This is a genomic window from Desulfobulbus elongatus DSM 2908 (genome assembly GCF_000621145.1).
Classification (GTDB): Bacteria; Desulfobacterota; Desulfobulbia; order Desulfobulbales; family Desulfobulbaceae; genus Desulfobulbus; species Desulfobulbus elongatus.
The window spans coordinates 1-54,202 of the sequence record NZ_JHZB01000027.1; the positions used below are offsets into that span (position 1 = coordinate 1).

General features: G+C 63.5%; 48 protein-coding genes, 1 tRNA gene and 1 pseudogene. 29 read left to right on the top strand and 21 right to left on the bottom strand.

All coding sequences use genetic code 11. The annotated features are described in order from the left end of the window. Positions 1-300 (top strand): annotated as a pseudogene (locus Q362_RS20565) (hypothetical protein); the annotation flags it as partial. A gap of 681 nt (positions 301-981) precedes the next feature. Here the strand turns inward: Q362_RS20565 and nadC are convergent. The 6 genes from nadC to Q362_RS0112925 form a co-directional block, all read right to left on the bottom strand. Next, positions 982-1,818 carry a carboxylating nicotinate-nucleotide diphosphorylase gene (nadC, locus tag Q362_RS0112900; RefSeq protein ID WP_028319033.1) on the bottom strand — a complete coding sequence of 279 codons (837 nt, stop codon included), beginning with the start codon at positions 1,816-1,818 and terminating at the stop codon, positions 982-984. Between the two features lies 1 nt (position 1,819). Then, complete coding sequence (locus Q362_RS0112905; protein ID WP_028319034.1) at positions 1,820-4,504, bottom strand: valine--tRNA ligase; 2,685 nt, start codon at positions 4,502-4,504, stop codon at positions 1,820-1,822. A 111-nt stretch (positions 4,505-4,615) separates the two neighbouring features. Continuing rightward, positions 4,616-5,689, bottom strand: coding sequence for a deoxyguanosinetriphosphate triphosphohydrolase (locus tag Q362_RS0112910; RefSeq protein WP_035216666.1), 1,074 nt, complete (start codon positions 5,687-5,689; stop codon positions 4,616-4,618). A gap of 19 nt (positions 5,690-5,708) precedes the next feature. Then, positions 5,709-6,819, bottom strand: a protein-coding gene (gene prfB / locus Q362_RS20570; RefSeq protein ID WP_157470106.1) for a peptide chain release factor 2 whose coding sequence is annotated in 2 segments (ribosomal slippage) — positions 5,709-6,734 and positions 6,736-6,819 — 1,110 coding nt in all. Because the reading frame shifts where the segments join, the coding sequence is not laid out codon by codon here. A 246-nt stretch (positions 6,820-7,065) separates the two neighbouring features. Then, on the bottom strand, positions 7,066-8,652 hold the full coding sequence (gene lnt, locus Q362_RS20575) for an apolipoprotein N-acyltransferase (protein WP_051554277.1): 1,587 nt from the start codon (positions 8,650-8,652) through the stop codon (positions 7,066-7,068). Then, positions 8,630-9,541 carry a hemolysin family protein gene (locus Q362_RS0112925; protein WP_035216667.1) on the bottom strand — a complete coding sequence of 304 codons (912 nt, stop codon included), beginning with the start codon at positions 9,539-9,541 and terminating at the stop codon, positions 8,630-8,632. Before Q362_RS0112925 ends, lnt begins: the two co-directional genes overlap by 23 nt. Before the next feature lie 250 nt (positions 9,542-9,791). On the opposite strand from Q362_RS0112925, the gene Q362_RS0112930 reads away from it, so the two are divergent. Next, positions 9,792-9,867, top strand: a tRNA-Lys gene (locus tag Q362_RS0112930). A gap of 86 nt (positions 9,868-9,953) precedes the next feature. Here the strand turns inward: Q362_RS0112930 and Q362_RS0112935 are convergent. Together Q362_RS0112935 and Q362_RS0112940 are read right to left on the bottom strand one after the other, a co-directional pair. Next, positions 9,954-11,318: a sigma-54-dependent transcriptional regulator gene (locus tag Q362_RS0112935; RefSeq protein ID WP_028319037.1), complete on the bottom strand. Its 1,365-nt coding sequence runs from the start codon at positions 11,316-11,318 to the stop codon at positions 9,954-9,956. Between the two features lies 1 nt (position 11,319). Further along, a complete protein-coding gene (locus Q362_RS0112940) occupies positions 11,320-13,104 on the bottom strand; it encodes an ATP-binding protein (RefSeq protein ID WP_169737423.1) in 1,785 nt (594 codons plus the stop codon). A gap of 261 nt (positions 13,105-13,365) precedes the next feature. Between Q362_RS0112940 and Q362_RS0112945 the strand changes: the two genes are divergently transcribed. The 3 genes from Q362_RS0112945 (at position 13,366) to Q362_RS0112955 (ending at position 15,089) form a co-directional block, all read left to right on the top strand. Continuing rightward, positions 13,366-13,785: a hypothetical protein gene (locus tag Q362_RS0112945; RefSeq protein WP_157470107.1), complete on the top strand. Its 420-nt coding sequence runs from the start codon at positions 13,366-13,368 to the stop codon at positions 13,783-13,785. A gap of 78 nt (positions 13,786-13,863) precedes the next feature. Beyond that, positions 13,864-14,130, top strand: a complete 267-nt coding sequence (locus Q362_RS0112950; RefSeq protein WP_051554280.1) for an SHOCT domain-containing protein — start codon at positions 13,864-13,866, stop codon at positions 14,128-14,130. 242 nt (positions 14,131-14,372) lie between these two features. Further along, on the top strand, positions 14,373-15,089 hold the full coding sequence (locus Q362_RS0112955; protein WP_028319041.1) for a DUF554 domain-containing protein: 717 nt from the start codon (positions 14,373-14,375) through the stop codon (positions 15,087-15,089). Positions 15,090-15,153: 64 nt separating this feature from the next. Here Q362_RS0112955 and Q362_RS20580 read toward each other — a convergent pair whose 3' ends face one another. The 5 genes from Q362_RS20580 to Q362_RS20585 form a co-directional block, all read right to left on the bottom strand. Beyond that, positions 15,154-15,585 carry a DUF488 domain-containing protein gene (locus Q362_RS20580; protein WP_245590225.1) on the bottom strand — a complete coding sequence of 144 codons (432 nt, stop codon included), beginning with the start codon at positions 15,583-15,585 and terminating at the stop codon, positions 15,154-15,156. Beyond that, positions 15,582-16,760, bottom strand: coding sequence for an FprA family A-type flavoprotein (locus tag Q362_RS0112965; RefSeq protein WP_028319042.1), 1,179 nt, complete (start codon positions 16,758-16,760; stop codon positions 15,582-15,584). Before Q362_RS0112965 ends, Q362_RS20580 begins: the two co-directional genes overlap by 4 nt. Before the next feature lie 114 nt (positions 16,761-16,874). Then, positions 16,875-17,309 carry a PAS domain-containing protein gene (locus Q362_RS0112970; protein WP_028319043.1) on the bottom strand — a complete coding sequence of 145 codons (435 nt, stop codon included), beginning with the start codon at positions 17,307-17,309 and terminating at the stop codon, positions 16,875-16,877. Between the two features lie 222 nt (positions 17,310-17,531). Next, complete coding sequence (locus Q362_RS0112975) at positions 17,532-17,726, bottom strand: ferredoxin (protein WP_028319044.1); 195 nt, start codon at positions 17,724-17,726, stop codon at positions 17,532-17,534. 331 nt (positions 17,727-18,057) lie between these two features. Beyond that, positions 18,058-18,624, bottom strand: coding sequence for a flavodoxin family protein (locus Q362_RS20585; RefSeq protein WP_169737424.1), 567 nt, complete (start codon positions 18,622-18,624; stop codon positions 18,058-18,060). A gap of 573 nt (positions 18,625-19,197) precedes the next feature. Here Q362_RS20585 and Q362_RS20590 point away from each other — a divergent pair. The 12 genes from Q362_RS20590 to Q362_RS20605 all read left to right on the top strand — a co-directional run bounded on the left by Q362_RS20590 (position 19,198) and on the right by Q362_RS20605 (position 32,474). Further along, on the top strand, positions 19,198-20,490 hold the full coding sequence (locus Q362_RS20590; protein ID WP_035216669.1) for an MFS transporter: 1,293 nt from the start codon (positions 19,198-19,200) through the stop codon (positions 20,488-20,490). A gap of 468 nt (positions 20,491-20,958) precedes the next feature. Continuing rightward, positions 20,959-21,366: a hypothetical protein gene (locus tag Q362_RS23660; RefSeq protein ID WP_157470111.1), complete on the top strand. Its 408-nt coding sequence runs from the start codon at positions 20,959-20,961 to the stop codon at positions 21,364-21,366. A gap of 48 nt (positions 21,367-21,414) precedes the next feature. Continuing rightward, positions 21,415-21,861 (top strand): glycine zipper domain-containing protein, encoded by a 447-nt coding sequence (locus tag Q362_RS0112995; protein ID WP_028319046.1) that lies wholly within the window; start codon positions 21,415-21,417, stop codon positions 21,859-21,861. Between the two features lie 388 nt (positions 21,862-22,249). Beyond that, positions 22,250-23,608 (top strand): nitrogenase iron-molybdenum cofactor biosynthesis protein NifE, encoded by a 1,359-nt coding sequence (gene nifE / locus Q362_RS0113000; protein ID WP_028319047.1) that lies wholly within the window; start codon positions 22,250-22,252, stop codon positions 23,606-23,608. Between the two features lie 30 nt (positions 23,609-23,638). Continuing rightward, the gene (locus Q362_RS0113005) at positions 23,639-25,021 is read left to right on the top strand and encodes a nitrogenase component 1 (protein ID WP_028319048.1); all 1,383 of its coding nucleotides are present in this window, start codon (positions 23,639-23,641) and stop codon (positions 25,019-25,021) included. A gap of 29 nt (positions 25,022-25,050) precedes the next feature. Next, the gene (gene nifB, locus Q362_RS0113010; protein ID WP_028319049.1) at positions 25,051-26,328 is read left to right on the top strand and encodes a nitrogenase cofactor biosynthesis protein NifB; all 1,278 of its coding nucleotides are present in this window, start codon (positions 25,051-25,053) and stop codon (positions 26,326-26,328) included. A gap of 268 nt (positions 26,329-26,596) precedes the next feature. Beyond that, the gene (locus Q362_RS0113015; protein ID WP_028319050.1) at positions 26,597-27,820 is read left to right on the top strand and encodes an ABC transporter substrate-binding protein; all 1,224 of its coding nucleotides are present in this window, start codon (positions 26,597-26,599) and stop codon (positions 27,818-27,820) included. Beyond that, positions 27,811-28,500: a GTP-binding protein gene (locus Q362_RS0113020; protein ID WP_028319051.1), complete on the top strand. Its 690-nt coding sequence runs from the start codon at positions 27,811-27,813 to the stop codon at positions 28,498-28,500. The genes Q362_RS0113015 and Q362_RS0113020 overlap by 10 nt, the downstream gene beginning before the upstream one ends. A gap of 113 nt (positions 28,501-28,613) precedes the next feature. Continuing rightward, positions 28,614-29,645, top strand: a complete 1,032-nt coding sequence (locus Q362_RS20595) for an ATP-binding cassette domain-containing protein (protein ID WP_051554284.1) — start codon at positions 28,614-28,616, stop codon at positions 29,643-29,645. After that, positions 29,636-30,100, top strand: coding sequence for an ArsC/Spx/MgsR family protein (locus tag Q362_RS20600; RefSeq protein ID WP_035216672.1), 465 nt, complete (start codon positions 29,636-29,638; stop codon positions 30,098-30,100). Before Q362_RS20595 ends, Q362_RS20600 begins: the two co-directional genes overlap by 10 nt. Positions 30,101-30,316: 216 nt before the next feature. Further along, the gene (locus tag Q362_RS0113035; protein WP_028319052.1) at positions 30,317-31,546 is read left to right on the top strand and encodes an FprA family A-type flavoprotein; all 1,230 of its coding nucleotides are present in this window, start codon (positions 30,317-30,319) and stop codon (positions 31,544-31,546) included. A gap of 16 nt (positions 31,547-31,562) precedes the next feature. Next, positions 31,563-32,474, top strand: a complete 912-nt coding sequence (locus Q362_RS20605; protein ID WP_051554286.1) for a hydroxymethylglutaryl-CoA lyase — start codon at positions 31,563-31,565, stop codon at positions 32,472-32,474. Positions 32,475-32,605: 131 nt separating this feature from the next. Here Q362_RS20605 and nifA read toward each other — a convergent pair whose 3' ends face one another. Continuing rightward, positions 32,606-34,201, bottom strand: a complete 1,596-nt coding sequence (nifA, locus tag Q362_RS0113045; RefSeq protein ID WP_051554308.1) for a nif-specific transcriptional activator NifA — start codon at positions 34,199-34,201, stop codon at positions 32,606-32,608. Positions 34,202-34,793: 592 nt separating this feature from the next. Here nifA and nifH point away from each other — a divergent pair. From nifH to Q362_RS0113090, 9 genes are all read left to right on the top strand, one after another. Next, positions 34,794-35,621, top strand: a complete 828-nt coding sequence (nifH, locus tag Q362_RS0113050) for a nitrogenase iron protein (RefSeq protein WP_028319054.1) — start codon at positions 34,794-34,796, stop codon at positions 35,619-35,621. Between the two features lie 56 nt (positions 35,622-35,677). Further along, positions 35,678-36,022 (top strand): P-II family nitrogen regulator, encoded by a 345-nt coding sequence (locus Q362_RS0113055; RefSeq protein ID WP_028319055.1) that lies wholly within the window; start codon positions 35,678-35,680, stop codon positions 36,020-36,022. Further along, the gene (locus Q362_RS0113060; protein ID WP_028319056.1) at positions 36,019-36,393 is read left to right on the top strand and encodes a P-II family nitrogen regulator; all 375 of its coding nucleotides are present in this window, start codon (positions 36,019-36,021) and stop codon (positions 36,391-36,393) included. Before Q362_RS0113055 ends, Q362_RS0113060 begins: the two co-directional genes overlap by 4 nt. A gap of 21 nt (positions 36,394-36,414) precedes the next feature. Further along, complete coding sequence (gene nifD / locus Q362_RS0113065) at positions 36,415-38,052, top strand: nitrogenase molybdenum-iron protein alpha chain (RefSeq protein WP_028319057.1); 1,638 nt, start codon at positions 36,415-36,417, stop codon at positions 38,050-38,052. A 24-nt stretch (positions 38,053-38,076) separates the two neighbouring features. Continuing rightward, complete coding sequence (gene nifK, locus Q362_RS0113070) at positions 38,077-39,450, top strand: nitrogenase molybdenum-iron protein subunit beta (protein WP_028319058.1); 1,374 nt, start codon at positions 38,077-38,079, stop codon at positions 39,448-39,450. 81 nt (positions 39,451-39,531) lie between these two features. After that, positions 39,532-40,692, top strand: coding sequence for a NifB/NifX family molybdenum-iron cluster-binding protein (locus tag Q362_RS0113075; protein WP_035216674.1), 1,161 nt, complete (start codon positions 39,532-39,534; stop codon positions 40,690-40,692). Positions 40,693-40,744: 52 nt separating this feature from the next. Then, the gene (locus Q362_RS0113080) at positions 40,745-41,047 is read left to right on the top strand and encodes a (2Fe-2S) ferredoxin domain-containing protein (protein ID WP_028319060.1); all 303 of its coding nucleotides are present in this window, start codon (positions 40,745-40,747) and stop codon (positions 41,045-41,047) included. 13 nt (positions 41,048-41,060) lie between these two features. After that, on the top strand, positions 41,061-41,507 hold the full coding sequence (locus tag Q362_RS0113085) for a GNAT family N-acetyltransferase (protein WP_028319061.1): 447 nt from the start codon (positions 41,061-41,063) through the stop codon (positions 41,505-41,507). 23 nt (positions 41,508-41,530) lie between these two features. Further along, entirely contained in the window at positions 41,531-41,974 is a 444-nt protein-coding gene (locus tag Q362_RS0113090; RefSeq protein WP_028319062.1) for a hypothetical protein, read from the top strand. A 95-nt stretch (positions 41,975-42,069) separates the two neighbouring features. On the opposite strand, the gene Q362_RS0113095 is transcribed toward Q362_RS0113090, so the two are convergent. Next, positions 42,070-44,325, bottom strand: a complete 2,256-nt coding sequence (locus Q362_RS0113095) for a heavy metal translocating P-type ATPase (RefSeq protein ID WP_035216694.1) — start codon at positions 44,323-44,325, stop codon at positions 42,070-42,072. A 284-nt stretch (positions 44,326-44,609) separates the two neighbouring features. On the opposite strand from Q362_RS0113095, the gene cadR reads away from it, so the two are divergent. Then, a complete protein-coding gene (gene cadR / locus Q362_RS0113100) occupies positions 44,610-45,056 on the top strand; it encodes a Cd(II)/Pb(II)-responsive transcriptional regulator (protein WP_028319064.1) in 447 nt (148 codons plus the stop codon). Positions 45,057-45,077: 21 nt separating this feature from the next. Here cadR and Q362_RS0113105 read toward each other — a convergent pair whose 3' ends face one another. Then, positions 45,078-46,937 carry a heavy metal translocating P-type ATPase gene (locus Q362_RS0113105; protein WP_028319065.1) on the bottom strand — a complete coding sequence of 620 codons (1,860 nt, stop codon included), beginning with the start codon at positions 46,935-46,937 and terminating at the stop codon, positions 45,078-45,080. A 359-nt stretch (positions 46,938-47,296) separates the two neighbouring features. On the opposite strand from Q362_RS0113105, the gene Q362_RS0113110 reads away from it, so the two are divergent. Beyond that, positions 47,297-47,572: a metal-sensing transcriptional repressor gene (locus Q362_RS0113110; protein WP_028319066.1), complete on the top strand. Its 276-nt coding sequence runs from the start codon at positions 47,297-47,299 to the stop codon at positions 47,570-47,572. A gap of 133 nt (positions 47,573-47,705) precedes the next feature. On the opposite strand, the gene Q362_RS22320 is transcribed toward Q362_RS0113110, so the two are convergent. From Q362_RS22320 to Q362_RS22330, 4 genes are all read right to left on the bottom strand, one after another. Continuing rightward, positions 47,706-48,209 (bottom strand): universal stress protein, encoded by a 504-nt coding sequence (locus Q362_RS22320; RefSeq protein WP_051554288.1) that lies wholly within the window; start codon positions 48,207-48,209, stop codon positions 47,706-47,708. A gap of 188 nt (positions 48,210-48,397) precedes the next feature. Next, entirely contained in the window at positions 48,398-49,021 is a 624-nt protein-coding gene (locus Q362_RS20615) for a response regulator (protein ID WP_051554293.1), read from the bottom strand. Between the two features lie 271 nt (positions 49,022-49,292). Next, positions 49,293-50,609 carry a response regulator gene (locus tag Q362_RS22325; RefSeq protein ID WP_051554295.1) on the bottom strand — a complete coding sequence of 439 codons (1,317 nt, stop codon included), beginning with the start codon at positions 50,607-50,609 and terminating at the stop codon, positions 49,293-49,295. 6 nt (positions 50,610-50,615) lie between these two features. After that, positions 50,616-53,150 carry a PAS domain S-box protein gene (locus tag Q362_RS22330; protein ID WP_051554296.1) on the bottom strand — a complete coding sequence of 845 codons (2,535 nt, stop codon included), beginning with the start codon at positions 53,148-53,150 and terminating at the stop codon, positions 50,616-50,618. 282 nt (positions 53,151-53,432) lie between these two features. Between Q362_RS22330 and Q362_RS0113135 the strand changes: the two genes are divergently transcribed. Then, the gene (locus Q362_RS0113135; RefSeq protein ID WP_157470113.1) at positions 53,433-53,675 is read left to right on the top strand and encodes a hypothetical protein; all 243 of its coding nucleotides are present in this window, start codon (positions 53,433-53,435) and stop codon (positions 53,673-53,675) included. Positions 53,676-53,698: 23 nt separating this feature from the next. Here Q362_RS0113135 and Q362_RS0113140 read toward each other — a convergent pair. Beyond that, positions 53,699-54,202, bottom strand: a 504-nt coding sequence (locus tag Q362_RS0113140) for a molybdopterin-binding protein (protein WP_028319068.1), incomplete at its 5' end; no start/stop codon positions are given.

Below are 54,202 nucleotides of genomic sequence, written 5' to 3' on the forward strand. Positions count from 1 at the left end.
ACAGCACGCGCCAAACTTGTCGGGTATCTCAAGGGCAACAAGGCGCGCATTGACTACGGCAAATTACGTCGTGGCGGTTATCCGCTGGGGAGCGGAGCTATTGAGAGTGCCAACAAGTTTATCTGCCACGTGCGACTGAAACGTTCGGGGGCCTGGTGGAAGATTGACAACGCCAATAATGTGCTCAAGCTGCGCTGCGCCAAATACAATGCAAAATTCGACGATGTTTTTGAGATGCATCAGGCCGTTAACAGAAAACAGCCGCAGTATAGCGCTGTTACGCTCAAAAGGATCAAATGATGCGCATAACTGTCGGATGCTCCCCATCAAAACTCTGCTTCGCGCAGCAATCCTGTGTGTCTACGCGGCGGTAGCCGCTATCTGGGGGCATCGGCCTAGCGGCCGACTCTCCCCCAGCCCCCCTGCCGCCGCTCCTGCCAGCACCGGCAGACGCCGGAAGCTGGCCCGAAGCTAGCGGCAGGTTGTCGGTGGTCGAGTCGGAATCGTGGCAAATTTCATCGAAGTGGATCGCTCCAAGTGACTGATTTGTCTGATGAAGTGCTAATTGGCTGTGTGGGAAATCGTGTGGGAAAACCCCACCGAAGGCGCTTGAAACAAGCTGTAGGAGAGTAAAATTCGAATATCGGATCGTTTTTAAATCGAACGATATTAGTATGTTATGTGGTTGATGATCAGCGAAAAACTGATTCCTAATCCTGGTGCCGCAGGTTCGAATCCTGCCTGGAGCACCATAAAATCGATGGGTTGCCTGTCTGGGTCAAGACAAAAAAATTGACAGCCCTGTTCACCTAATCGCGCAACATATGTGCGCCCAGAATGGACGCTCCAGATGCAGTTCATCCAGACGGCGCCTCAGCTCCAAGTGGCTTTCGCAACAGGCCTCTGGGGCGGTAATAAACCGAAAAAAAAAAGAGCCTGGTTACGCTGAGCCGGGCGCCGGAACGAGGAACCGGCAGCGCCTCATTCCCACCAGTCCATGCCGATGTCGCAGGCGCGGGCGCTGTGGGTGAGCGCGCCCACCGAGATGATGTCCACCCCGGTTTCGGCGATGCCGCGCACGGTTTCCAGGTTGACCCCGCCCGAGGCCTCGATGATCGCCCGGCCGTCGATCAGCTCCACCGCCCGGCGCATGGTGGCGAGGTCCATGTTGTCGAGCATGATCACCCCGACGCCGCAGGCCAGGCATTCCTCCACTTGGGCGAGCGTGTCGGTTTCCACCTCGACGTTGATGGTGTGCGGCACCCTGGCGCGCATGCGGCGCACCGCCTCGGTGATCGAGCCGCAGGCGGCGATGTGGTTGTCTTTGATCAGCACGCCGTCGCTCAGACTGTAGCGGTGGTTGCGGCCGCCGCTGGCCCGCACCGCGTATTTTTCCAGAAGACGCAGCCCCGGCGTGGTTTTGCGGGTATCGACGATTTTCGCCCTGGTGTGCTTGACCGCATCGGCAAAGGCCGAGGTCAGGGTGGCGATGCCGCAGAGCCGCTGCGCCAGGTTGAGCGCCACGCGCTCGCCCCGCAGCAGGGTGCGGGTGGCGCCGCTAAGACACAGCAGCACCTCGCCCCTGTCCACCCGGCTGCCGTCGGCCACGGCCCCGGTGCAGGCCACGGCGGGATCGAGCAACTGGAAAACCCGCGTGGCCACGCTGGCCATGCCCACCACGGTCATGGGGTGACGGGCGATGAAGCAGGCCCGTGCCCGGTCCTCCGACGAAAAGATCGCCTCGGTGGTGATGTCGCCGTGCTCCAGGTCCTCGGCGAGAAAATTCCGCAGGAGCGTATCGAGAAGAAAGGTGTCCATATCAGCGCAGCTTGGAGAGCCGTTCGGTGGATTCCATGTTTTTGGCCAGCCGGGCGCGGAGCTCGGCCTCCTTGTCCCGCTCCTTGGCCACCACGTCCGCGGGCGCGTTGCGCACGAACTTTTCGGTGCCGAGCTTGGCCACCACCCGTTCCAGCTCCTTGGCCAGCTTGCCCTGCTCCCGGGCCAGCTTGTCCAGCTCGCCGACCACGTCGATCAGTCCCTTGAGCGGCACCACCAGTTCCACCTCCTGCACCAACGCATGGCCGGCATCGTCGGGAACCGTGCCCTCGGCGACGATGGTCAATGAATTGGCCCGGACCATGGCCTGCACTCCGGCGGAAAATTCATTAAGCATCCGCCGCTTGTCTGGGTCGGGGCAGATGAGCGTGGCCTCGATCCGGGCGCTGGGGTGCACCTCGGCCTCGGTACGGATGGTGCGCAGGCCGGAGATGACACCCATGAGCAGGTTCATCGTGCCTTCCGCCTCTTCATCCGCCCAGGCCGGATTGGTCTCGGGAAAGGGCTCGACCATGATCGAGCCGCGCCGGCCGGGCAACTGGCTCCAGATTTCCTCGGTGACGAACGGGGTCACCGGGTGCATCAGCTTGAGCACCTGCTCCAGGACGACCAGCAGCACCGCCCTGGCCTGGTCGCGGGCGGCCGCGTCCCCGCCGGACAGATCGGCCTTGATCCATTCCAGATACCAGTCGCAGAACTCGTGCCAGACGAACTGGTAGCTGGCCTGCGCCACCTCGTTGAAGTTGTAGCCGTCGAGCGCCGCCCGCACCGCGCCGATGGTGGCGTTGATCCGGCTCAGAATCCAGCGGTGCGCCAGGGCCAGTCCCCTGGTGTCGGCCGCCAGGGCGACGATCGCCGGGTCGGCCTCCTTGAGGTGCATCTGGGCGAACCGGGCCGCGTTCCACAGCTTGTTGATGAAGCGGCGATAACCGTCGATGCGCTCCTCGTCCATCCTGATCTCGCGGCCCTGGGCGGCAAAGGCGGTCAGGGTGAAGCGGAAGGCGTCGGTGCCGTACTGCTCAATCATCACCAGCGGGTCGATGACGTTGCCCGTGGACTTGGACATCTTCTTGCCGTGCTTGTCGCGCACAAGGGCGTGCAGGTAGACGTCGCGGAAAGGGACCTCGTCCATGAAGTGCAGCCCCATCATCATCATCCGCGCCACCCAGAAAAAGAGGATGTCGAAACTGGTGATGAGTACCGAAGTGGGATAGAAGGTGGCCAGCTCCCTGGTCCGCTCCGGCCAGCCCAGGGTGGAGAAGGGCCACAGGGCCGAGCTGAACCAGGTGTCGAGCACGTCGTTTTCCTGGTGCAGCCGGGTAGAGCCGCAGAAGGGGCAGACATCCGGGTCGTCGACCGTAACGACCATCTGGCCGCAGCTCTCGCAGGTCCAGGCCGGGATGCGGTGGCCCCACCAGATCTGCCTTGAGATGCACCAGTCGCGGATATTGTCCATCCAGCTGTAGAAGGTGCGGTACCAGGTGTTGGGATAGAGCGCAATCCGCCCTTCGCGCACGGCGGCCACCGCCTTGTCGGCCAGGGGCCGGACGCTGACGAACCACTGCTTGCTCGTGGTCGGCTCCACCACCGTGCTGCAGCGGTAGCACTTGCCCACCGCGTGCTGGTAGTCCTCGATTTTCTCGAGAAAGCCCTGTTCTTCCAGGTCCGCCACGATCTGTTTGCGGCAGGCGAACCGGTCCAGGCCGGCATAGCGGCCGGCCGCCTCGTTCATCACGCCGCGGTCGTCCATCACCTTGAGCCGGGGCAGATCGTGGCGCAGGCCGATCTCGTAGTCGTCGCGGTCGTGCGCCGGGGTGACCTTGAGGGCGCCGGTGCCGAATTCCCGCTGCACGTGGTGATCGAAGACCACCGGGATGGTGCGTCCGGTGAGCGGCAGGCTGATGCCGACGGTGGCCAGGTGCTGATAGCGCTCGTCGTCGGGATGCACGGCCACCGCCGTGTCGCCGAGCATGGTCTCCGGGCGGGTGGTGGCGACCACCACGTGGCCGGACCCGTCGGCGTAGGGGTAGCGGATGTGGTAGAGCTTGCCGTCGGTGGGATCGTGCTCGACCTCGTCGTCGGCCAGGGCCGTGTGGCAACGCGGGCACCAGTTGACGATGTAGTCGCCCTTGTAGATCAACCCCTCCTTGTACAGGCGGACGAACACCTCGCGTACCGCCCGCGACAGGCCCTCATCCATGGTGAACCGCTCGCGGTCCCAGTCGCAGGAGGCGCCCATGCGCTTGAGCTGATTGATGATGGTGCCGCCCTTCTCCTCCTTCCAGGCCCAGACCCGCTCGATGAACTTCTCCCGGCCGAGGTCGTGCCGGCTCAGCTTTTCGCTGGCCAGCTGGCGCTCGACCACGTTCTGGGTGGCGATGCCGGCATGGTCGGTGCCCGGCACCCACAGGGTGTTGTCGCCGCGCATCCGGTGATAGCGGACCAGGAGATCCTGGAGGGTGTTGTTGAGGGCGTGGCCGATGTGGAGCACGCCGGTGACGTTGGGCGGCGGGATGACGATGGCGAACGCCGGCTTGCCCTCGTCCATGCGGGCGCTGAAGGTTTTCTCGTCGAGCCAGCGGGTGTACCAGCGCTGCTCGACCTCGGTGAATTCGTAGGCCTTGGGGAGATCGTATTTGTCGGAATGGTCTGAATCGGTCGCTTGCATAGGGTTTGCTTCCGCCGCCTCGCCGGCGGCAGGGTTGGAAAGGATGAGTGTGTCGCCGGAGTCCGGGACGAAAGAACGTCCGGCGCCTCCGGCTGCCGCACCCGAACCGCCCTAGAGCACGCTCCAGGGCTTGGGGATGAAAATCTGCGCGTACAGGGCCAGGGCGTAGCGGTCGGTCATGCCGGCGATGAAGTCGCAGACCTGGCGGTGGCGCTGCCGTTCTTCCTTCTCCGATTGCACCGACTGGCGCAGGCGGCAGCAGGCGCCGATGCCGTTGTCGGGGAATTCGTGTTCCAGGAAGTAGCCGTACAGGTCGCGGATGATCCGCTGCGCCTTCTCGAACTCGTTGTGCACCCGGTAGTTGCGGTAGACGTTGTCGTAGAGGAAGGCGCGCAGTTCGTTGATGGTCTCGTTCATCCGCTCGCTCAGGTGGAGCCGGCCGTCGTCGCGCGCCAGGGTGGTGGCGACCAGGTCGCCGACCATGGCGTTGATCCGCTGCGAGGAACGATCGCCCAGCACCGCCCGCAGATGCGCAGGCAGATCGTCGCCGGCGAGCATGCCGCCGCGCAGGGCGTCGTCCATGTCGTGGTTGACGTAGGCCATGATGTCCGCCACCCGCACCAACTGGCCTTCCAGGGTGGCGGCCAGCGCCGAGGTGTCGTCCGGGAGGATCTCGCCGTAGCCCTTGGAATGCTTGAGGATGCCGTTGCGCACCTCCCAGGTGAGATTGAGGCCGCGGCCGTCGTTTTCGAGGAAATCGACGATGCGCAGGCTCTGGCGGTAGTGCTGGAAGCCCTTGGGGTGCAGTTCGTTGAGGCTGAACTCGCCGGCATGACCGAAGGGCGTGTGGCCGAGGTCGTGGCCCAGGGCGATGGCCTCGGTCAGGTATTCGTTGAGCCGCAGGCAGACCGCCAAGGTGCGGGCGATCTGCGAGACTTCCAGCACGTGGGTCAGGCGGGTGCGGTAGTGGTCGCCGGCCGGGGCGAGGAAGACCTGCGTCTTGTGCTTCAGCCGGCGGAAGGTTTTGGAATGGATGATCCGGTCCCGGTCGCGCTGGAAGGCGGTGCGCAGATGGCAGTCCTCCTCCGCGGTCATCCGTCCCCGCGACCGGCTGCTCAGGCAGGCATACGGCGACAGGACTGCCCGTTCCTGCGCTTCCTGCTGTTCCCGGATGGTGCTGATCATGGCCTCTTCGGCGCCGGCCTCAGGGCTGCCAGAGCAGGAAGGCCTTGATGAAGGGATCGAGCCGACCATCGAGAACCGCGTCGACATTGCCGTCCTCGGTGTTGGTGCGGTGATCCTTGATCAGGCGGTAGGGCTGGAGCACGTAGGAGCGGATCTGGCTGCCCCAGGCGATGTCCTTCTTGTCGCCCTGGATACTCTCCTGGGTGCGTTGTTGCTCCTCCTTCTCCCGCTCGTACAACCGGGCCATCAGCATTTTCATGGCCGTGGCCTTATTGCTGTGCTGGCTGCGCTCGTTCTGGCACTGGACCACGATCCCGGTGGGGAAGTGGGTGATGCGGATGGCCGAGTCGGTCTTGTTGACGTGCTGGCCGCCGGAGCCGCTGGCCCGGTAGGTATCGATGCGGATATCCTTGTCGTTGATCTCGATGTCGACATCGTCGTCCAACTCGGGCATGACCATCACCGAGGCAAAGGAGGTGTGCCGCCGGCCGCTGGCGTCGAAAGGCGAGATACGCACCAGCCGGTGGATGCCCACTTCCGAGCGGAGATAACCATAGGCGTACTTGCCCTTGACCATGATGGTGACGCTCTTGGTGCCGGCCTCGTCACCGGGCAGCAGGTCGAGGATGTCGGCCTTGAAACCCTTGCTTTCCGCCCAGCGCAGATACATGCGCAGCAGTATGCCGACCCAGTCCTGGGCCTCGGTGCCGCCAGCGCCGGCATGGATGGTGAGGATGGCATTGTTGGCGTCGTGCTCGCTGGAGAACATGCATTCCAGTTCCACCTGGTCGATACGGCGGCGCAATCCGTCCAGACTGGTGACGACCTCTTTGTAGGTTTCCTCGTCGTTCTCCTCGACCGCCATGTCGAGCAGCATGCCGGTATCGTCGAGATCGGTGTAGTTCTTGTCCCAGATGCCGATCAGATCCTGCAACTGGCCCAACTGGCGCTGCACCCGTTTGGCTTCGGCCTGATTGTCCCAGAAATTGGGGCTGACCGTCTGCCGTTCCAGCAGTTCAACCTGTTCGCGCTTGCCATCCAAGTCAAAGATGCTCCTTGAGCACGTGCATCCGGCCCTTCAGGCTCTCGAGCAATTGTCGCGATTCCGCTGATTCGGTTACATCGGCCATGGTCCACCTCACTACATGAAAACAACAAATAAAAAAGAAACGAGCCCGCCCAGGGGCGCCTCGTTACGGTCAACGCGCTGGCGGCGCCGACGGCTCTGCGCCGGCCGGTCCGCTGCCTTATACGAAAAGATGCATTTTAAACAGAAAGAGAGCAAGTCTCAAGGAAGAAAGGCTCCACAGTGATGAAAAACCGGCTCCTTCCGGACAGATCGCCCGTCAGGGCCGCAATGATCGTCGCGGCCCTCCTCACCTGCGGCGGAAGCGGCTCGTCGCCAGCAGCAGAACGATGAGTACGGCGCAGGCCATCCCGAACCGGTGCCCGCCGCGACCGAATACCGTGCCCTGTTCGAGGAGCGGCACCGAGGCGACCTCGGCCGCTTCGACGAAGATCCCGGTCTGGTTGCTGATCCGGCCCAGGGGATCGACAAAGCCGCTGATGCCGGTATTGGCGGCACGGACCAGGGCGCGCCGGTTTTCCACCGCCCGCAGCACGGCCATGGCCATGGATTGATGGGGCGCGCTCGACCGCCCGTACCAGGCGTCGTTGGTGATGTTGACCAGGAGGTTGGCGCCCCGATCCACGCTTTCGCGGGCAATATCGGGGAAAATGGACTCGTAGCAGATCAGCATCCCCAGCCGCATCGCGCCCAGAACCAGCGGCTCCTTTTCGGTCCCGGCCGAGAAATCGTCGATATTGACCACCAGCGGCTGCAGGAAGGGAAGCAGGCGGCGCAGGGGCACGTATTCGCCGAAGGGCACCAGGTGCTGCTTGGCGTAGGTCCCGTCGACCCGGCCGCCGGGCCCCAGGAGCAGGGCGCCGTTCCAGTAGCGCACCCGCTCAGTGCCGTCTTCCCGGGAATCCACGGTGTACAGCGGCGCGCCGGTGAGCAGCCAGGTGGTGTTGGCCGTGGCGAAATCGACCACCCGGTTGATCAGGGGATCTCTCTGAGGATAGAACGGCAGGGCCGTTTCCGGCCAGACCACTAGTTCGGCGCCCTCCTCCTGCACCGTCCGCTGTGAAAGCCTGAGATAGGCATCGACCGTGGCCGCCCTGGTGGCCGACGACCATTTGATGGCCTGGTCGATGTTACCCTGGACCACGGCCACCCGCGCCTGGTGCGCCCGGGGCAGGGCCGCGGCCAGGGTCTGCTGCCGCACCGCCGAATAGCCGCCGATGCCGAGCAGGATGGCGACGGCCGCCAGCAGCGGCCATCGCGCTTGAAGATCGCGCTGGGCAGAGTCGCGGCGGCACCGGTCGAGACCGGCCGCCGCCAGGCCGTTGCAGAGCACCAGGGCGAAGGTGAGCAGATGGTGGCCGCCGAGATCGGCCGCCTGGATCAGCACGGGCTGGCCGAACAGGCCGTAGCCGAGATCCATCCAGGGAAAGCCGGTGAACAGCACCGAGCGGAGGAACTCAAACCCGACCCAGGCCACCGGTGCGGTCCACACCAGCGCGGCCATCGAACGCTGCCGGTGGCGGCCGGCGATCAAGCTGAGTACACAGCAGCAGACCGCCGGAAAGCAGGCCATGTAGGAGGCCAGCAGTACCAGGGCCGGCAAAGCAAGGCCCAGCGGCAGGCCGCCGTAGCGGCCGAGAACGATCAGAATCCAGTAGAGCAGGGCCAGGTGATAGACCAGGCCGAAAAGAAATCCGGCCACAAGACTGCGGCCGGGACGGGCATGGTAAATGAAGAGGAGCAGGGGCGCGAGCCCGACGAACAGCAGCGGCCACCAGCCGACCCGGCCCGGCATGGCCGCAGCAAGCAGGCCGGCGGACCCGAGGGTCGCCAGGATCAGGACCGCAGCACCATTAGCTTTGCGGCTGGGTATCATCGTTGCGGACTATGCGGACACTCTTGATCCGGCGCGGATCGGCGCCGAGCACCTTGAAAGACAAGCCGTTCTCCTGCACCAGCGCGCCGATCTGGGGCACCTTGCCCAGGCGATGAATGATGAACCCGCCCACGGATTCGTAGGGACCTTCCGGCAGTCTCAACCCGAAGTGGGTTTCCACCTCCTCGATGTCGATCTTGGCATCGACGATGACCGTGCGCTCGTCCACCACCCGCAGGTCGCTGTCTTCTTCGTCGTGCTCGTCGCCGATCTCGCCGACGATCTCCTCGATCACGTCCTCGAAGGTCACCAGTCCCCGCACCCCACCGAACTCGTCGACCACGATGGCCATATGGGTTTTCTTCGACTGGAACTCGCGCAGCAGTTCGGTGATCGGTTTGGACTCGGGAATGAAGGCGACGGGATTGAGAAATTCCTTGAGATCGACCTGGGCGTCGTCGGTGCCGCGGGCGCAGATGCGCAGCAGGTCCTTGGCGTGAAGAATGCCGATGATCTGGTCGGGGGTGCCTTCGTAGACGGGAACCCGGGTATAGCCTTCTTCGTTGATCAGCCGGATGAGTTCCGGCACAGAGGTGTTCAGCTCGGCGCAGACCATTTCCGCCGACGGCGTCATGATCTCGGAGGCGATGGTCTCGCGGAAATCGAAGATGGAATTGATCATCTGCTCCTCGTGGACCGAGATCAACCCCTGCTCCTCGCCCTCTTCCAGCAGTTCCTGGATTTCGTGCTCCAGCTCTTCGGTGGTATCGGGAGCGCCACGAAAACCGAGGATGGATTTGACTTTTTCGAAAAATGACTTGAACGGCTTACTAGGGGGTTCCTCTCCAGAGGGCGCCGGGCCGGCCGACGACGGCTCCACAGTTTCCATACAGAAAAAAATTCTCCTTACGCGTAAAAAGGACAGATGCTATGAAAGTAGGCTAACAAGGCAGAAAGTCAAGGGTTATTTCTCCAGGTTTTTGAACGGAACACTGCCCCGGCCCGGAGAAGGCGGCAACCGACGCCGCCAAGGCGGTTTTATCGGAGCTTCCCTCTTGACGCTGCCGATCGGGTGTGCTATTAAAGGCGCTCGCAATTCCTGCCGCTGGCGGATTGCCTTTTCTTTGATTTTCTGACTTGGGCCGTTAGCTCAGCTGGTAGAGCAGTTGACTCTTAATCAATTGGTCTGGGGTTCGAATCCCTAACGGCCCACCATTCATAACAAGCACCCGGCCCCCCCTGCCGGGTGCTTGTTTCGTTTCAGGGCATGGCGCCCCCCACATCCCGCCCCATTTCATCGATCACGACAATATATTGTATTTTTTTAATTTATTATTAAGTGTTGTTCTGGTGATATTGAGCAATTTTGCCGCTTCGCTCTTGTTGCCCTCGGTCTTTTCCAGGGTCTCTTTGATCGCCTGACTTTCTATTTCTTCAAGCGATTTTCCTCCCAGGGCGCCGGGCGCGGGCTGCGCGCCGGAAGAAACCGGGGAGCCTGCGGTCAATGTTTGCGGCAGATCCTTTTCGGAAATATACGGATTCATGGCCAGGATCACCGCCCGTTCAACCACGTTCTCCAGCTCCCGGACGTTGCCCGGCCATGAGGCATGCGTGAGCACGTCCATGGCCGCAGGAGAGAACCCCTTGATTTCCTTCCGGTTCTTTTGCACGTACTTCTGCAGGAAATGCTGCGCCAACAGAGAGATGTCCGTCATGCGCTGCCGCAGGGGCGGTATATGGATGTTCATGACATTCAGACGATAGAAAAGGTCCTCGCGAAACGTCCCCTTCCGGACCTCTTCCTCCAGATTGCGGTTTGTTGCGGCAATGATCCGGACATCGACATGCTGAACCTCGTCGCTGCCCAGACGCTGAATTTCCCGCTCCTGAATGGCGCGCAGGATCTTTGCCTGCATGGCGAGGGGAATTTCGCCGACTTCGTCCAGAAAAATCGTGCCCTTGTGCGCCTGCACGAACCGGCCGTTCCGTTGCCTGTCGGCACCGGTAAACGTGCCCTTTTCATGCCCGAAAAGTTCCGATTCCAGCAAGGTTTCCGTCAGGGCCGCGCAATTGACCGTGACCAGCGGCCCCTTCCCGCGTTCGCTGTTGGCGTGGATGGCCTTGGCGAACAATTCCTTGCCGGTCCCGCTCTCGCCGGTGATCAGGACGGTCGCCTCGGTGGGAGCGACAATGCGGGCCATCTCGACCACCTTTTCCATGGCCCTGCTCGAACCGATGATCTCAGCGAAACTCTTGTCCAACCCCATCTTCTGTTTGAGGGAACGGTTTTCCAGCGCGAGGTGCAGATGTTCCATGGCCCGTTCGATGACCAGCTTCATCTCCTCGAAGTTCAGCGGCTTGGTCAGATAATCATAGGCCCCCAGTTTCATGGCCTCCACGGCGGTATCCACCGAGGAATACGCGGTCATGATGACAACCGGGATGGCGGGATTGATCGCCTTGATCCGCCGGAGGGCCTCTATGCCATTCACATTGGTCATGCGTACATCCATGAGGATGAGATCGCACGGCTTTTCCCCGGCGATACCAATTGCCTCGCTTCCGTCCGTGGCCGGGATCACCGCATGCCCCAGACTGCCCAGGACGGTTTGCAGCATGCGGAGGTGGGCCGCATCGTCGTCAACGATCAAGATGGTCCCCTTCATGTCAAGCGTCCTTTGCTCGCCGCAGGGGCAGCAGAATGATCAGAGCGGTTCCCTCGCCCAAGGCGCTGCACACCTGTATGCTGCCGCCGTGATCCTCCACGATTTTATGGACAATGGCCAGGCCCAGGCCCGTTCCGTTTTTCTTGGTGGTGAAATAGGGGTTGAAGATATTGGCCTGATCCTCCTCGGCAATGCCTTCGCCCGTGTCGGCCAGTCGAATCGCAAGTCTTCCTTCCTCCGCCTGCGCGGTGACCGTGAGCGTTCCGCCCTGCGGCATCGCCTGGATCGCATTGAGCAAGATATTCAGCAGGACCTGCGTCATCCGGTCGGGATCAATGTCAACCGGCGGAAGATCCGGCGGCAGCTGGGCATTGACCCGGATATGGGCCCCCTGCAGATCGTGCGCGATGATATGGAGGGCGTGGTCGAGAAGCGTGTGCAGGTCGGTCGGTTGCAGCCTGAGGTCCGATGGCCGGGCAAACTCGAGCAGTTCCGAAATCACGCGGTTCACCCGATCCACTTCTCCCGCCATGACGGCGGCCGCCTCCCTGTTTTCGCTTCCTTCGGCGAACAGGCTCCCGAAGTAGGTCACGTATCCCTTGATCGAACTGAGCGGATTGCGTATTTCATGGGCGATGCCCGCCGCCAGATCGCCGATCGCGGCCAATTTTTCCCGCTGCCTGATACCGCGTTCCAGATTGCGCAGGTCGGTGACGTCCTGAAGAATGAACATATAGCCGATATACTGCCCTTCTTCGCCAAAGACCGTCGAGGTGCTGACATTGACCACAGCATGCTGATGATCCGCGGTCGTCAAGGTCAGTTCCTGCTCCCCGCGCGATTTTTGTCCGGTCGCCTCCGCATGAAGACGGACCAGTGACGGCGGAAGCAGTTCGCTTGCCGGTGTCCCTTCGGTCATGGGTGCCGGGACGGACAAAAGCGAACAGGCGACCTCGTTAATGTACAGAATCGTGTTCGTACTGCCCACCACCACCATGCCGACCGGCAGGCTCCGGACAATCTCGGAGGCAACGGCACGGGTATCCCCCAACAGCTTGCGGCCGCGCCAATAATTTTGGGCCCAGAACAGGGAGACGACCCCGGCCAGGGCCACAAGAAAAACGATGGCCGCCGTGATGATGTTATGGCGGGCTTCATCGGCAATAGCCGCTTCATAGGGCCTGATATCCATGCCGATGACAATGGTGGGCCGGTTCTCCGCATCGAGGATGGCCTTCCTCGGCATGTCGCGGATCCAGGTCGATGCGCATTCCATCTCCGCATGATGGCCCATGCCGGTCATGTGCTCCATGTGATGCGCATGCCCCCCGCCGTCGTCGCCGGTGGGCAGAAAGCGCTTGTACACTTCAAACACCCGGCCCTGCTGCGCATCTGTCCGGATTCGCCACTGGGCCGTGTCGTTCGGGGCAAAGGCGTTCCCGATGGCAAAATCCGCAACCGTGACGCCAGCCCGTTGTTTCTCGCTGCCGGCGAGAACATATCCGTGCGCATCGACCAATGCGATAAATCGAATGTCCGACCTCCGGGCCGTTTCCTCCAGCAGAGCCTGCAGATGCGCCTCGTCGCCCAACAGCCCCATCATGCCGGTGCGCGCCCCCGCCTCAAAGGCCTGGATCAAGGCCGCTCCCTTCTCCTGAAGCAGCGCCGTCACCGATTGTTTTTCCCGTTCATGCGTCATGGCTCCCATGATCAAGACGACGATCATGAGCACCAGACTGATCCCGATAATCAACCAGGAGGGGGCGTAGATTTTCTTCTGTTGCATCGGCAAACTCTGCATTCGATCGTTCAAGAGGACCGCCCGCTCTCAGCGGGTGATTAAATTTTAGACGCCACAGCGAAGGATAGCGAGCAAAAATTAGACATCGATCAGAATTTGAGCAACCGTTTTTCCGTACCCAGCGGGGATCTGTCCAAAATATTATAAAAATATCATACAGATAATCTGAAAAATATCATCTGGCACGGCAACTGCTATAAAGGATGCAACCCATTCCTTTTCACTCGAACAATGGAGGTACACATCATGAAAAAAATGAATCTTGTCGCTGGCATGCTCTTCGCCGCCGCGGTCCTTGCCACCAGTGCCTATGCCGCTTCTGCGGGGACAGCCGTGGCCAACACTGCCGATCAGCAGGCCTACTACGACCAGACAGCGACCCTGCGCTCCAATCTGGCCGCGGACAGGGCCGAGCTTCAGGCCCTGATCAACTCGAACTCGCCCGATGCCAAACGGATACGGACGTTAAGCGAGAACATCACCAGGGGACACGACGAATTGCGTCAACAGGCCGAAAAATACAACGTGGCCTGGATGGGGCATGGCGGCATGATGGCCGGTGAACCCTGCGGATACGGCCCCGGCCCGCATGGATTCATGCACGGGTCGATGATGAACGGCACAGGGGAGCATCATCAAAGCGGTGGTGGTTTTCATCACATGTAACATGGACTGGCCGGGCGGGCCTGCGGCAAGAGAGCATTGCCGGCAGCCCCGCCCGGCAGGACGAACACGGGGCACGTCATGCTGCAACAAGGTGCGCATTGCATCACCGGATGGGGACAGCATTTCATGGGGGGAGGCGTTTTCGGCGCCGTTGCCAACGTCCTCCTGCTCATTGCGCTCATCATCCTCCTCTATAAATTTTTTGTCTCCAGGAAATTCACATCCTTCAAGGAGCGCGATACCCGTGATTCCCTGATGATTCTCGACAGCAGGCTGGCCAAGGGTGAAATTACCGAGGAAGAATATCGACGACTTCGGGCAATTCTGACGGGCAATGCCGAATGAATCGTTCTTGACAGATCCAACCCAAGGTGGTCTGTCATTCGATCCGTGCGGCAACGGGCGGGGCCGGCCGTTCCGGCCCGGGAGATGACAAAGGGGAGCCGGCCAGGCGGAATTGCACGGAGGTTTTACCCTCCCAGCCCGGCTAGTCTCAGCGGTCGCACGGCGACGTGCGGCCATTCGCCCGCTTCATGCAGTTTCAACGCCCCTCTTCGGCCACGGGGAACCATTCAGGTCGTTTCGTCATGCTCGGACCAATCATCAACAGCGCAGGCATCGTCACCGGTGCCGTCATCGGCTCCCTCGGCGGCCGGCTGCTCTCCCCGGAATTCCGCACCAAGATCAATTTTGTCTTTGGCTGCATCGCCCTGGGGATCGGCGTGTTCATGATCTCAAAAGGGCAATCGCTCCCCCCGGTCATCCTCGCGCTCCTTTTCGGCGCGCTCCTGGGAGAAACCTGCCGGATCGAATCCCTTGTCATGCGGCTCGCCTTCAAGGCCGTGGATCTGTTCCGCCCCAACAAACAAACCGCATCGAATATCGCCGGCCAGGCCTTCCGCGACCAGTTCGCCGTCGTCACCGTTCTGTTTTGCGTCAGCAGTCTGGGCATCATGGGCCCCATGCAGGAAGGCATCACCAGGGATCCCTCCCTGCTGTTCATCAAGGCCCTGCTGGATTTTTTCACCGCCATCGTGTTCGCGGCCAATATCGGCGGGGTCATAGGCGTGCTGGCCCTGCCTCAATTCGCCATCCAGACCGCGATCCTGATGCTGGCAACCACCCTGGTGCCGCTGATCACGCCCACCATGTTTGCCGATTTCTCCGTCTGCGGCGGCATCATCATGCTGGGAACGGGGTTGCGCCAACTCGGCTTGGTCCAGGTGCCCATCCTCAGCATGCTGCCCGGATTATTCATGGTGATGCCTATTTCGTTCATGTGGACGAAATTTTTCTCTCCCTGAGAGACGCCCCATACACCGCACCGGCGTCACTTTTCCCACCTGCGGCATATCCTTCCGGACCGGTTCAGCGGTCGCCTGCCCGGCTGGCGCCATCACCATCCCCGATCAGGGACGACAGATAGCGTTGCAGGGCCACCGCCTGGTTGCAGTGCGGGTCGCGGGCGGAAAAGAGCAGGACCACCCCCCTCTCCCCTCGGGCCAGTTCGAGCAGGAAATCGACCACCTCGGGTTTGGCGCGCACCTCGTCGACATAGCGCTGCCTGAACGCCTCCCACCGCTCGGGGTCGTGGTTGAACCATCGGCGCAGTTCGTCGCTCGGGGCGGCCTCGCGCAGCCAGTGGTCGGCCTTGAGCGCTTCCTTCGAAATGCCCCGCGGCCAGAGGCGATCGACCAGCACCCGGACGCCGTCGTTCCGGTCGACGGGATCATAAACCCGCTTGATGGCGATGCGCGGCATGGCCTCTCCGTCGCCGGCCGTTGCGGCGGCGTCTCTCATTGCAGCCCGCTTTCCCCGTGCCTGCGGGCGATCTCGTCGGCCAGCCGTTCAAGGGCAGTAAATGCGGCCTGATCGGGCAGGCCCTTGCACAGCACCGGCTCCAGTACCTCGACCTTGAGGTTGGGGATCATTCCGGCCAGGGTTTCCACCGCCTTGCCGCCCCAGCCATAGGAACCGACAACGGAAAGATACCGGGCCTTCGGGCGCAGGGCGTTGGCCAGGAAGGCGGCATGCGCCACCAGCGGATGCGGTCCGCCCAGGACGGTCGGGGTGCCGACGACGATGGTGGCCGCGTCGACCAGCGCCATGGCCAGCTTGCCGATGTCGGTGACCGCGAGGTTGAACAATTCGACCGTGACGCCCCGCTCGGTCAGGGCCGCGGTCAGACGGTCGACGAGCAGCCGGGTGCTGCCGTGCATGCTGATGAAGGGGAAAACGACGAGGTTGCGGGGCGGGCCCAGGACCCAATCGCGATAAGCCTCGATGATCCACGAAGGCCGGTCGTAGATCTGCCCGTGGCTCGGCGCGATCATCTCAATGGGCAGGCCGGCCAGTTTTTCCAGGTTCTTCGCGATAGCCGTCCGAAAGGGTTGCATGATCTCGCCGAAGTAGCGCTTGGCCGCCTCGTGCACCAGGCCCTGATCGCCGACGAACAGATCGTTGGTGGCCCGGTGCGCGCCGAAAAAATCGCAGCTGAACAGCAGTCGGTCCTCGACCAGGTAGGTGACCATGGTTTCCGGCCAGTGCACCCATGGCGTGTGGATGAAACGCAGGGTTTTGTCGCCGAGCGAGAGCGTCTCCCCGTCGGCGACAGTCACAAAAACGTCCTCCGGCAGATGCAGATGGTCGACGAGCAGGGCCTTGGCCTTGGGAGTGGCCAGCACCCTGGCCTGCGGAAACCGTTCGAGCACCATGGGAAGGGCCCCGGAATGATCCTGTTCCGCATGGTGGCAGACGATGTAATCGATGGCGGCCACCCCGTCCAACTGCCGCATGAGTTGATCGGCCATGGCCGGGTCGACCGTGTCGAGCAGGGCGATCCCGGCGCTGCCCCGGATGAGGTAGGCGTTGTACGACGTTCCGTCGGGCAGGGGGATGAGCGCGTCGAACAGGCGCCGGTCCCAGTCGATGGCACCCAGCCAGTGGATATTGTCCCTGATCTTTCTTCGCTGCATGGCGCACCTCGCTTTTGCGGGAAAAAGGGGGGGATTCGTCCGGGATTCCTCCCGGACCGCGATGGAAAAACGCACATCGTTCGGGCTGGGAAGCCCCGCGTCCTTCCCGGATCTTCAGGCGGAGCGGTCCGTGCGCCCGCTTTCGCAGGCGGCCAGCCGCTGTTTGAGTTCCTTCTCTTTCTGCCAGCGGGCGGTCACATCCCGCATGATCGCGGCGCAGCCGGCCATCGCCCCCTGTTCATCGCGCAACAGCACGATGCTGAATTCCAGGGAAAGACGGCTGCCATCCTTGCGCACGCCGGGCGAGGCGAGCAGAGCCGACAGGTAGTTCGTCCGCCCCGTCTCCATCACGCGACCATAGCCCTGCCAGTGCCGTGCACGCAGATTTTCCGGGATGATGAGGTCGAGGGAACGGCCCGATGCCTCGGTGGCGGCATAGCCGAACATCCGCTCCGCCCCTGAATTCCAGAAACGGATGCGGCCGTCGCGGTCGGCTATGAGAATGGCATCCGGGCTGTTCTCCACGATCTGCTGAAAGAATCGATCCATGCTCCCCTCCTTCGGTGATTTGTTCACGGCTGCATGGACACGCACCCCTGCCTCCTCCAGGCGGCAGGCGCGGAAAAGCCCGGCAGGCCGCGCGAAAACGCGCCCGCGTCATGCCGGCGAGCCCGATGTACGGCACCGGAACATGTCCGCTTTTCCGTCACCGTATATTCTGCCGCCTTCGGCCGGAAGAGGCGGGATCGTGTCCGGAAGAACAGCGATCCCCTAAATCTCTTCCTCGCTGATGCAACTCGCCGGACACGAGGCGATCGCCTCGTCGATGCAGGCCTGGTCACCTCCCTCGGGGGTTACAACGTAGGCCTTGTTCTCGTCGTCGTTGAAGGCGAAAATGTCCGGACAGAGTTCAACGCAAGCACCGCAACCAATGCATTCGTACTGATCGATGACGACCTGTTTCATAGCGCTCCTCGCGACGGAAGAATGAAGACCGGCCCCCATGTCACTAGCTGCGCCCCTGTCTCTCAAGGCGCGCCGACCAAGGGCTTGCCGAACCGGCGCCACCATGGCGAAGGAGGCGTGGCCGCGCGGGTTTTGGGCCGGACATCCTGCCGGCAGGCCCTGCGCTCCGCCCACTTCCGGTTCGGTCCCGTTTATTGACTACACCAGAGAAAACAGTTGCCGTCAATCAAATTGAACCCTCGAAAAATGGCCGGCTACAGCGAAAAACAGATCCCGGACTCGAACGCGGCAACCGGGAAGGACGGCAGGCTGCCCTAGTCCCCCGGCGGTCTCAGCCGTTGCGGACCAGCTCCGCCGCGACCTGGCGGACACGCTCGAAATGGCCCGGCTGCCGCTGCACATCGTTCACCCCGCGCAGATCGCCGAAGACCAGCGGTTCCAGGGTGCGGAAACCGAGGAAGCGGAACATGCGGTTGACGTAGTCGAAATAGGGGGCAAACCTCGCGACATCGGGCTGTCCCTGAGTATAGAGCATGAGCATCCGCTGCCCGCTCAGCCAGGAGGAGTAATCGGGCTTGAGCACCGGCATCAGCCGATCGGTGAACAGCTTGGCCTGGGCGGTCATCTGCCACATGTACACCGGCGAGGCCAGCACCACCACATCGGCCGCGAACACGTCCGCCAGAATGGGCTGCATGTCGTCCCTGACCGCGCATTGTTTTTCCCTGCCGGGCTGGCGGCAGCTGTAGCAGGCCTGGCATCCCTGCAACCGCAGAGTGTTGAGCCGATACCTGCTGGTGGTTGCGCCGAGGCGTTCGGCCTCTTCGAGGAAGGCGTTGAGCAGTTGGCTCGAGTTGCCCTGCGGGCGAGGGCTGGCGTACAGACCAAGTATGTTCATAAGGATCACCCCGGTGAAAAAAGAAAAGGACGCTGCCATGAAAAAACGCCGATACCGGGAATTCCACGGCATGATCGTCGAGTGCGCGGGCGGTCGCGCCCCGGCTCGGCAGGCGCCGGTTTCGCGCGGCGGACCCGGCCGGACGCGACACGGGTCTTCATCCTGCCAAAGTTTTCCGCCATCCACAAGTGTTTCCGCCCAGGTCGGTTCGCGGCGCATGATGCCGATGGTTTCTGGTCGTATTGGCGCGGGCGGCAGCACCTCACCGGGAGGAGCCTCCGGCCCGGGTGATCGCCCGCACCGGCTCGGCAATCCAAAACAAAACCGGCCTTATCCCTCGCGCCAAGCAAGAGACAGGGCCCGATTTCAGGAAAAATGCACCAAGGATCTTGCCAGGCGCTGTATCCGTTGTATTACTTGCAGGAAACGGGGCAGCGAACCGGGATCGTGCCGCCCTGAAACGGTCACCGCCGGACGACCGGACCGCTCCCAGAGACAACACCGCCTTCAACCAATGCGCCCCATCCGTGACCGCCCGGAAAACGGCGGCACCCCGACGACACTCCCTTTTCCTTGCACCTCCCCCTGCTGCAGATCGAACCCGAGCGCGACCCGATGCTTCCTTCCGTTTTTCGCCACGGCGCCTTCACGACGCTGTGGCTCGGCCGAATCCTGACCAACATCGCCACCCTCATCCAGAGCGTGGCCATCGGTTGGCTGGTGTACACCCTGGCGCGCCAGACCCATAACGAACAGTACAGCATGTTTCTGGTCGGCATGGTCGGGCTGGCGCAGTTCGCCCCGATGTTCCTGCTCGCCCTCCTGGCCGGAGAGACGGCGGACCGCTACGACAAGCGCGTGATTCTTCTCTGTTGCGGCCTGTTGCAGTCCGCCTGCGCGGCGGGATTTTCGTTCCTGGCCATGCAACCCGCCGTTTCCCTGGGACTGCTCTTCGTCGTTGCCGGCTTTTTCGGCGTCGCCCGCGCCTTTGGCTCGCCCGCCCTCTTTTCGGTGCTGCCGGCCCTGGTCCCCAGAGACGAACTTCCCCGGGCCATTGCCTTCAACACCCTCAGCGTGCAGGTCGGCATGATTGCCGGCCCCTGGGCGGGCGGCATCCTCTGTGCCCTGTCGCCGGTGCTTGCGACCGCCACGTCGTGCCTCATTTATCTGATGGCCGCCCTGGCCTGGGGGGTGCTGTTGCGGCTGCCCGTCAAGGCCAGGTCCGCGCCCTCTGCCGGCATGTCGCGCCTGACCATGATCCGGGAGGGCCTGCGGCATTTATGGGGCAGCAAGGTCGTTCTCGGTGCCATCTCGCTCGATCTGTTCGCCGTCCTTCTGGGCGGCGTGACCGCCCTGCTCCCCGCCTATGCGAAGGACGTGCTCCACATCGGCCCGGAGGGCTTCGGCAATCTGCGGTCCGCCTTTGCCGTGGGCGCCGGCGCGACGACCCTCGCCCTCGCCCTCCGGCCGCTCAACCGGAACGCCGGCAGATGGATGCTCGGCAGCGTGGCGCTGTACGGCATCGCCACCCTGTTGTTCGCCCTGTCACGCCAGACCGGCTGGTCGATGCTCGCCCTGGCCGTCGCCGGTTGCGCCGATTCGGTGTCCGTCTTCATGCGGCAGAACCTGGTGCAACTCCTGACTCCCGACGCCATGCGCGGGCGGGTGGCGTCGGTCTCCGGGCTGTTCGTCAGCGCCTCGAACGAACTGGGCGAATTCGAAAGCGGGGTGGCGGCCCGCCTCCTGGGCGTCATCGGTGCCGCCGTTTTCGGCGGCCTCGGTTCGGTCATGGTCACGGCCCTATGGGCCAAGATATTTCCGGCGCTGCGCACCACCGACCGCCTGACGCCGGCTGCCCGCGAATGATGGCGCCGGCATGACACCGCACGGGAACGATTGCCCGTCCGCATTGGTGTCTTTCTTTGGTCCGGCCCGCACCGGCCCCCTGTTCCCTGGATAAAAAATACCCACCGGCCAACCCGACCGGTGGATGCCGCCGCCCCGTGGTGTATAAAAAGTATCCACAAGCACGGCCGTAACCAGGGAATTGGATGCCCCATGTCTCTTTCCCAGTTCTCATCCATGCAGCCTCACGCCGTGGTTGCCGCCACCGGTCTGCGCGGTGGACGACCTGAAATCCAATCGACTGTTTTCAATAACCATTTGATTCGACTCAACTCCATCGGCGGACACCGTCTCTGCATTTGGCACGGCAAATGCAAAAGAACAGGCAGGCACGCGGCACCGCCGCCCTTCCCTCTTCCCCCCTTGGGGGATGAGGCGGGAAGGAGGATTCATCAACGATACGTCCTGTCATGACAGGAGGGCAAACACATGGTAAAAAAATTGGTCACAGGCCTGCTTGCCGCCATTCTGATGGTGCCATTGGTACCGACAACCGGGTTGAGTTGGCATGGCGGCCCGCCGCCCCCTCATTACCGTTCTCATGGGCATTCCAGACACCACGGCGGCGATGCCGTGCTCTGGGGCTTGGGCGGCCTTCTCCTGGGTTCGGCCATCGTGGCCACCGCCATGCAGCCGTCGCCACCGCCCCGGCAGGTGGTCTATGTCGAACCACCACCACCTCCGGTCACCTATGCCTATCGTCCCCCGGTCAGTTCGGGAATGTGCCGGTGGGAGCGATATGTGCTGGACGGATACGGCAGAACGGTGTTTGATCGGTACGGCCAACCGGTCAAGGAATACACGAGCGGCCCCTGTGATTATCCGCCCGCCTGGTAATCCGGGTGCGCGGTCAGAGAAAGATGCATTGAACCAAGGAAACAGATCATGAAACAATTGCGTGTCGTTTTTGCCCTGCTCGCCCTGCTCGCCCTCTCCTCCTGTGCCACCAGAGGCCAGACCGGAGCGCTCGGTGGCGCGGCCGGCGGCGCCCTCATCGGTCAGGCGATCGGCCACAGTACCGGCGCCACCCTGATCGGGGCGGCGGTGGGCGCTGGCCTGGGATACATCATCGGCAACGAGATGGACAAGTATGATCGCGACCGGTTGAGCAACGTCTACGAAAGCGGTCCGTCGAACCGGCGGTCGTCCTGGGTCAATCCCGACAGCGGCAACCGGTATTCGGTGACCCCGCAACCGGCCTACCAGAGTTCCGGCACCCAGCAGGTCTGCCGGCGGGCCGAGATCAACGCGGTGATCGACGGCAAATCGCAGCGCACCTACAGCACGGCCTGCCGGAATTCCTACGGCGAGTGGGAACTGCAAGGCTCCTGATACCCGCTTTTTTCCGGGCCGAGGCAAGCCGGACGCCGATTGCGGCGGCTGCCCCGGCCCGGTTTTCGTTCTTCCCACCCCGTCGACGGGGCCCTCTCTTGTTTTCCTCCGCTTGCCCCCCTGTTTTCCCCTTGCAACAGCATCGATGCACTCCGGTGCCTTTTTGTCGCCTGCCACCACAACAAGGCGCTACACGGCTCGACAATTTTGTCCTCACCCTCTTCACTTTGGTCGCCCCTCTCGACAAAATCATGCCGCACTTGCCATCTCCCTCCCGGCACCAGATCATCAACCTGTTGATATAGAATAAAAAATCAAAAAATTTCCATCTGGCACGCATCTTGACCTAGGGAGGGTAACCTTACCATCATCCCAAGGGGGCGTCCTCATGGAAGCTGTTGCATTAAAGGAACGGGAAAACCAGATTCACGTCAAAGGCGAGGCGCCCTTTGACATCGTGTGCAACAAAGACAGCCTGGCCGGCGCGGTCAGTCAGCGGGCCTGCGTGTTCTGCGGTTCGCGGGTGGTGCTCTATCCGATTGCCGACGCCCTGCACCTGGTGCACGGCCCCATCGGCTGCGCGGTCTACACCTGGGATATCCGCGGCGCCCTGTCCTCGGGGCCGGAACTGCACCGGCTTTCCTTTTCCACCGATTTGCAGGAGCGCGACGTCATCTTCGGCGGCGAAAAGAAGCTGGCCGCCGCCCTGCGCGAGCTGATCGCCCGCCACCAGCCGAAAGCGGCCTTTGTCTACTCGACCTGCATCGTCGGCATCATCGGCGACGACCTGGAAGCGATCTGCAAGTCGGTCGAGGGTGAATGCGGCATTCCGGTGATCCCGGTCAAATCGGAAGGATTCAAGGGCAACAAGCGGGCCGGCTACCAGGCCGCCTGCGACGCCCTGTTCCGCCTGATCGGCACCGGCGACACCAGCGGCATCTCCAACTATTCCCTCAACATCCTGGGTGATTTCAATCTCGCCGGCGAGATCTGGATGATCCGCGACTACTACGAGCGCATGGGCATCCAGGTGGTGGCCAACATCACCGGTGACGGCCGGGTGGCCGACATCCGGCGCGCCCACGGCGCAGCGCTGAACGTGGTGCAGTGCTCGGGCTCGACCATGCACCTGGCCAACATGATGGAGGAAAAATACGGTATCCCCTCGATCCGCGTCTCCTACTTCGGCATCGAGGACATGGCCGAGGCCCTCTACGACATCGCCCGCTTCTTCAAGGACCCGGAAATGCTGGAGCGGACGAAGAAGATCGTCGAGGAGGAGGTCAAGAAGCTGGCCACGGCCCTGGAGCCCTACCGCAAGGCCCTGGCCGGCAAAAAGGCGGCGATCTACGTCGGCGGCTCGTTCAAGGCCTTTTCCCTGGTCAAGGCGTTCCGCCTCATCGACATGCAGGTGGTGATGGTCGGCTCCCAGACCGGGACCAAGGAAGACTACCTCGAACTGGAGGCGATCACCGACCCCGGCACCATCATCGTCGACGACTCCAACCCGCTGGAACTGACCACCTTCCTTAAAGAGAAAGAAGTGGACGTGTTCGTCGGCGGCGTCAAGGAACGACCCATCGCCTACAAGCTGGGCATCGGTTTCTGCGACCACAACCACGAACGCAAGGAAGCGCTGGCCGGCTTCGAGGGCATGCTCAATTTCGCCCAGGAGGTCTACTCCTCGGTGATGAGCCCGGTCTGGCGGTTCGTCCCGCGCCGGAAAAGCGCGGCATCGCCCCGTTAACGCCGGCCCTTGCCGCATAAGGAGACGACCATGAGCAAGAATCCTCCCACATTCGCCAAACCGAAAAGGCCCAACTCCATCGCCACCACCAACGCCTGCAAGCTGTGCAAGCCGCTGGGCGCCTGCCTGGCCTTCAAGGGCATCGAAGGCGCGGTGCCCTACCTGCACGGTTCGCAGGGCTGCGCCACCTACATGCGGCGCTACATCATCAGCCACTACAACGAACCCATCGACATCGCCTCCTCCTCGCTCTCTGAGAAGCACGCGGTCTACGGCGGCGGCCCCAACCTCAAGCTCGGCCTGACCAACGTGGCCGCCAAATACCGGCCGGCGCTGATCGGCATCGCCACCACCTGCCTGACCGAGACCATCGGCGACGACGTGGCCATGTACCTGCGCCAGTACGCCGAGGACACCAAGGGCTCGGTGGGACTGCCGACCTTTGTCAACGTCTCCACCCCCAGCTACTCGGGCACCCACATGGAAGGCTTCCACGCCGCCGTCCGCGAGGTGGTGGCCCAGTTGAGCGAGGGTGGGCCGCGCGGCGAAACCGTCAACCTCCTGCCCGGCTTCGTCAGCTCGGCCGACTTTCGCCTGCTCCACGAGATCCTGGCCGACTTCGGCCTGGGCTACACCCTCCTGCCCGATCTCTCCGAGACCATGGACGGCCCGGCCCTGCTCGAATACGAGAAAATCCAGCAGGGCGGCACGCCGCTGGCGAACATCAGGGCCATGGGCCGCGCCAGGGCGACCGTCGAGTTCGGGCCGACCCTGGATTCGATCACCGGCGGCGACGTGCTCAAGGAGAAATTCGGCATCCCGCGCCACCGCATCGGCATGCCCATCGGCATCCGCGAGACCGATGTGTTCTTCCGTCTGCTGGAGGACCTGAGCGGCCGGCCGACACCCGAGAAATACGCCAAGCAGCGCGGCCGCTTGGTCGATGCCTATGTCGACGGCCACAAGTACGTGTTCGGCAAGCGGGCCATCGTCTACGGCGAGGAGGACCTGATCGTGGGCCTGTGCTCCTTCCTCACCGAGATCGGCGTTACGCCTGTGCTCTGCGCCACCGGCGGCACCTCGGGCAGGCTGAAGGAGGCCGTCGCCGCCGTCACCGGCGACACCCTGGCCGAACAGCCGCAGGTCTTCGAAGGCATGGACTTTTTCGAGATCAACGAGATCGCCGAAACCCTGGCGCCGGACCTGGTGGTCGGCCATTCCAAGGGCTATCCCCTGGCCCGGAAGCTGCACATTCCGCTCATCCGGGTCGGTTTCCCCATCCACGACCGGGTCGGCGGCCAGCGCATCCTCCATCTCGGCTATGCCGGCGCCCAGCAGTTGTTCGATACCGTAACCAACGCCATGATCGAGAAGAAACAGGACGATTCCCCGGTCGGCTATTTCTATATGTGAACCCTTCGCATTTGGCAAAGGAGCCTGTCATGCCGCACGCAAAAGATTTCACCCGCCATCCCTGCTTCAACGTCAACGCCAAGGGCCAGTACGGCCGGGTGCACCTGCCGGTGGCGCCGAAGTGCAACATCCAGTGCAACTACTGCAACCGCAAGTTCGACTGCGTCAACGAGTCGCGGCCCGGCGTCACCTCGACCCTGCTCAGCCCCGAGCAGGCGCGGGTCTATGTAGACAAGGTGCTGGAGAAGGAACCGCGCATCTCGGTGGTCGGCATCGCCGGTCCGGGCGACCCCTTCGCCAATCCGGAGGAAACCCTGGAGACCATGCGGCTCATCCGCAGGCACCATCCGGAGATGATCCTCTGCCTCTCCACCAACGGCATGAATCTGGCGCCGCACGTGCCGGAGCTGGCCGAGATCGGCGTCTCCCACGTGACCATCACCATCAACGCCATCGACCCGGAGATCACCCAACACATCTACGCTTGGGTGCGCGACGGCAAGGTGCTCTATCGTGGCCGCCAGGGGGCGGAACTGCTGCTCGCCCGGCAGTTGCAGGCCATCGAGCTGCTCAAGCGACACCACATCACCGTCAAGGTCAACACCATCGTCATTCCGGGCATCAACGATCACCACGTGCCGGTGCTGGCGGCGAAGATGAAGGAACTGGGCGTGGACCTGCTCAACTGCATGGCCATGTTTCCCAACGCGGACACCGCCTTCGAGCACATCACCGAGCCGAACAAGGAGATGATGGAGCGCATCCGCAACGAGGCCGAGCGCTTCCTGCCGCAGATGCGCCACTGCACCCGCTGCCGGGCCGATGCGGTCGGCCTGCTCGACCATGACCGCACCGGCGAGATGCGCGGTTGCCTGTCCGCCTGCGCCCAGTTGCCCAAACCGGAAGAAGTGGCCCGCCCCTATGTCGCGGTGGCGACCCTGGAGGGCGTGCTGGTCAACCAGCATCTGGGCGAGGCCAGCCGCTTCCAGATCTGGGGCGAGGACGGCCAGGGCGGGTACCGCCACATCGAGGACCGGCCAGCTCCGCCCTCCGGCGGCGGCCACCAGCGCTGGCTGAACATCAGCCGCATTCTGGCCGACTGCCGGGCCATCCTGGTCAACGATCTGGGCGATTCGCCCAAGGAGATCCTCAGGAAGCGGGGTATCCAACCGATTGCCATGGTCGGATTCATCGAACGCGGCCTGGAAGCGGTGTACACCGGTAAGGGCCTTGCCGGCCTCCAGGGCCGGATGCGCAAATGCACCTCAAAAGGCGCCTGTGCCGGTGGCGGGAACGGCTGCGGCTGAACGCCCCCCTCGTCAGCCGCAGTTCCCGCCGCCTGCGGCCAGGGTCCGGGCAGCACATCCCGGCCCCGGCCGACCGGCACACCCCATTTTTTTCTTGCGCTCCGCTCGGTTTGGCGTATGTGTCATGGGTGGCCGGAGGGAGAAATCGTCCCCCGCACGCATCCACAATGACGGACGGGCAACGCCGAGCCGGACGGAACATCGCTCCGTTGCCGCCGCAAGGCGCGCCCGCCCGCGCCAGCGCCCCTCAACCGGAGGATAACGATCCATGCCGCCGATCCATCTCGACCTTTCCGTGCAGGACTGTCTGCAGCGCTATCCCCAGATCCTGCCGGTGTTCCAGCGCTTCGGCTTCCACGACTTCGACAATCCGCAGGTCCGGGAGAAACTGGGGCCCTTTGTCAAGCTGCGCACCCTGCTCGCCTTCAGGAAAATCGAGGCAGGAATCTTCCTCGACAGCTGCCGCGACGCCCTGACCGCTCAGCCCGACCTGCCCGCGCCGGCGGACATCCGGACAGCCCAACCGACCCTGCTCACCCTCCTGCCCTGCGGCCTCAAGGTCCCGCTCGACCGCGCCCTGCAGACCTTTGCCGAACAACTGGCCCACAACGGCACGCCGCTGGCCTACCTGGCCGAGGGCAACGTCAACCACGAACTGTCCTACTCTCCCTACATCGAGTCGGTGGAGTCGGTGGACGAACTGCCCGACCTGATCCTCAGCTCGGACCTCAACGCCTTTTACCATCACCGCTTTCTCGAACGTTTCGCGGCACCCGGCCACTTTGTCAGCGCAAACACCGCCATGGCGCCGCGGATGGCCGAGATCGGCTTCGCCGACCCGCACGGCCACTTCACCATGTTCTGCGCCAATGCCCTGGTGGCGGTCCGCGTCAGGGATCTGCGGCCCGAGTTGCCCACGCCCGTCTCCTGGGGCGATCTTCTGGACGAGCGCTACCGCAAGGCGATCATCATGCGCGGCCAGGACAGCTTTTTCTGCTCCGGCGTGCTCGTGCCCTTCTTCCGCCTGTTCGGCCGGGACGCCATCCCCAGGCTGGCGGCCAACGTCTGCGGCGGCATGCATCCCTCGCAGATGGTCAAGATGATCGACGCCCGCGCCGACGGCTGCCCGCCGCTGTTCGTCATGCCCTGGTTCTTTGCCCAAAAGATCAAGAGCAGGGAGCGGATCGACATCCTCTTTCCCCGGGAAGGGGCCTTCATCAGTCCGGTCCAGCTCCTGGTCAAACGGAGCCGGCGGCAGGCCCTGGCCCACGTGATCGACTTCCTCATGGGCCGGTCCCTGCACCAGCATTGCAGCGACAACTTCTTCCCCACCCCGCATCCCGAGGTGGCGGATAACCTGCCCGCCGGCGCCGGGCTGTTCTGGGTGGGCTGGGACTTCATCCACCGGCACGATCTCGAACAGGTGAAAAAACAGATCGGCGAGAGCTTCACCGAGACGTTCCTGCGCACCGGAGGCGGTCCATGCAGTTGATCACCGTTGCCGGCCCCCCTTCCAGCGGCAAGACCTCGGTGCTGATCAAGACCCTGGAGGCGCTGATGGCCGACGGCATCGCGGCCGGGGTGATTAAATTCGACTGTCTGGTCGCCGACGACGACGCGGTGTACCGCAGTGCCGGGGTGCCGGTGCAGAAGGGGTTGTCCGGGGTGCTCTGTCCGGACCACTATTTCGTCAGCAACATCGACCGGGTGCTGGAGTGGTCGGGCCGGCGGCAACTGGCCATGACCGTGATCGAGAGCGCCGGCCTGTGCAACCGCTGCTCGCCGCACATCAAGGGATCGCTGGCGGTGTGCGTGCTCGACAATGTCAGCGGCCTGCACACGCCGAAGAAGATCGGCCCCATGCTCAAACTGGCCGACGTGGTGGTGGTCACCAAGGGCGACATCGTCAGCCAGGCCGAGCGCGAGGTCTTCGCCTTCCGGGTGCAGAGCGTGGCACCCCGCGCCCGGATCATCCGGGTCAACGGCCGCTCGGGTCAGGGCGCGCACGCCCTGGCCGAGATGTTCAAGGCAGCCCCGGCATTGCAGGGAGACCTTGCGGCCCTGCGGCTGCGGTTCCCCATGCCGGCGGCCCTCTGCTCCTACTGCCTCGGCGAGACCAGGGTCGGGCCGGATTACCAGATCGGCCAGTTCCGCAAGCTGAATATCGACTGAAATGCGCCGGCCGGATGGGAGAGAAAAAGGAGCAATCCCGCAGGCGCCACCCGTGAGCGCGCACCCGGCAACAGGCATGATCACGCCATAACCCATCGGGAAACAGAACCACTGTGCAGCCGCTCACCGACGAAATACTTGCCCGAACCAGCCTTGCCAGCCTGCTGGCCGATTATCCTCTGCTCGAATCGGCGCTGCTGGAAACGGGCATCGAGTTCGATCCGGCCGAGGAAGTCACCCTCCCGGCCAAGCTGGCCCAATGGGCCGCCCTGCGCGGCCAGTCGGCGGAAGCCTTCCTGGCGCAGTTGCGCGAACGGATCGACGAACTCAACAACCTGCTCGGTGCCACGGTCTCGCTGACGCGCCTTGCGATCCTGGCTGGCCGCGACAAATCGGGACAGCCGGAGCAGGTGACGCAGATCGCCCTGCAGCGGGGCGACCTGTTGGCCATCGTCGGTCCCACCGGCTCGGGCAAGAGCCGGCTGCTGGCCGACATCGAATGGCTGGCCACCGGCGACACCCCCAGCGGACGGACCATTCTCGCCGATGGCCGGACCGCCGCCGACAGGCGGTTCGCCTCCGGCGGCGAACAACTGATCGCCCAGCTCTCCCAGACCATGTCCTTTGTCCTCGACGCCACGGTCGAGGAACTGCTCGGCCTGCACGTCGAGAGCCGGGGCATGGCGGCCGGCCTGGTGCAGGACACCATCGCCGCGGCCAACGACCTGTCGGGCGAACCCTTTTCCGGGGCCACCCCCCTGACCAGCCTCAGCGGCGGCCAGACCCGGGCCCTGATGGTGGCGGACACCGCCCTGGTCTGCCGCTCGCCGATCGTGCTCATCGACGAGATCGAAAACGCGGGCATCGACCGGCGCGCTGCCTTCAACCTGCTGCTCTCGCAGGAAAAAATCGTGCTTTCCGCCACCCACGATCCGCTCCTGGCCCTGTTGGCGCCGCGCCGGCTGTGCATGCGCCACGGCGCCATGCATTCGCTCCATGAACGGACCGGCGAGGAGGAAGCCCTCCTCGCCGACCTGGAACGACTCGACGATATCCACGCCGCCATCCGCACCCGGCTGCGGCTGGGCGAGCGGCTGAACGCCATCGATTTCGCACAACTACGGAGGGAACACTCATGGCCATGACCATCCGCTTCTTTGAAAAACCTCACTGCACCGGCAACGCCCGGCAAAAGGCCATCCTGCTCGCCGCCGGTCACCGGCTGATTGTCGAGGATATCCTGACCTACCCCTTCACCCGCGATGAGTTGCGCTCCTTTTTCGGTGCCATGCCGGTGGTCCACTGGTTCAACCAGCTGGCGTCGCGGGTCAAATCCGGGGAGATCGACTTCGACGCCATGGACGAGGACCGGGCCTTGGCGGCCATGCTGGCCGAGCCGGGGCTCATCCGCCGGCCGCTCATGGAAATCAAGGGCATACGGCTGGCAGGCTTCAATATCGAGGAGTTGGAACGGATCGGCGTGAGCTGCCGGCACAGCCCGCGCCTGGACCTGCTGGCCGGGGTGGACCTGGAAGGATGTCCGGGCCACGACATCGGCATGCAGTGCGACGACCCGCGCACCCTGCCGATGCTGGGATAAGGGAGCATATAGCGGGGCTTCCTCCGCCATTGTCCAGGGGCACACGGCCTCTTACGCCGACGGCCCGCCGCTTCCAGAAGTGCACGCCGATGGGGTCGCGGGTCATTTTGCGCCTGGAAATTTTCCGCTCACTGGCTTATCCTGCATGCTCTTCCCGTCCGTTTCGGACTTTCTTGCCAACAAAACCTGCACGACTTTATTGGAGCGGTGAACGCTATGCACATCAAAAACGTGATCGACGACATCTATCGCCTGTCCGTCAACATCGAGGACAAGAACTATCTCTTCGAGGGTATCTGGCCGATTCCCCACGGCATTTCCATCAACGGCTACCTGATCAAGGCGGAAAAGAACGTCCTGATCGACCTGACCCAGGACATCTTCAATTTTCCCCAGGAATTCACCCACCAGATGGACGGCGTCACCCTGGGCGTCGAGGACATCGACATCCTGGTGGTCAACCACATGGAGCCCGACCACTCCGGCTGGCTGCGCGAATTCTGCAAGAAAAACAGCAAGGCGGTCATCTACTGCACCAAGAAGGCCGTGCCGCTGCTGAACGCCTTTGCCGGGGTGCCGGCCGAACGGGCCGTGGCCATCACCGACGGCATGGTCCTGGAGGTGGGGGACTATGAACTCCAGTTCTTCGACACCCCCAACATCCACTGGCCCGAGACCATGATGACCTACGAGCGCAAGCGCAAGATCCTGTTCTCCTGCGACGCCTTCGGCTCCTACGGCAGCATCGACGAGGACGCCATCTTCGACGACCAGGTTTCCGAGGAGCGGCATGCGTTTTTCGAGGAGGAGGCCCTGCGCTACTACGCCAACATCGTGGCCACCTTCTCGCCCTTTGTCCTCAAGGGCCTGGAGAAGCTGGGCGGCCTGGCGATCGAGGTGATCTGCCCCTCGCACGGCATCATCTGGCGCGACAATCCGGCGGTGATCATCGAGCATTACCAGCGCTATGCCGGATACAGCAAGGGACCGGCCGAGCGCGAAGTGACCGTGGTCTGGAGTTCCATGTACGGCAACACCAAACAGGTGCTCAACCTGGTGATCGAAACCCTGCGCCGGCGCGACATCCCGGTGCACGTTTTCCAGGTGCCCGGCGACGAGATCGGCTACATCCTGGCCAGCGCCTGGAAATCCGCAGGGCTGATCTTCGGCATGCCCACCTACGAATACAAGATGTTTCCGCCCATGGCCCATACTATCGATGAGCTGATGGTCAAGAAGGTGACGAACAAGAAGGTGTTCCGTTTCGGCTCCTTCGGCTGGTCGGGCGGTGCCCAGAAGGATTTCGAAACCAGGACCGAAAAGGCCGGCTGGGACATCCTGGGCCACTACGAATGGCAGGGCGCGCCCACCGAGGCCGACAAGGCGGCCATGCAGCAGGCCCTGGAAGCGTACTGCGACGCCCTTATCGCCTTTACTCCCCGGTAACCCACGCATCCCGACCATGCCCGGCACACCCGGACCCGAAGCCGGAGGCGGCCCTGCCGCCCCCGGCTTCGTCCTTCTCGAAGAACAATCTCTCCGCGACGGCCTGCAGAACGAGGCCCGTCTGCTCACTGTGGCCGAAAAGCTGGAACTGGTCGGCCTGCTGGCAGCGGCCGGCATCCGCCGCATCCAGGTCGGCAGCTTCGTCGATCCGCGCCGGATGCCGCAGATGGCCGGAACCGGGGAACTGGTGGCGCAGGTGCAGGCGGACTGGCCGCATCTCCTCTGCTCGGCCCTGGTGCTCAACGCCAGGGGACTGGAGCGGGCGCTTGCCTGCGGCATGCACCATCTCAGCCTGTCGGTCTCGGTGGCGGAATCCCACAGCCGCAGAAACGTGGGCCGCGCGGCCGCGGATGCCCTGGACGACATGGTGGCACTGGTGCGGGGTGCAGTGGCGGCGGGGGTGCGGGTCAGGGCCGGGGTGCAGTGCGCCTTTGGCTGCTTGCAGGAGGGGGACGTGGATGAGGCAACGGTGTTGGCCGCGGTGAAACGCCTGGCCGCCGCCGGCGCCGCGGAGATCAACCTGGCCGATACCGCCGGGCTCGCCACCCCTTTTCAGGTGCGGCGGCTGGTGGCACGGGTGCGGGCCGCCGTACCGGAGGCGCGGCTCTCGCTTCATCTCCATGATACCGGCGGACAGGGTCTCGCCAACCTGGCCGCCGGCTACGGGGCCGGCGTGCGCCTCTTCGACACCGCTGCCGGCGGTCTCGGCGGCTGCCCCTTTGTCGAGGGGGTGGCCGGCAACGTGGCCACCGAGGAGGCGGTCCGTTTTTTCGAAGCAATAGGGGTGGCCACCGGTGTCGACCTCGCCGCTCTGGCGCAGGTGGTCCGGCGATACGAAGCCTTGCTGGGACGAACCCTGGTGAGGTGAGAGAGGAAGGGCAGCCTGACCAGCCTCTAAGGCCGGTCAAGCTGGAGAGAGGCGGCGAACACCCTTCCCTCGGCCCATGACAGCGCACCCTGTCAAGGGCCAAGGGTGTCCCGGAATCGGAGGAGGTGGATTCAGGGACACTGAAGGGCGAATTTCTTGATCCGGTACCCCATCTGCCGTTGGGTCAGACCCAACTCGCGGGCCGCCCGCGACTGGACCCAGCCGTTGCGGATCAGGGCCGATTCGACCTCTTCCCGCTCCAGATCGCGCAGGGATTTCCTGGGTTGCTGCGGGTGCGCGGCCTGGGGATCGGCAACCGCCGGCTGGGGTACCGACGGTCTCAGGGACGGCGGAATGGTTCCCTGCTCCGGCCTGACCATGTAGTCGGGCAGATCCTCCACCCGCAGCACATCGCCCGCCGCCAGGATCACCAGCCGCTCCACCAGGTTCTGCAGTTCGCGCACGTTGCCGGGCCAATCGTAATCCGTGAGGAAATCGAGAAATTCCCGCGACATCCGCAGCAACTTCTCGTTGCGTTTGTTGCTCGACCGCAGGAAATGGTCGAGCAGCAATGGAATGTCGTCCCGGCGCTTGCGCAGCGGCGGCAGGTGAAGCGGCACCACGTTGAGGCGGTAATAGAGGTCGTTGCGGAACACTCCCTGGACCACGGCCTGTTCGAGATTGACGTTGGTGGCCGCAATGATGCGGACATCGACCGTCAGGGTCCGGGACGCCCCCAACCGTTCGAACTGCTGCTCCTGGAGCACCCGCAGCAGCTTGGCCTGGAGCGGCAGGGGCAACTCGCCGATCTCGTCGAGAAAGATGGTGCCGCCGTCCGCCTGCTCGAACCGGCCGATCCGGGACACCACCGCGCCGGTGAAGGCGCCCTTCTCGTGACCGAACAGCTCGCTTTCCAGCAGGTTCTCCGGCAGGGCCGCGCAATTCACCTTGATGAACGGTTTGTCCAGCCGCGGACTGGCGTCATGGATGGCCCGCGCCACCAGTTCCTTGCCGGTCCCCGATTCCCCCAACAGCAACACGGTCGCCGTCGACGGCGCCACCCGCTCGATATTCCAGTAGACCTCCTGCATGGCCTTGGACTGGCCGATGATCTGATGGCGGTGATACCGGCCGTGCAGCTTTTCCTTGAGGCTGAGATTTTCCTGCACCAGCAGTTCCCGGTCCTTGTGAATGGCCCGGTGCAGGTTGAGGAACTGGGCGATCAGGGTTGCCAGCACGGTGAGGAAGCGCACGTCCTCCTCAAAGGAAATCTCGGGCCCGAACAGCCGGTCGACACTGAGCACGCCGACGGTGGTGCCGGCGAGCGTGACCGGCACGCCGATGAAGGAAATGGTTTCCTTGGAAATCCTGGTTCTGGCGCCGGTCCGGTTGAGAAACAACGGTTCACTATGGACATCCGGCACCACAAAGGGCGAGGCGGTGGTGAACACCTGCCCGTAAATGCCTTCATTGAGGCCATACACGCCTCGCTGCTCTTCCTCGACGCTGAGCCCGTAGGATGCCCGAATCACCAAGTGACGGCCCGTTTCATCCAACAGGGCCAAGGTGGCCCGTTCCATGCGCAGGGTGTCGTGCAGGATCTTGAGAATGGAGGCCAAGGTGGTATCGAGATGAACGGCGGCACCGATCAGATTGACGATGTTGTACAGGGCCTGCACTTCAAGCGCCGAAGTTATTGTTGCTTTTGACGACTCTTCCGCAGACATGATGCTGTATTCTCCCTCATGCAACGCATATACCCTAAATCATATATGCTTCTTCCTCCATTCATAAGCAATAATCGATCCTTTTTTGAAACATGGGCAAACAACCGCGATATCAACATAATAACATATTAATATAACAAGAAAATATAGAAAAATTCCCTCAAGGCACCCCTCCTTTGCCACACGCGGACACATCGATGTCGTTCAAAATTGCAAAGAACATCTTTTACTTCTTACATAAATGAACGATATGTTCCCGGCCGGGTTCGCTGGCGGCGGCGGGAAAAAATCGGCTGTTGACCACCACCGCCTTTCCCGTTGCCGCCGCGCTTGCCGGCGCGACAATTCTGTCGGATATGTACCGAATTGTACGGACCGCGACATTCATGAAGCGGGCCCGTTTTTGAAAAATCGCGCGGTCTCTTCACGCAATATACTGGAAACAAAAGAAATAAAGAGAGGGCATTCTCCTGGCACAGCCCTTGCCTTACCAGGTACAGCCTGTCGGGCACCTTGCCCCGGCAACCAGAGACGACCACAACGTACCCCCTGTAACCGTGTACATAACGAGACAACACAAAGGAGACACACCATGAGAAAAGTAGCAATTTACGGCAAAGGCGGCATCGGCAAGTCAACCACCACCCAGAACACCGTTGCCGGCCTGGTTGAGATGGGCAAGAAGGTCATGGTCGTCGGCTGCGACCCCAAGGCCGACTCCACCCGTCTGCTTCTGGGCGGCCTGGCCCAGAAATCGGTTCTCGACACCCTGCGCGAGGAAGGCGAGGACGTGGAACTCGACGATCTCCGCAAGCTGGGATACGGCGGCACCTGGTGCGTTGAATCCGGCGGACCGGAACCGGGCGTCGGCTGCGCCGGCCGCGGCATCATCACCTCGATCAACATGCTGGAGCAGTTGGGTGCCTACGATGCGGGCGAAGAGCTGGACTATGCCTTCTACGACGTTCTCGGCGACGTTGTCTGCGGCGGGTTCGCCATGCCGATTCGCGACGGCAAGGCCGAGGAAATCTACATCGTCTGTTCCGGCGAGATGATGGCCATGTACGCGGCCAACAACATCTGCAAGGGTATCGTCAAGTTCGCCCAATCCGGCAACGTCCGCCTGGGTGGCCTGATCTGCAACTCTCGCGCCGTGGACAACGAGCGCGAAATGATCGAAGAGCTGGCCAAGAAGCTCGGCACCCAGATGATCGCCTTCGTTCCCCGCGACAACGACGTCCAGCGGGCCGAAATCAACCGCAAGACGGTCATCGAGTGGAACCCGGAAGTGAAGCAGGCCGACGCCTACCGCACTCTGGCCAAGGCCATCGACCAAAACAAGATGTTCGTCATCCCCAAGCCGCTGGCCATTGAGGAACTCGAACAGCTGCTGTTGGACTACGGTCTGATGGAAGCATAAGCAAAGGCAAGCAAAGCGTACTCACCGCAACCCGTTTTATTAAGGAGCCAATTACCATGTTGATCATGATCAGAGCCATCGTCAGACCCGAAAAAGCCGACGCCGTTCTTGCCGCCCTGATGGACGCCGGATTTCCCGCTGTCACCAAATACTCGGTCGCCGGCCGCGGCAAGCAGCGCGGCATCAAGATCGGGGAGGTGACCTACGACGAGATCCCCAAGACCATGCTGATGAGCGTCATCAACGAAGAGGACAAGGATTTCGTCATCAACACCATCATGAACACCGCCCGTTCCGGCGCCAAGGGTGCCTTCGGCGACGGCAAGATTTTCATCAGCGACGTCGAATGCGCCTACACCATCAGCTCCGGCGTCAAGGAAGGCGCGGAGGTGGAGGCATGAAAGAGGTGATCGCCATCGTGCGCATGAACATGATGAACCAGACCAAGAAGGCGCTGACCGAGGCCGGGGTGGATGCGTTTTTCGCCCACGAGGCCACGGGGCGGGGCAAGGGTTTCGTCAACCCCCAGGTCCTTGCCGGGGCCGAGGAAGGGTATGAAGAGGCGGCTTCCCTGCTCGGCGAGAAGGGCAAGCTCTATCCCAAACGGGTGATCACCATCGTCGTGGACGACGATTTCGTCGACACCGTGGTCGACACCATCGTCACCACCAACAAGACAGGCAAACCGGGCGACGGCAAGATCTTCGTCCTCCCGATCAAGAACGCCGTTCGCGTGCGTACGGGCGACGCGGGAATGAAGGCCATATCCTAAAAGCCCAGGGAGAAGAACAACATGGCGACTGCAAAGAACAAGCTCGTCCAGTGGGAACCCACGGACATCAAAAAAGAGCTCCTGAAAAAATATCCGGCCAAGGTGGCCCGCAAGCGGGCCAAGCAGATCCTGATCAACGAGGCCCTGGAGAACACCACGCCGGAGATCACCGCCAACGTGCGGACCATCCCCGGCATCATCACCATGCGCGGCTGCACCTATGCCGGCTGCAAGGGCGTTATCATGGGTCCGACCCGCGACATCGTCAACCTGGTGCACGGCCCGATCGGGTGCAGTTTCTACGCCTGGCTGACCCGGCGCAACCAGACCGACGCCGGCGTCGACGGCGAGAACTACATGACCTACTGCTTCTCCACCGACATGCAGGACTCGGACATCATCTTCGGCGGCGAGAAAAAGCTGGCGGCGGCCATCCAGGAGGTCTACGACCTGTTCCACCCCAGGGCGATCACCATTTTCGCCACCTGCCCGGTGGGTCTGATCGGCGACGACATCCACACCGTGGCCCGGAACATGAAGGAAAAGCTGGGCGACTGCAACGTGTTCGCCTTCAGCTGCGAGGGCTACAAGGGCGTTTCCCAGTCGGCCGGCCACCACATCGCCAACAACCAGGTGTTCACCCACATGGTGGGCGAGAACGACGAGATCAAGCCGGGCGAATACAAGATCAACCTGCTGGGCGAATACAACATCGGCGGCGACGGTTTCGAGATCGACCGCGTGCTACGCAAGTGCGGCATCACCACCATCTCGACCTTCTCGGGCAACTCGACCTACGACCAGTTCGCCAGTTCCCACACCGCCGACCTGAGTTGCGTCATGTGCCACCGCTCGATCAACTACGTGGCCGACATGATGGAGACCAAGTACGGCATCCCGTGGATCAAGGTCAACTTCATCGGCGCCAAGTCGACCATCAAGTCGTTGCGCAAGATCGCCGAATATTTCGGCGACCAAAAGCTGATCGACCGGGTCGAGGCCGTGATCGCCGAGGAGATGCCGGCTGTGGACGCGGTGCAGCAGGACGTGCTGCCGCGCACCCAGGGCAAGACCGCCATGCTCTTTGTCGGCGGCAGCCGGGCGCACCACTATCAGGATCTGTTTGCCGAAATGGGCATGCGGACCCTGGCCGCCGGCTACGAGTTCGCCCACCGCGACGACTACGAGGGCCGCCACGTCATCCCCAACCTCAAGGTGGATGCCGACAGCCGCAACATCGAGGAACTGGAGGTCGAGGCCGATCCCGCCCGGTTCAAACCGCGCAAGTCCGAGACCGAACTGCAGAGTTTGATCGAGCAGGGGTTCAGGTTCAAGGACTACGACGGCATCATTCCGGACATGGACTCCGGTTCGCTGGTCATCGACGATCTCAACCAATACGAGGCCGAGAAACTGGTGGAACTGATGAAGCCGGACATCTTCTGCGCCGGCATCAAGGAAAAATTCTCCATCCAGAAACTGGGCATTCCCATGAAACAGCTACACAGCTACGACTCGGGCGGCCCGTACGCCGGATTCCAGGGCGCGATCAACTTCTACAAGGAAATCGACCGTCTGGTGAACAGCAGGGTCTGGGGCTACCTCAAGGCGCCCTGGCAAGAAAACCCCGAACTCTCGGCCACCTACGTGTGGGAATAACGCATCCATTGAGAGGGCAGAACAATGCTACTTCGACATACACCCAAGGAAATAACCGAGCGGAGCGCCGTCACCATCAACCCGGCGAAAACCTGCCAGCCCGTCGGCGCCATGTATGCCGCCCTGGGCATCCACGGCTGTCTCCCCCACAGCCATGGTTCCCAGGGGTGCTGCGCCTACCACCGCAGCGCCCTGACCCGGCACTACAAGGAACCGGTTTCCGCCGCCACCAGCTCATTCACCGAGGGTTCCTCGGTGTTCGGCGGCCAGGCCAACCTGCTCCAGGCCATCAACAACATCTTCACCGTCTATAACCCGGAAGTCATCGCGGTGCACACCACCTGTCTCTCCGAGACCATCGGCGACGACCTCAGCCAGATCTTCGACAAGGCCCGCAAGGAGGGCACCGTGCCCGAGGGCAAGACCCTGATCGGCGCCTCGACCCCGAGCTACGTCGGCTCGCACGTGACCGGTTTCTCCAACATGGTCAAGGCCATGGCCGACCTGGCCGAACCCACCGGCAAGAAGAACGGCAAGGTCAACGTCATCCCCGGCTGGGTCGAGCCGGCGGACATGGAAGAGATCAAGCGGCTGGCCCAACTGGTCGGCGCGGACATCACCCTCTTTCCGGATACCTCCGGCGTGCTCAACGGCCCGCTGTCCGGCGAGTTCCACATGTTTCCCCAGGGCGGCGTCACCGTAGCCGAACTGATGGACTGCGGCAGCGCCATCGGCACCCTGGCCCTGGGCGAGTGGTGCTCGGCCGACGCGGCCCGCCTGCTCGACACCAAGTGCAAGGTACCCTGCCGCATCCTGGACATGCCGTTCGGCCTCAAGGCCACCGACCGGTTCGTCGATGCCCTGCGCATCGTCGCCGGCACCGTGGTCCCGGACGAGATCAACTATGAACGCGGCCAGTTGGTGGATCTGATCTCCGACATGCACCAGTACTTCTATCAGAAGAAGGTGGCCCTGTTCGGCGACCCGGATCAGCTCATCGCCATGACCGAGTTCCTGGTGTCCATCGACATGTGGCCGGTGCACCTGGTGACCGGCACGCCGGGCAAGCGGTTCGAACGGCGGATCAAGGAACTGACCAAGGGCCTGCCCTACGAGGTCAACGTCCGGGCCAAGGGCGATATGTTCCTGCTGCACCAATGGATCAAGAACGAGCCGGTGGACCTGCTCATCGGCAACACCTACGGCAAGTACATCGCCCGTGACGAGGATATCCCCTTCATCCGCTGGGGCTTCCCGATCCTCGACCGCCAGGGGCACCAGTATTTCCCGACCGTCGGCTACAAAGGCGGCCTGCGGTTCCTGGAAAAGGTGCTGAACGCCCTCCTGGACCGCCAGGACCGGGATGCAACGGAACAGAAGTTCGAGCTGGTGTACTGATCGCGGCTACTCCGTCCGGTGGAGGGTTCTCCTTGTCCCCTTCGCCGGATCTTTCTTTCCATTTACCCTTGGGCCGACATCATGCCTGTCATTCCCATCTCCAGCGCGCCCGGCTATATCGCCCCGGAAAACGGAGCGGACCCGCCTGTCCTCAGGCTGCCGGTCGCGCCGGTTCCCTTCTGCCGCATGCGGTACACCCCGGAAATCAAAGCCCTTCCGGCCATGAACGCCGCCGAGGTCGTTGCCGAGGTGAACCGGCATCAGGGGCTCACCCATGTCGAGCTGGACGGCCCGGGCGACCCCCTGGCTTCCATGACCGCGACCCTGGCGACAGTGGCCCTGCTCAGGCAGCATCGTCCCGACCTGACCATCGGACTCGCCACCGTGGGCCTGACCGGCGCCGAGCGCGCCGCCGAGCTGGCAACGGCCGGAATCAGCACGATTGCCCTGCTGGTCGAGACCCTGGATGCGGCCACGGCGGAACAGCTTTACGCCTGGATCCGTCCCGGTAAGAAAACCATTCCGCTGCAACAGGTGGTGCCGCTCCTGCTGGACGAACAGGCCAAGGCGGTGCCGGCCCTGGTCGAAGCCGGCCTGGCGGTCACCATTCGTATCACGGTCTATCCCGGTCTCAACGCCCACCAGATTGCCGCCATCGCCGAGACCATGGCCGAACTGGGGGCGAGCGCGGTCGAATTGATTCCCTTCACGCCCGATCCGTCCCAGGACCACGCCCCGCCGGCGGCAACCCGGGTGCACATGGAACAGATCGCCAAACTCACCAGCCACTTTCTGCCCACCACCGCCGAAGAGCTGGCCGTGGCCGATTGCGGCTGCGCCTCGAGCTGCGGCTGCGGCGTCGCCGCACCGGTGCAGACCGGCCAACTGCCCAAGCCCAGCACCGAGCGCCCCCGGGTGGCGGTGGCCAGTGCCACCGGCATGAATGTGGACCTCCATCTCGGCCAAACGAAGACCTTTCTCATTTACGGTCCAAGGGAAGACGGCCTGACCTGCCTCCTGGAAACCCGCCCCGCGCCGGATCCGGGCAGCGGCGAATCCCGCTGGGAGCAGCTGGCCGACACCCTGGACGACTGTTTCGTCCTGCTGGCGGCCAGCGCCGGGCAGCGCCCCCGCGAGGTCCTGGGCCAGCGGGGCATCCGCGTCATCCTCACCGAGGAGAACATCGAGGGCACGGTGGACGTGCTCTACGGTGGCGGCAAGCAGCACAAATGCAAGAAGTGAAACAAAAACAACCCAAAACACTCCCCCTTCATCTCACACAAAGGAACGAACCATGGCCATTCCCGAAAAACAAATCCTCGTCTGTCAAAGTTTCCGCACCAAAGGCGACGCCAAGGGCCTCTGCCACAGGCAAACCGACGGCTTCCTCCAGTACATCGAGGAAGAGATTCTCGATCGCGGCCTGGACGTGCAGGTCATCGCCACCGGCTGTCTCAAGCAGTGCGAATCCGGTCCGATAATGGTCGTCGAGCCGGAAAACTGGTGGTACAAAGGCGTGACCAGCACCGAGGTCATCGATGCCATCCTCGACAGCATCGAGGACGGCGAGCCGGCAGCCGACTATCTGATCGAATAACCGGGAACCCGGCATGGCCACCGTGCGCCCCGCCCGACCGCAGGATCTGGAGCCGATGGTCGGGTTGCTCCGGCTCCTGTTCACCATCGAGGAAGACTTCGGTTTTGACGCCGTCAAGCAGCGGCAGGGATTGGCCCTGCTGCTTAACGACGACCGGGCCTGCATTCTGGTGGCCGAAGAGGCGGGGCAGGCCGTCGGCATGTGCACTGGTCAGTTGGTCATCAGCACCGCCGAGGGCGGCCCGGCGGTACTGGTCGAAGATGTGGTGGTCGCCCCGGAGCATCGGGGCCGGGGCACGGGGCGCGCCCTGATGGACGCACTGACCGGCTGGGCCAGGGAGCGGGGTGCGACCCGGATGCAACTTCTCGCTGACAAAAACAATCCCCCAGCCCTGGCCTTTTACGACCGGCTCGGCTGGGGGAGCACCGCCCTGATCTGCCTGCGCCGGTACATCGACTGAACATCCGCAGACAGGAGGATGCCATGGCCGACTTTTCCCCTCCCAACCTGGTCGGTTTCGCCGATATCCGCACCCAGGCCATCGACGACTGGCAGGAATATCGCCAGGCCGGCCGCCAGTTCCTCGATCTGGCTGAGACGGCTTTTCGCAACAAGAACGCGATCTTCACCACCACGATCCTCTACAACCTCATTGCCATGGCCATCGAAAAACTGGTGATGAGCCGGCTGATGGCCCTCGGCCGCCTGCCGTACAACCACACCATGCACGACCTGGTCGCGGCCCTCGAGGAATGGCGGCCCGCCGTTGTCCAAGGCATGGCGGCATCGCTCCGCGCCCTGGACAGCTACCAGGAAATCTGCGATCCCTACACCAGCACCTCCCGGACACCCACGCCCGCGGAAATCGAGTCCATGCTCGGCCTGGCTCGGCAACTGGAGCAGCGCCTGGAAACGGATGCGGCCTGAACAGGCCGGGTGAAACACCTCCCGAGCAGTAACGCCTCAAAATATAATTGAAAAAAGCAAGGAACCGCGAACGCGGCTCCCCGCTTGCATGCCGGCTATTGCCGCAGGGCCCTGAGGCCGTTGGCCACCACCAGCAGGCTGGTGCCGACGTCCGCGAACACGGCCATCCACATGGTCGCCTGGCCGGTGAGGGTCAGGGCGAGGAAGACGGCCTTCACGCCCAGCGCCAGGGTGATGTTCTGGAGCAGGATGGCGTAGGTGGCGCGCGACAGGCTGATGAAGCGCGGAATCTTGCGGAGATCGTCGTCCATCAGGGCCACGTCCGCCGTTTCGATGGCGGTGTCCGTGCCGGCCGCGGCCATGGCGAAGCCGACGTCTGCCTGGGCAAGGGCCGGGGCGTCGTTGATGCCGTCGCCCACCATGCCGACCTTGCCGTCGCGCCCAAGCCGTTCGACAGCGGCCAGCTTGTCTTCGGGCAGCAGGTTGCCCTCGAACCCGTCCACGCCCACCTGTGCGGCGATGACCCGGGCCGTGTGCTCGTTGTCGCCCGTCAACATCACGGTCTTGATCCCGAGCCGCTTCAGCTCCCCGATGGCCTCGATGCTGCTGCGCTTGAGCGTGTCGGCCACGGCGAACAGGCCCTGCACGCCCTTCTCGCCCACCAGCGCCACCACGCTCTTGCCCTGCTCCTCCAGGGCGAAGATCCGTTCCTCCAGCGTGGACGAGCACTGGTTCAGGTCTTCCACCAGGCGGTGATTGCCCAGGTACCACCGTTGGCCGTCGATGACGCCGTGCAGCCCCTGGCCGGGAATGGCCGTGATGTCGGCAACCTCGCGCAGGGCCACCCCTTTTACCGCCGCCTCCTCGGCAATGGCCCTGGACACCGGATGATCCGAGCGGGCGGCAATGCTGGCGGCCAGGGTAAGGGTGCTGGCCGTGCCGATGGTGCCCAGTTCGACGAAATCGGTCTGCCTGGGCTTGCCGTGGGTGATGGTGCCGGTCTTGTCCAGGGCCAGGCACCGGAGTTGCCGGCCCTGTTCGAGGAAGAGGCCGCCCTTGATCAGGATGCCGTGCCGGGTCGCTGCGGCCATGCCGCTGACGATGCTGACCGGGGTGGAGATGACCAGGGCGCAGGGGCAGCCGATGACCAGGATCACCAGGGCCGTGTAAATCCACTCGCTCCAGGCCCCGGCCAAAAACAGCGGCGGCACGGTCGCGACCAGCAGGGCGACGAGGAACACCGCCGGCGTGTACACCCTGGCAAACCGGTCGACGAAGCGCTGGATCGGCGCGCGGCCGCCCTGGGCCTCCTCCACGGCGTGGATGATGCGGGCCAGAGTCGAGTCGTTGGCGCCGGCGGTGACGCGGAACTCGAACGAGCCGGCCTCGTTGATGGTGCCGGCGAACACGGTGTCGTCCACCGTTTTTTCCACGGGCATGCTTTCGCCGGTGATGGGGGCCTGGTTGATGGTGGACCGTCCCTGGACGACCACGCCGTCCAGCGCCACCCGTTCGCCCGGTTTCACCCGCACCCGGCTGCCGACCGCGACCTGCCGGCTGTCCATTTCCAGCCAGGAGCCGTCCGCCTGCCGCACGGTGGCCTTCTCGGGCGCGAGGCTGAGCAGGTTGCCGATGGCCTTTCTGGCGCGGTCGAGCGATTTGGCCTCGATCGCCTCGGCCAGGCTGAACAGCACCATGACCATGGCGGCTTCCGGATAGCGGCCGATGAGCACCGCGCCGGTCACGGCCATGGACATGAGCGCGTTGATGTTCAAATCCAGGTTTTTGAGCGCGATCCAGCCCTTCCGGTAGGTGGCCAGGCCGCCGACCAGGATGGCGATAATGGCCAGGATCGGGGGTAGCCAGCTCAGGGGCGTGGCACCGCTGCCCGGCCAGGCGGTCGGGTCGGCGCCGAAGGGATGCCAGTGCCCCTCGCCGATCAGTTCGAACACTTCGGCGGCGGCGGCGAACAGACCGGCGACGATCAGCCGGCTCCAGGGGATTTCCGGGGCGGCGGGCGGTGCCGAAGCGAGATCCTGGTTCGGGTCAAGGGCTTCGGGCCGCATGTCAATGGCGATGAGCGCGGCCTCGATGGGTGCGGTCGCCGGCAGCTCATGGGTGACGATGAGCACCCGCTGCATGAGGTTGAACTCAAGTCCCGTGATCCCCGGCATGCTGCCCAGTTTTTTCCGGATCAGGGCCTCTTCCGTGGGGCAGTCCATGCTCATGATGCGGTACACGGCCCTGGTGGCCGAGGCTTCGCCCACCGCGGCCCAGTCAACCGGCTCCGGCGCCGCCTGCCCGTGCGCACAGCAGTCGCCGCACTCCTCCTGCGCCTGGCCGCCGATCATGTTGCCGATCAAGGGCTGGTCATGGCTGTCGCCCTGCGGGGCGCAGCAGGTGCATGTGGTCGCGAGGGGTATCCTGCTCATGGTCTTTCTCCGTTCAGTGGCTGGTGGCCGTTCGGGCAGTGTGCCGTTCAGCCGTTGTTTCATTCAGAGTAATGTCTATAGTAGCTGAAGGGTCAAGCCGGCGCCGTCCTGAACAATATGCAGGGTGCTCGGCCGACGGTCTGACCATGCTACAGTCTCGAGTTGCTCGAGAGTCAAATGGATTTTTTTATTCCGGTGAAAAAATGAAAATCGGAGATCTGGCGAAGAAGACCGGATGCAAGGTGGTCACCATCCGGTACTACGAAAAGGAAGGGCTGCTGACGGCACCTGAACGAACGGAAGGCAACTACAGACTGTACGGCACCGAAGACCAGGAGCGCCTGGAATTCATCCTGCATTGCCGGAGGCACGGCATGCAGCTCAGTGAAATCAGGAAACTGCTGGCCTTTCGCGACCACCCGCAGCGGGACTGCACCTGGGTCACCGAACTCATCGACGCCCATATCGGCAACGTCGATGCGCAGATTGCCGCGCTCGAGCACCTGAAACAGCACCTGGAGCAGTTGCGGCAACGCTGCGCGGGCGGGCAGAACGGCGACAACTGCGGCATCATGCGGAGCCTGGACGGCACGGGCACCTGCTGTGCCTCCTGTCCGCGCTGCGCCCCGGATTCCGGGCGGCATGCCTGATGGCGATGCCCCTGTGTCCGTTCACATCAGTTTCCGGTCGTACAGAAAGGCCGCGTTCAGCACGACCAGCACCGAGCCGGCATTGTGCACCAGCGCCCCGGTAATCGGCGTGAGCAGCCCGGCGATCGATAGGCCGATGGCCGCGAAGTTGATGAGCATGGACAGGGCGATGTTGCACTTGATGGTGCGGATGGTGGCGGTCGACAGCCTCTTCAGATAGGGAACCTTGCCGATGTCGTCGCCCATCAGCGCGATGTCGGCGGCCTCGATGGCGATGTCGCTGCCCATGGTGCCCATGGCGACGCCCACATCGGCGGTCTTCAGCGCCGGGGCATCGTTCACCCCGTCGCCGATCATGCACACGGTGCGGCCCTGGGCCTGTAGCGCCCTGATGCGTTCCACCTTCTGGGCGGGCAGCAGTTCGGCCTGCACGTTCGCTATGCCCGCCTGTGTCGCGAAATGGGCCGCTGTCCGGGCATGGTCACCGGTCAGCAGCACCACCTCCGTGCCCATCTGTCCAAGCCGGCGGACCATGTCGCCGGCGGCCTGGCGCAGGGTATCGGACAGGGCCACCATGCCGATGCACTGGTTCGCCGCGGCAACGAGTATGCCGGCCTTGCCCTGGTTGCGCAGCGCTTCCAGCGCGGAAAGGACCCTGTCGTCGACGGCGATGCCGTTTTCCCGCAGATAGGCGCTGTTGCCGCACAGGACGTCCGTGCCATCGACCTCGGCGCCGATCCCCTGGCCGGGGACCATGCGGAACCCTGCCACCGGCAGCAGTTCCAGTCGCAAGGACGCGGCCCGCGCCACCACGGCCTTGCCCAGGGGGTGCTCCGAACGGCTCTCGATCGAGGCCGCCAGCCGCAGCAGTTCCTCCGCAGGCCATTCTGGCGCAAAGGACACGACATCGCTCACCTCCAGGGTGCCGTGGGTGAGCGTGCCGGTCTTGTCGAAGGCGATGCAGTCCACCTTGCCCATGTTTTCCAGGGCTTCTCCGGACTTGATCAAAACGCCGTGCTTGGTGGCCTGGCCAATGGCCGCCATGATGGAGGTGGGCGTGGCCAGGGCCAGGGCGCAGGGGCAGAACACCACCAGCACGGTCACGGCCCGGATGATGTCGTCGGTGGCGAAATAGGCGACCAGGGCGATGGCCAGGGCAGCCGGCACCAGCCAGCTCGCCCACCTGTCCACGATGCGCTGCATGGGGGCCTTGTTGTTTTCCGCCTCCCGCACCATCCGGATGAGCTTCTGCAACGAGGAATCTTCGCCCACCTTGGTGGCCCGGATGTCGATGGCCCCGAACCGGTTGATGGTGCCGCTGAACACGCCCTCGCCCACGGTTTTGTCCACGGGCAGCGATTCGCCGGTCATGACCGATTGGTCCACCGAGGTGGTGCCGGCAACGATGTCGCCGTCCACCGGGATCGTTTCACCGGGCAGGACCCGGATCAGGTCGCCCCGGCGGACTCTCGCGATGGGCACGATCTCTTCCCGTCCCGCCGCGATGCGCCTGCCCTGCTGCGGGGCCAGGCCGATGAGCTGCTTGAGGCCCTTCTTGGCCCGCTCGACCGTCCTGTCCTCGAGAATGGCGCCGATGGCCATGATGAAGGCCACTTCCCCGGCAGCGAACAGCTCGCCGATGGCGATGGAGGCGATCATGGCGATCGAGATGAGCAGGGCCGAGGAAATGTTCCGCTGCAGGAACAGCCGGGTCAGGGCGAGATACAGCAGGGGCGAGCCGGAGATGAGGACCGTGCCCCAAGCCGGGTCCACCGGAACGGGCAGTTCGCCCAACAGAACAATGAGACTGAGCGCCAGGAGCGCCCCCGAAACGCCCGTCATCCGGAGCCCGGCCAAGGCATCGAATACTGCTGCTGTCATATCTCTTCCCTTATGGTTGTCATGGAATCGCCAGCGCGATTTTTTATACCATATACCCCTATAGGGTATATGGGTCAACCACAAAAAGAACGCGTGCATTCTTATCCATAAAAGCGTATTCATCTTCACCAGTTATAAAACAAGATGCGCTCGCGACGACGGCGGGGCCGGATGACAGGGTACGGGCTGCGCGACCGAAGAGACGTCTGGCGGACCGTGCAGGCCCGCCTGTGGCAAAGAGGGCTCCGGCAGGGAAGAAGGCTGCGGCACGCGCCCTGCGCCCGGCCCTTCTTGACTTATGGGCAACGAACCTCTACCCTGTAGCCATTTACGGGAAGGAAAATTTCGGAGGTGCCGGAATGAGACAGTGTATCGACGTTGAAGCCGTCACCAAACGGCTCAAGCGCATAGAAGGACAGATCCGGGGCATCAGCAAGATGGTCGAAGACGACAAGCCCTGCGAGGACATCCTGGTGCAGATCGGCGCGGCCAAGGCCGCGCTCCACAAAACGGGCCAGACCATTCTGGAGGGGCATCTGCATCACTGCGTGCTGGATGGGGTGAGAGGGGGCAACGAAGAGGAAACCCTGAAAAAGCTGACCACGGCCATCGAGCAGTTCTCGCGTATCGTCTGAACCTGCGGCATGGCGCTTTGCTGCACGCCTCCTTTTCACAGCGGGGCCGGCATCGGCGGAGCAGGTCGGCCGCTTCGCCGGATGAATCGGCCCGACCTTCGGCGCTGCGCCCCTTTCAGCCTGACCGAATCGCCTAGACCGGTTGCAACGTCTCGTTGAGCGGCGCGGTGATCTGGTAGCCGCGGTCGCCCCTGTACGGATTGAAGACGAGGATCGGACAGGCCGCCCGCTTGAGGACCCGTTCCGCCACGCTGCCGAGCAGGATCTTCTCGATGCCCTTGGCGCCGTGGGTCCCCATCACGATCAGCCCGTTCTCCTTGTCCCTGACATAGTCGACAATCCCGTCGACCGCCTCTCCCTTGAGCACCACGCCGGTGCATCCGGGGCAATCGAGCGTATTCCTCTCCACCAGGGCGTCCATCTTTTTCTGCGCATACCCCAGGATCTCCTCGTCCACCGCCGCGAACGCGGTCGGATACTCCTCGGCATACCGTCCCATGAGCGCCATATCCGCCGCCACGTGCAGAAAGGTGAGCCTGCACCCCAGCTTATGGGCGATGACGATGGCGAACGCGGCCAGGTCGTCCGTATGCTGATGAAAATCGACCGGAACAATGATCTGCTCTATCTTGTGCATACGTTCCTCCCTCGAAAAAGTGGCAGGCCACGGACTCGGTGGGGATTGTCCCGCGCCCGGTCTGCCGTGGCCGGCAACCACCCCTGGTTGCATGGAAAAAAATAAATGGCGGCGGTCGGTTTGCCAAGAGAGTTCAATGGGAGAGAAAATGGATAGGGCAAATATGCAGGCCACGATCATTTCTCCTTTCATTTCCTCTTGTTGCAGTCGGGCATCGAGCGCTGGGCGCCTCTGAACGTATCGATCTCCGCCATCATGCGGGCGGAGCACTCCGGACAGCAGCCGTGGGTCACGCTGACGCCGCGGACCTTGGCAAAATACTGTTCCAGGCTGTACCATTGGTTCCGATCCCGCACCCCCTGCCGGTCATCCCGGATTTTTTTGCAATAACAGCAGACCGGCAGGATGTGTTCGTAGAGATGCACCTTGATCAGGAGGTCCCGCTTCACGAAACAGTTGGATATCCGGCACAGCAGCTCATCGATCTCGCAGGGCTTTTGCAAAAAATCGTCGGCGCCCAACCGTAGCGCGTCAATGACGGATTCCATGTCCGCGTGGCCGGTCAGGATGATCACCATGGTGTGGGGATCGATCCGTTTGGCCTCCTTCAGGACCTGGAAGCCGTCAAGCCCCGGCATGAACAGATCGGTGATCACCAGATGCCAGCCGCGCTCGTGCAACCGGGCGATCGCCTCTTCGCCGCAGGCGGCCGCGGTCACTTCGAAGCCGGACGGTTCGCCGGTCAATTCCCGGCTCAGGCTCGCGCGAATCAGTTGCTCGTCATCGACCAGCAGAATCGATTTGTTCGCCATGCGCTCACCATCCGAAGAGTGTTCGGCGCGGGGCCGCCGGGTCAGCGTTCCCTGCCATCGCCATGCGGCAGTCCCCCAAAACCCGGGAGAATGCCGGAAACCGGCCTGTTGTTTCCCGTTCGTGCCACAGAATGGCCGCAGTATGGCCGGATGGTCGGGGAATGGCAATGGGGCAAAAATGACGGGGGAATGGATAGGGAATCTATCCATTCGCGCGGGGTTTCCGGCGCCGCAGTGCCAGGCCGGCAAGACCTGCCCCTGCGGCGGCCCGCTAGGGGCGCATGGACAGCATGGTCTGGAGGTTGGTTTTCCGGTGGGTGAGCCCCAGCTTTTTCCGGATATTCTTGCGATGGATGCTGATCGTGCCGGGCGACAGGTGCATGAGGGCGGCGATCTCCTTGGTGCGCTTGCCCAGCTTGACCAGGTTGGCCACCTGAATCTCCGCCGGCGTGAGCCGGATCAGCATGCCGGCAACCCCGCCGGCAAAGGGCGCGGTCAGTTCGGCGATATTGGCGCGGAGAATGGCGACCAGTTCCGCCTGCAGCGCGTTCAGGCCGCTCACCTCGAGCCGGTCGAGGAAGGGGTCGACCAGCTTGGCGGCATTGGCCAGCACCTGTTCGCCCAGGACCGTGCGGTCCTCCTCCCGTTTCTTCAACAGCACGCTCAGGGCAACGTTGGTCTGGGACAATTCGGCGGTCCGCTCCCGCACCCGCTGCTCCAGATCGGCGCGGGCCCGCTCCAGTTCCGCTTCCACCCGCTTGAGCCGGGTTATGTCGGTATGGGTGCCGATGACGCGTACCGCCCTGCCCTGTGCGTCCCGGGCCACCACCTGCCCCCGGGACAGCATCCACTGCCAGCGGCCGGCCCTGTGGCGGATGCGGAATTCCACCTCGAACCGGTCGGTCTCCCCCCGGATATGGGCCTCGGTCATGGCCAGCACCCGGTCGCGGTCCTCGGGATGGAGCAGGTCTTCGAAATGCTGCCCGCCGATCCCGGCTGAGGCCGGATAGCCCAGGCTGCGCCACCAGTTTTCGCCCAGATACAGCTCGCCGGTCGACAGATTCCGGTCCCACACCCCGTTGGAGGATGCATCTAGGGCCAGGCGGAACCGTTTTTCGCTCTCGGCCAGTTCGTGCTCCGCCCGTTGCCGCTGCCCGATCTCCTCTTCCAGGCGCCGGTTGCGCAGCGACAATTCCTGCAGCAGGGTCCGTTTTTCCAGGCAGCGCCGGATGCGGAACACCAGTTCCTCGACATCGCAGGGCTTGAGGGCGAAATCGTCGGCGCCCAGGCGGAGGGCGTCGATGGCCGAGGCCATGTCGCCGTAGCCGGTGAGGATGATGACGCCGGTCATCGGCACCCGGCGCTTGACCGCCTTGAGCACGCCGAAGCCGTCCGTGCCGGGCATCATCAGGTCGGTGAGCACCAGGTCGTAGGCGGCCGAATCCAGGGCGGCGACGGCCTCGTCGCCGCTGCCGACGGCGGTCACCGCGAACCGTTCCATCCGCAGTTCCCGGCTCAACGATGCGCGGATCACGTCCTCGTCGTCGACGAAGAGAATGGTCGGAGCGGTGGCGGCGTGTTCCTCCATGGCGCGTCAATCTCCCGGCTGTGGCGGTTTTTCAGCGGAGGGAATGCCCGGCGGCGGCCACGGCTCGGTCGCCCCCTCACAGGCATCATCACCCCGGATGGGCAGGACCACGGTGAAGGTGGCGCCCTGCCCCGGCGTGCTCGCCACCCGGATCTCGCCGCCATGGTTGTTGACGATGCCGTAGCTCACCGACAGGCCCAGGCCGGTCCCCTTGACCTCGGGCTTGGTGGTGTAGAACGGTTGGAAAATCAGCGCCATCTCCCCGGCATCGATACCGATGCCCGTATCCGCAATGGCTACAACCACCCGATCCCCTTCCTCGCGGGTCCGCACCGTGATCACCCCGCCGTGCCGCTGGCAGGCATCGGCGGCGTTGGCCAGCAGGTTGAGGAAGACCTGCTTGATCTGGTCGGGGACGGCCAGGATCCGTGGCAACCGCTCGGCGTATGCACGCTCGACGGCGATCCGTTTGTGCCTGAAGTCGCTCTTGTGCAACAGCAGCACGGAATCGAGCGCGTTGTGCACGTCCACCGGCACTTTCCGCCCGGAGGAAGGGCGGTTGAATTCATGGAGACCGCGGATCAGTTCCTTGATCCGGTCGCTCTCGCCGATGGCCGCATCCAGCAGGGCGCGGTCCTCCTCGTCCAGGATGGCCCGTTTGCGCAAGCCCTTGAGGATGGAGAGGATGCCCTGCAGGGGATTGTTGAATTCGTGGGCGATGGAGGCGGAGAGCTTGCCGATGGCCGACAGTTTCTCGGCGTGCAGGTACTGCTTCTGGGTCTCCTGCAATTCCTTGGTCCGTTGCTCGACCCGCCGCTCCAGGTCCTCGTTGATGGCCTCCAGTTCCATCTGGGCGCGCTTGAGTTCGGCAATGTCGCGGAACACCCCGACAACCTTGCGAAACCGCCCCTCGCGGCAGCCGAAGGGATGCACGGACACCACTGCGGGAAAGCGCTCGCCCGACCTGCGGACCAGGATCATGTCGAACGACTGCATCGCCTTGCCCTGGGCGAACCGTTCCACCCTGGCGGGAATCAATCCCGCCACTTCCGGCGGATAGATGAGGGCTATCGAACGGCCGACGGCCTCTTCCTGTTGCCAGCCGAACAGCTTCTCCGCGCCGGAATTGAAAATGGCGATGCGGGCGTCGCCCGCCACCAGGTCGCAGACGATCAGGCCGACGCTGTCGAGCACATGGTAGATGGAGGCCAGGCTTTCGGTCTGCTCCCTGAGCTGGGCATTGGCCGCCGCCTGTTCGCAAAAACGCCGTTCCTCGCTCGCCCGCAGGGCCTCCTCGGCCCGCTTGCGCTCCGCTATGTCCCAGGCCAGATCGGCCAGGGCGGTCACCGCCTCGACATCCTGCTCGTTGTACTCGGTCGGCTTGTTGCCCACGCCGAGCAGCGCCACCACGGCCCCGCCGCGCATGACCGGCACGACCAGTTCGCGCACCACCGGCACATGCCCCGGCGGCAGGCCCCGGCGGTGGGGCAGGCTGGCGTAATCGTTGTGGATGACGGTTCTGCGCTCGCGAATGCAATCGGTCCAGACACCTGCCTCGCCGACCGGATAATGCAATCCCGCCCCTTCGGCCCGGCACAGATGCCGGGTGCCGGCCGACCAGGCCTGCAAAGACAGCGTGAGCTGATCCGCGCCCAACAGATGATAGAATCCCGTCGTGCTGCCGGTCAGGGTCTCGGCCTCGGCGAGGGTGGTTTGCAGCAGTTCCGCCAGACTGTGCTCGCTCGCCGACCGCAGCAGGCGCAGCCGGGCCGTCATGATTGCCTCGGTCTGCGTGCGGCGGGTGATGTCGCGCACGGTCAGGCAGACGACCGGCTGGCCCGACAGCGGAATCGACCGGCCGATCACCTCCACCGGGAACACCGCGCCGTCCCGTTTCCGGTGCGCTCCCGTCGGAACGTGGATGCGTCCCGCCTCGTCGGATAGTCCCTCGGCGCCGATCTCCCCCGGTTCGACGGCAAAATCGCCGTACCGTTTTCCGGACAGTTCGTCCGGCATGTATCCATACAGCTCGGCGGCCCTGCCGTTGGCCTTGACGATCCGGGAGGTGGCGGCATCGACAAGCAGGAGGGCGTCGGGCGCCGCCTCGAACAGGAGCCGATGCCGCTCCTCGCTTTCGCGCAGGGCTTCTTCGACCTGCTTGCGGTCGGTGATATCGCTCAGGACCACGCGGCGCACGGTCAGGTCGTCGATCTGCTGCAACGTGGTGATCGCCAGGTGCGCCCAGAAGACCGAGCCGTCCGGCCGGACCATCCTCAGTTCGCATTGGCAGGGTTCCTGGGGGCTGTTTTCCCCGACGTCGTTCCCGCATTCGGGGAGCACCAGGGTGCGGTCGGCGGCGGCGATGAATCGGGAGAAGGGCTGGCGCAGGAGCGTTTCGCGGCGTGCGCCCAGCAGGGCGAGGGCGGTGCGATTGGCCTCAAGGATGAGACCGGCGGCGGAGAGGGTCAGATACCCCACGGGGGCGAGTTCGTACAGGTCGAAATAGCGGGCCTGCATGATCTCCAATTCGGTCCGGTTCACGGCGTCGACCCTCCGTCATGACCTGCTTTCCGGCCGTCGCGGTCACCGCCGGCGGCGCGGAGAGAATATCCAGGTGATTTCCTGACATAGTACGCCCAACCGCCGTTCCGGTCATCAAAAATATCGGCCAGGGGGAGGCGGCTGTTTTCTTTTCCCGCGCGGCCGCCGGGAACCTCACTTGAAGGTGGGCAGGCGCGGCCGGATCGCGTATCATGACCCGGCGCGTTCGGGCGGTGCGCCGGAATGATCCGCGCCCATCAACATATCGGGAGGGAAAACACCATGCTGAAAGTAGAAGGCACCGAAGTGATCGTCGACAGAGAAACCACCAGACTCGTGGGCTACCGGCTGGAGGACACCATCCGGGCACCGGCCATCATCGTCTTCGTCGACGAGGACAAGCCGCAACTGCTGCCGATCCGGCAGGGCGATCCGCCGCCGACCAGGATCCGCTCGCACAACATGGAGGCGGAAATCCAGATCATCTCCTATCAGGAAATCAACACCTTCCTCGGCCGGCCCTGACGACCGGATGTTTTCGGAGGGCTTCAGGCCTTGCCGAAGCTGCACATTGGGTAGCGGCAGGGCTCGCAGTGGCGGCACAAACCGCCGTGGCCGAGCGCGGCCAACTCCTCGCGGCCGATGGTCTCGCCTGTAAGGATACGCGGCAGCACCAAGTCCAGCACCGTGATCCGGTGGAACATGCCGCAGGCCGGCACACCCAGCACCGGCACCGACCCGATCCGCCCCACCAGGAACATCGCCCCCGGTAACACCGGCGTGCCGTACACCATGGCCTCGGCACCCGCCAGCCTGATCCCCAGACGGGTGACGTCGTCCGGGTCCACCGACATGCCCCCGGAGGTGACGATCAGCTCGGCGCCCTCCTCCAGGCAGGACCGGATGGCTTCGGCGATCAGCTCCGCATCGTCCGGCGCAAACCGCACCGGCCCCACGGTCGAGCCCAGGCCGGTGAGTTTGTCCCGCAGCACCTGCTCGAACCGGTCCTCGATCCGACCGTGAAACACCTCGCTGCCGGTGATCACCAAGCC

Excerpts from the sequence above, each read along its gene's own strand:
- nadC (WP_028319033.1), bottom strand. The coding sequence starts at position 1,818 with ATGGACACCTTTCTTCTCGATACGCTCCTGCGGAATTTTCTCGCCGAG.
- Q362_RS0112905 (WP_028319034.1), bottom strand. The coding sequence starts at position 4,504 with ATGCAAGCGACCGATTCAGACCATTCCGACAAATACGATCTCCCCAAG.
- Q362_RS0112910 (WP_035216666.1), bottom strand. The coding sequence starts at position 5,689 with ATGATCAGCACCATCCGGGAACAGCAGGAAGCGCAGGAACGGGCAGTC.
- lnt (WP_051554277.1), bottom strand. The coding sequence starts at position 8,652 with ATGATACCCAGCCGCAAAGCTAATGGTGCTGCGGTCCTGATCCTGGCG.
- Q362_RS0112925 (WP_035216667.1), bottom strand. The coding sequence starts at position 9,541 with ATGGAAACTGTGGAGCCGTCGTCGGCCGGCCCGGCGCCCTCTGGAGAG.
- Q362_RS0112935 (WP_028319037.1), bottom strand. The coding sequence starts at position 11,318 with ATGAAGGGGACCATCTTGATCGTTGACGACGATGCGGCCCACCTCCGC.
- Q362_RS0112940 (WP_169737423.1), bottom strand. The coding sequence starts at position 13,104 with ATGCAACAGAAGAAAATCTACGCCCCCTCCTGGTTGATTATCGGGATC.
- Q362_RS0112945 (WP_157470107.1), top strand. The coding sequence starts at position 13,366 with ATGAAAAAAATGAATCTTGTCGCTGGCATGCTCTTCGCCGCCGCGGTC.
- Q362_RS0112950 (WP_051554280.1), top strand. The coding sequence starts at position 13,864 with ATGCTGCAACAAGGTGCGCATTGCATCACCGGATGGGGACAGCATTTC.
- Q362_RS0112955 (WP_028319041.1), top strand. The coding sequence starts at position 14,373 with ATGCTCGGACCAATCATCAACAGCGCAGGCATCGTCACCGGTGCCGTC.
- Q362_RS20580 (WP_245590225.1), bottom strand. The coding sequence starts at position 15,585 with ATGAGAGACGCCGCCGCAACGGCCGGCGACGGAGAGGCCATGCCGCGC.
- Q362_RS0112965 (WP_028319042.1), bottom strand. The coding sequence starts at position 16,760 with ATGCAGCGAAGAAAGATCAGGGACAATATCCACTGGCTGGGTGCCATC.
- Q362_RS0112970 (WP_028319043.1), bottom strand. The coding sequence starts at position 17,309 with ATGGATCGATTCTTTCAGCAGATCGTGGAGAACAGCCCGGATGCCATT.
- Q362_RS0112975 (WP_028319044.1), bottom strand. The coding sequence starts at position 17,726 with ATGAAACAGGTCGTCATCGATCAGTACGAATGCATTGGTTGCGGTGCT.
- Q362_RS20585 (WP_169737424.1), bottom strand. The coding sequence starts at position 18,624 with ATGAACATACTTGGTCTGTACGCCAGCCCTCGCCCGCAGGGCAACTCG.
- Q362_RS23660 (WP_157470111.1), top strand. The coding sequence starts at position 20,959 with ATGGTAAAAAAATTGGTCACAGGCCTGCTTGCCGCCATTCTGATGGTG.
- Q362_RS0112995 (WP_028319046.1), top strand. The coding sequence starts at position 21,415 with ATGAAACAATTGCGTGTCGTTTTTGCCCTGCTCGCCCTGCTCGCCCTC.
- nifE (WP_028319047.1), top strand. The coding sequence starts at position 22,250 with ATGGAAGCTGTTGCATTAAAGGAACGGGAAAACCAGATTCACGTCAAA.
- Q362_RS0113005 (WP_028319048.1), top strand. The coding sequence starts at position 23,639 with ATGAGCAAGAATCCTCCCACATTCGCCAAACCGAAAAGGCCCAACTCC.
- nifB (WP_028319049.1), top strand. The coding sequence starts at position 25,051 with ATGCCGCACGCAAAAGATTTCACCCGCCATCCCTGCTTCAACGTCAAC.
- Q362_RS0113015 (WP_028319050.1), top strand. The coding sequence starts at position 26,597 with ATGCCGCCGATCCATCTCGACCTTTCCGTGCAGGACTGTCTGCAGCGC.
- Q362_RS0113020 (WP_028319051.1), top strand. The coding sequence starts at position 27,811 with ATGCAGTTGATCACCGTTGCCGGCCCCCCTTCCAGCGGCAAGACCTCG.
- Q362_RS20600 (WP_035216672.1), top strand. The coding sequence starts at position 29,636 with ATGGCCATGACCATCCGCTTCTTTGAAAAACCTCACTGCACCGGCAAC.
- Q362_RS0113035 (WP_028319052.1), top strand. The coding sequence starts at position 30,317 with ATGCACATCAAAAACGTGATCGACGACATCTATCGCCTGTCCGTCAAC.
- Q362_RS20605 (WP_051554286.1), top strand. The coding sequence starts at position 31,563 with ATGCCCGGCACACCCGGACCCGAAGCCGGAGGCGGCCCTGCCGCCCCC.
- nifA (WP_051554308.1), bottom strand. The coding sequence starts at position 34,201 with ATGTCTGCGGAAGAGTCGTCAAAAGCAACAATAACTTCGGCGCTTGAA.
- nifH (WP_028319054.1), top strand. The coding sequence starts at position 34,794 with ATGAGAAAAGTAGCAATTTACGGCAAAGGCGGCATCGGCAAGTCAACC.
- Q362_RS0113055 (WP_028319055.1), top strand. The coding sequence starts at position 35,678 with ATGTTGATCATGATCAGAGCCATCGTCAGACCCGAAAAAGCCGACGCC.
- Q362_RS0113060 (WP_028319056.1), top strand. The coding sequence starts at position 36,019 with ATGAAAGAGGTGATCGCCATCGTGCGCATGAACATGATGAACCAGACC.
- nifD (WP_028319057.1), top strand. The coding sequence starts at position 36,415 with ATGGCGACTGCAAAGAACAAGCTCGTCCAGTGGGAACCCACGGACATC.
- nifK (WP_028319058.1), top strand. The coding sequence starts at position 38,077 with ATGCTACTTCGACATACACCCAAGGAAATAACCGAGCGGAGCGCCGTC.
- Q362_RS0113075 (WP_035216674.1), top strand. The coding sequence starts at position 39,532 with ATGCCTGTCATTCCCATCTCCAGCGCGCCCGGCTATATCGCCCCGGAA.
- Q362_RS0113080 (WP_028319060.1), top strand. The coding sequence starts at position 40,745 with ATGGCCATTCCCGAAAAACAAATCCTCGTCTGTCAAAGTTTCCGCACC.
- Q362_RS0113085 (WP_028319061.1), top strand. The coding sequence starts at position 41,061 with ATGGCCACCGTGCGCCCCGCCCGACCGCAGGATCTGGAGCCGATGGTC.
- Q362_RS0113090 (WP_028319062.1), top strand. The coding sequence starts at position 41,531 with ATGGCCGACTTTTCCCCTCCCAACCTGGTCGGTTTCGCCGATATCCGC.
- Q362_RS0113095 (WP_035216694.1), bottom strand. The coding sequence starts at position 44,325 with ATGATCGGCGGCCAGGCGCAGGAGGAGTGCGGCGACTGCTGTGCGCAC.
- cadR (WP_028319064.1), top strand. The coding sequence starts at position 44,610 with ATGAAAATCGGAGATCTGGCGAAGAAGACCGGATGCAAGGTGGTCACC.
- Q362_RS0113105 (WP_028319065.1), bottom strand. The coding sequence starts at position 46,937 with ATGACAGCAGCAGTATTCGATGCCTTGGCCGGGCTCCGGATGACGGGC.
- Q362_RS0113110 (WP_028319066.1), top strand. The coding sequence starts at position 47,297 with ATGAGACAGTGTATCGACGTTGAAGCCGTCACCAAACGGCTCAAGCGC.
- Q362_RS22320 (WP_051554288.1), bottom strand. The coding sequence starts at position 48,209 with ATGCACAAGATAGAGCAGATCATTGTTCCGGTCGATTTTCATCAGCAT.
- Q362_RS20615 (WP_051554293.1), bottom strand. The coding sequence starts at position 49,021 with ATGGCGAACAAATCGATTCTGCTGGTCGATGACGAGCAACTGATTCGC.
- Q362_RS22325 (WP_051554295.1), bottom strand. The coding sequence starts at position 50,609 with ATGGAGGAACACGCCGCCACCGCTCCGACCATTCTCTTCGTCGACGAC.
- Q362_RS0113135 (WP_157470113.1), top strand. The coding sequence starts at position 53,433 with ATGCTGAAAGTAGAAGGCACCGAAGTGATCGTCGACAGAGAAACCACC.